This is a genomic window from Streptomyces sp. NPDC041205, from assembly GCF_055591765.1.
The window spans coordinates 115,343-173,013 of record NZ_JBVIZH010000008.1 but is presented as its reverse complement, the minus strand read 5'-3'; the positions used below and the strand labels follow the sequence as shown (position 1 = coordinate 173,013).

Below are 57,671 nucleotides of genomic sequence, written 5' to 3'. Positions count from 1 at the left end.
CGACGAGTGGTGCCGCCTCATCGCGGACGCCACCGGCGTGCCCACGGCCCGCTCGGGCGACACCGAACTCGGCGCCAAGGGCGCCTTCCTCACCGGGCTCGTGCTCACCGGCGCCGAGTCCAGCATGCACAGCGCCGCCGCCAAATACGTACGGATGCGCACCAGTTGGGAGCCCGACCCGGAGCGCGCCCAGTTCTACGCCGAGTTGTACGAGGAGTTCCTGCGGTGGCGGACGCTGGCGCGCGAGGCCGGGTGGACGGCGGCGGCGCCCGGATCCCGTACGACCGCTCCCGGGTCCCGTACCGCACCGCAAGGAGCCCCCCGTGCCTGACCCCGCCCCCCATCCGCGCCCGGGCCCCGCCGGACTCCCGCCCGAAGCCGTCTGGCTCGGCCTCGACCTCGGCACCCAGAGCGCCCGCTGCGTCGCCGTCGACTCCGCGGGCACCGTCCTCGCCGCCGCGTCCCGGCCGCTGACCAGCCATCGCGACGGGGTCCGCCACGAGCAGGACCCCGAGGAGTGGTGGACGGCGCTCACCGCCGCCTGCCGGGAGGCGACGGCCGCGCTCGACGACCCCGCCCGCGTCCGGGGCCTCGCCCTCGACGCCACCTCCGGCACCCTCCTGCTCGCCGACGACCGGGGCGTCCCGCTGACGTCGGGCCTGATGTACGACGACGGGCGCGCCACCGACCAGGCCGCCCGCGTCAACGCGGTCGGCGGCGCCGTCTGGGGCGAACTCGGCTACCGCTCCATGCAGGCGTCCTGGGCGCTGCCCAAGCTGCTGTGGCTCCTCGAACACACGCGGGTGGCGGCGCGCCCGGACGCCCGCCTGCTGCACCAGCCCGACCTCATCACCTGGCGCCTGGCCGGACACCAGGTCGCGAGCGACGCCAGCCACGCCCTGAAGACCGGCTACCACCTCGTCGACGAACGCTGGCCGACGAAGGAGTTCGACCAACTCGACATCCCCGAAAGGCTGTTGCCCGACGTGGTCCGGCCCGGCACTGTCCTCGGCGCGGTGTGCGCGGCCGCCGCCGAGGCCACCGGCATCCCCGAGGGGACGGCGATCGTCGCCGGGATGACGGACGGCTGCGCCGCGCAGATCGGCGCGGGCGCGCTGGCGCCCGGCGCGTGGAACTCGGTGCTCGGTACGACGCTCGTCCTCAAGGGCACGAGCCCGCACCTCGTACGCGACCCGGGCGGGGTCGTCTACTGCCACCGCGGCCCCGGCGGCACCTGGCTGCCGGGCGGCGCGTCCAGCAGCGGCGCGGGCGTGCTCGCACACGAGTTCCCGGGAGCCGACCTCACGGGGCTCACGGCGGCCGGGGCCGCCCTGGACGACGACGCGGTCGCGTACCCGCTCGTGTCGAGCGGCGGCGAACGGTTCCCGTTCCGTGCGGCGGACGCCACGCCCTTCGCCCTCGGCACACCGCGCGGTGAGGCCGGGCGCCTCCACGCGTACCTGCTGGGCGTGGCCTGCGTGGAGCGGCTGTGCCTCGACTACCTGGACCGCATCGGCGCGCCCGTCGACGGGCCACTGACCTTCACCGGCGGCGGCGCGCGCAACGCCTACTGGAACCAGTTGCGCGCCGATGTGCTCGGCCGGGCGGTGCGCGTGCCCGAACAGGCCGAAGGCGCCGTCGGGATGGCGGTCCTCGCGGCGACGTCGAGCGGCGTGCCCGTGCGGGACGCGGCCGACGCGATGGTGCGCACGGGCGCCGAGATCCGCCCGGACCCGGCGCGGACGGCCCGTTGGGCGCCCGTCTACCTCGGCTTCGTCGACGCGCTCGCGGCCCGGGGGTGGCTCGCTCCGGAGGTCGCGGCGCACGCACGCGCGCGGGCGGAGCGGGCGTCGACGACGGGAGGGCGTCGGGCGGCGATGGGCGCGGGACAGCGGGAGGGCCGGGCGGGGACTGACGTGGATCAGCGGGAGGGCCGAGTCGAGACGGACGCGGAACACCACCAAGGCCGGGCCGCGACGGACCCGGAACACCACCAAGGCCGAGCCGCGACGGACCCGGAACACCGACAAGCAAGAGGAACAGCGCAGTGACCCACGTCATTCTCGTACGCCACGGCGAGACCGTCTGGCACGACGGCAACCGCTACGCGGGCCGCACCGACGTCGCGCTCACCCCGCGCGGCCGGCTCCAGGCCGCCGAACTCGCCGCCTGGGCGGCCGGGCAGCGCATCGACGCGGTGTTCAGCTCACCGCTGTCGCGGGCCCGCCTGACGGCGGCGCCCGCGGGGGAGGCGCTCGGCCTGACGCCGCGTGTCGACGAGCGGCTCAGCGAGGTCGACTTCGGCCGCGGCGAGGGCCTCACCCGGGCGGAGATGCGCGACCGCTTCCCCGGCGAGCTGGACGCGTTCCTCGACGACCCCGTCGCCCACCACCTGCCCGACGGCGAGGACCCGCGCGAGGCCGCCGCGCGCGCGAGCGCCTGCCTCGCCGACATCGCCGCCGCCTTCCCCGACGGCCGCGTGCTCGTCGTCGCCCACTCGACGCTGTTGCGCCTGACCCTCTGCGACCAGCTCGGCATTCCCCTGAGCGAGTACCGCCGGGTGTTCCCGCACATGGACAACGGCTCCCTCACCGAACTGGGCCTGCGCGACGGGCAGTCGTCGCTCCTGCGCTTCAACGCGCCGGCGCACCCCGCGCACTGACCCCGGGGGCACCTGTTCCCCACCTGTACGCACAGCTTCCGCACGCACAGCTTCCGTAGACGCAGATCCGTACGCCAGACCCCGCACGCACAGAAAGAAGCCCCCATGAGCACCACCGGCCCCACCACGGGCACCACGGGCGCCCCCGCCGTCACCGTCCTGGCCGCGGGCGACCACTTCGTCCTGGCGCGCCTGCTCGGCGAGGAGGTCCGCAGAGCCACCGACGGCGCCGTTGCGGTCCGCGAACTCACCCTGCCCTGGCCGCACACGCCCTTCGGCCCCGTCGGCGAGGTCATCGAGGCGTCCGGCACCGAGGACGAGCTGATCGAGGCGCTGGCCGGCGTCGAGGTGTGCGTGACGCAGATGGCGCCGCTGACCGAACGCGTCCTCGCGGCCAGCCCCGACCTCAAGCTGATGTGCGTCAGCAGGGGCGGCCCGGTCAACGTCAACCTGGAGGCGGCGACCCGGCACGGCGTCGCCGTCTGCTACGCGCCCGGCCGCAACGCCGTCGCCACCGCCGAGCACACCCTCACGCTGCTCCTCGCGGCAGCGCGCGGCGTCGGCGACACGCACACCGACCTGCGCCGGGGCGTGTGGCGCGGCGACTACTACGACTACGACAACTGCGGCATCGAGATCGAGGGAACCACGGTCGGCCTGGTCGGGTACGGCGCGATCGGCAGCCGGGTCGCGCGGATCCTGGTGGCCATGGGCGCCGAGGTCCTCGTCCACGACCCGTACGTGTCCCCGGAGGCGTTCGCCGGATTCGGCGAACAGGTCACGCTCGACGAGCTGCTGTCGCGCTCCCGCATCGTCTCCCTCCACGCTCGCGTCACCGACGAGACCAGGGGCATGATCGGCGCCGACCAGATCGCCCGCATGCCGCGCGGCTCGGTCCTGGTGAACTGCGCCCGCGGCGCCCTCCTCGACTACGACGCCGCGTGCGACGCCCTGGACAGCGGCCAACTCGCCGGAGCGGGCTTCGACGTCTACCCGCACGAGCCCGTCCCCGCCGACTCCCGTCTCCTGTCCACTCCCGGCATCGTCATGACCCCGCACATCGCGGGCGCCAGCCAGGAGGTCGCCCACAAGGCGGCCCGCATCGTCGCGGCGGAAGTCGGCCGCTACCTGCGCGGTGAGCCGCTGGCCCACTGCGCCAACCCGGAGGCCACCGCGAGCCGAACGCGGTGAACGCACGGGGTCGATAGCGCCAACTCCCAGGCCATGGGGGTTTCCTGCGGCGCCCGGAGCCTCATACTCACTGAGGCTCCGGCCACCGCCGGGCCCCGTCCCCGTCCCCTCGTGACCCCGGGAGAGAACCCCCAATGGCCCCCTTCACCCGTCGCAGAGCCCTGGGCACCCTCGGTGCCGCCTTCGCGACCGCCGTCGCCGCGCCCCAACTCGCCCACGCCGCCGACGGCTCACCGTCCGGTGACCTCCCCGCCGCCGAGCCCGCCGGCGCGGCCCGCCACCCGCGCCCCCGCCCCCTCGCCCAGGCCCACGCGCACAACGACTACGAACACCCCCGCCCCCTCCTGGACGCCCTCGACCACCGCTTCACCAGCGTCGAGGCCGACATCTTCCTCGTCGGCGGGAAACTCCTGGTCGCCCACGACCCGGAGGACCTGGACCCGAACCGCACCCTCGAATCGCTCTACCTCGACCCGCTGGCGGCCCGCGTCCGCGCCAACCACGGGTCGGTGTACCGGCGTTGGCACGGTGAGTTCCAGCTCCTCATCGACATCAAGACCGAGGGCGCGTCGACGTACCGCGAACTGGACCTGCACCTGCGCCGCTACCGGCACCTGTTCACCACGTACGCGCACGGCAAGGTCCGCCGTTCCGCCGTCACCGCCGTGATCTCCGGCGACCGCGCGGCCCGTGTGCCGATGGAGGCCCAGCGGGTCCGGCGTGCCTTCTACGACGGCCGCCTCGCCGATCTCGGTACCGCAGCGCCCGCCTCGTTCATCCCTCTCATCAGCGACAACTGGTCGCTCAACTTCACCTGGCAGGGCGTCGGCCCGATCCCGCCCGCCGAGCGCCAGAAGCTGCGGGGCATCGTCTCCGCGGCGCACAAGCGCGGGCAGCGCGTCCGCTTCTGGGCCACGCCCGACCTGGCGGGCCCGCAGCGCGACGCCGTGTGGGGCGAACTGCTCGCCGCCGGTGTCGACCACCTCAACACCGACGACCTCGCCGGACTCCAGCGCTTCCTGGACGCGCGCGGAAGGTAACGGCCGGGCCCTCGCATTCCCGCGGAACCACCCGTCCGGCGGACACACATCTCACCCGGACAAACCCTCCGCTACGCCACACTTGCCGCCGAAAGTCGTGATTCCGGCGTGGCGGAGGAGGTCCGTGATGGCCGTTTCGATTTCCGTGGGGCTGCTGCTCCTGATCCTGGCGGTGGTCGTGCTGCGCCACGGCCGGATGAAGGTGTCGCACGCCGTGATCTGCGGCCTGCTCGGCTTCTACCTGGCGAGCACGAGCGTGGCGCCCACGATCCACAACGGGATGACGGCGACGGCGGACATCGTCAGCGGTATCCACCCCTGACTGATTCCTCATGCTGCTCGACAAGCAGCATGAGGAATCAGTCGGGCGATCACGGACGTGTCCGTGCGGTGCGCCCTCCGAAGCCTGCTAGCAGGCCCTGATGTCGTCCTCGCATCCTTCGACATCGTCTGGGGCGATGGTGTCCAGGCGCCAAAGGAACAGGCCGGCGCCGTCCTTCACCGGTTCCGCGCTGATCTTGAAAGGTTCGCCCGGCGGGATGTCGAACTGGTCGGCTTCGGGGTCTCCGCATCCGATGGAGGGCGCCGTCCGGTTCCCAGGCCCGCGCGGTGGCGCCCTGCACGCGCGCTCGCCGCACCCGCCCTTGCTGCTCCCGGCCTCGTTCCGGTCATGATCATTGCGGCCGCGTGAACAACTCCCTTACGCGCATGGACACTTCAAGGAGTCGGTCCTAGCTTCGGGCCATGCCACGCCTTACCCGAAGTAACCGCGGCCGGGCCCTCGCGCTGTGCCTCACCTTGACGGCGGCCGTCCTGCCGGCCCTCGCCGTCCCGGCACACGCCGACGAGATCCCCAACGCGCCCGGCCACCGGCTCGTCGCCCCGTACACCGGACAGCCCGCCCCGGCCCGCCCGGTCCCCGGCGACCCGCCGCCGCAGCACCCCTACCTCGCGGCCAACGGCCGCAGCGGCATGCACGCCGACGCGGCGGGCAGCGGCACCTACCCCTGGAACGGCCCGCTCGGCCGCCAACCGCGCGTGACCAGCGAGAAGATGGCCGCGCTCGGGGGTGAGTGCGCGACCGTCACCTTCGACAAGGACGGGCGGATCGTCACCGTCTGCGGCACCTTCTCTGGATTCCTCGTGAAGCTGCTCGACCCCGGGAGCCTGCGCACCCTCGCCGAGTACAAGCTGCCGCAGCGCCCCTCCACCATCGAGGCCATCACCCGGCTCGACTTCTCGAAGATCTTCAAGGACACGTCGGGCGGCGCCTACTCCTACCTGGACGACAAGGACCGGCTCGTCCTCGCCGACTCCCGCCAGCACATCGTGCGGCTCGCGCACGAACGGGCCCCCGACGGCACTTGGCGGTTCGTCGTCGAGGACGACTGGGACCTGACCGCGCACGTCCCGCACGACTGCGTGTCGTGGACGAACCTGTACCCCAGCGGCACCTGCGACCCGGTCACCTCCGTCATGCCCGACTGGGACGGCCGGATCTGGTGGGTGACCCGGCAGGGCCGCGTCGGGACCCTCCACCCGGACAGCGGCGCGATCCGCTCCGTGCGGCTCGGCGGAGAGGAGATCCAGAACTCGTTCTCCGTCGCCGATGACGGCATCTCGATCGTCTCCGACCACGCCCTGTACAGCTTCGAGGCCGCCGCCGACGGCACCCCGAAGGTCCTCTGGCGCCGCACCTACGACCGCGGCACCGGCACCAAACCCGGCTCGGTGAACCAGGGTTCGGGCACCACGCCCGACCTCTTCGGCACCGACGAGGACTACGTGGCCATCACCGACAACGCCGACGACCGCATGCACGTCCTCGTCTACCGCCGCGACCCCGACGTACCCGAGAGCCGCCGTCTGGTCTGCCAGGTCCCCGTGTTCGGATCCGGCGCGTCGACCACCGACAACTCCCTGATCAGCCACGGCAACAGCCTCGTCGTGGAGAACAACTACGGCTACGAGAACATCACCTCGCTCACCTTCGGCCGCAGCGTCGTCGGCGGCGTCAGCCGCATCGACGTGCGCGCGGACGGCAGCGGCTGCGACACCGTGTGGGAGAGCCCCGTGCGCTCGCCGTCCACCGTCCCCAAGCTGTCGACCACGAACGGGCTGCTCTACTTCTACACGAAGGAACCCGACCGTCTAGGCATCGACGCCTGGTACCTGACCGCGGTCGACTTCCGCACCGGCGAGCCCCGCTGGAAGCGGCTCACCGGCACGGGCGTCGCGTACGACAACAACTGGGCGCCCGTGACGCTCGGCCCGGACGGGACGGCGTACGTCGGGGTGTTCAACGGTCTGGTGGCGGTGCGGGACGGGGCTCAGTAGGAAGGGCGCCCCGCACCGCTACGCCGACTACGTACGGGAGAACACCGCGATGCCGTTGGGAACCGGGCGTTCCGCGCCGCCGCTCGGATGGTTGCGCACCGAGACCGCGGGCGCGCCCGGCTCCCGCGCGGCCAGCGTGCTGGAGCCGCCGCCGTCCAGGCTGAAGCCGTCGGCGGCGCCGAGGGCGCGCAGGGAGGCGGCGACCTCGGCGATCGTCAGACCGGCGCGGAACTCGGGGGCGCCGTCCAGGGCGACGAGGTACAGGCGCCTGCCGTCGGCGGAGATGCCCGCGGAGGTGCGCACCGCCGCGACCCGGTCGTCGAGTCCGGGCAGCGGCGCGCCGCCGCGCAGGAGCGGGTAGCCGCCGAGCGCGAAGCTGTACGGGACGCGTGACGTCGCCGCGACCAGGCGGTGGCGCACCCGCACCGGCTCGCCGGGCGACAGCTTGCGCAGCTCCTGCGCGCCCGCCTCGCGGCCGACGAGGACCGTGGTGCCCTCGGCGATGGGGCCGCGGCCCGGAGCGTCGGCCTGGCCCACGACCCGGCCGTGACGCACCGTCACCTCGTAGGTGTCGGTGCTGCACGGCGCGCCCCGGTCGGTGTCGGTGCCGCAGGTGGCCCGCACGCGGGAGGTCTGGCCCCAGGCGCTGGTGAACGCGCCGATGGAACCCTCCGCGAGCGCGTACTGGTTGAGGCCGCGCAGCGGCAGGCGGCCCGAGCGGGTGTGGATCCGGCCGTCCAGAGCCATGCGGTCGAGGCGGGCCCTGCGGTCGATGCCCACGCCCAGGACGTCCTCGGTGGTCGTGCCGGGCGGCAGCGCCGGGCCGAAGCGCTGGCCGTTGGGCACCGCGGCCTTCAGGTCGCGGCCCGACGCGATGGCGGGGCCGACGGGCGCGCCGGTCGCCTCCACCCCGGGGTGCTGGGTCTCCGTGATGTTGAAGAAGTCGCCGTTGACGCCCGCGACGGCCCCGGCGGAGTCCGCCATCGCGGACACCGCCTGCCGGGAGCCGACCGCGCCGGGGTGGAGCAGCCCGACGCGGACCCGCGGATCGCGCAGGTTCACCTCGAGGACGTGGGCGTGTGCCGGGCCGCGCGGGGTGGGGATGTCGAAGTCCCGGTACTCCACACCGGGCGCGATGAGCGTGCTCGCCGCCGCGCCGTCGCCGGGAGCGCCGCTGGCCGGTGCCGCCCCCGTGAGGGCGGCACCGGCCAGCGTGGTCAGGGCGGTGAGGACGGCGAGGGGGCCTCTTCGGGCCGCCCATCGCCGGGTGCCGGTTCTGCGCCGGCCACTACGTCGCGTACACCGTGTCACAGGTCCCCCTCGTCTCGGACGGGCTGCCAACTGTCCCAGTGGCAGGAGGAGTTGACCAGACGGCGATGGCTATGTCCCGACGAGCCGGGAACGGATCAGGAAACGCACCCCTTCGGGCGCCTCCAGGGAGAAGCCGCTGCCCCGGCCCTCCACGACGTCGACGATCAGCCGGGTGTGACTCCACACCTCGAACTGGCTCTTGGACATCCAGAACCGTACTGGCTCCGCCACCCCCGCCACGTCGAGCGACGCGAGCAGAACGTCGGAGTCACCCGTGCGGAACTCACCGTCGGGGTAGCACATCGGCGCGCTGCCGTCGCAGCAGCCGCCGGACTGATGGAACATCAGCGGACCGTGGGCCGCCCGCAGCCGTCGCAGCAGATCGGCGGCGGCAGCGGTGAGTTCCACGCGCGGGGTGTCGGCCATGGGTGATCGCACTCCTCCGGACGGCGGACGCCGCACCGTGACGGCGCGGCTGGTCCAGTCAACGCGGCGGGACGTTGCGAGGAGGTTGCGGCGGTCGCGGGGCGTGCGGGGGGCGTGCGCAAGCGGAGGGGCGGCGCGCGAGAAAACAGGGGGAGGACCGGAGCAAGAAGTGGCCGGGAAGACGGATGGGCGGGCGGCCCGCGGGCCGCCCGCCCATCCGTGCCGCTGCGTCAGCCGATCGGCTCGCGCATCTCCTCGCGCACCTTGAGCGTCGTCTCCGCGAGCGCGTCGAGGTCGATGCCCTCGGGGTCCTGCGTGGCGCTCTTGGGGGTGACCTCGCCCACCGCCGCGCCGGTGTTGTCATCGGCCCAGGCGCACAGCGGAACGTTGCTCGTCACGCCGTTCTGCGACGACTTCAGGACCTGGCAGCGCACGGTGAGGTCCGAGCCCTTGGGGGTGATGTCCCGGGCGGGGACGGCGACCGAGGCGCCCTCCGCGTCGGCGGATCCCTTCATCAGGTCCGAACGCGCCTTGCCGGGATCCTTGAACCGCCCGTACATCCCGGAGATCACGAGCGCGTCCGTCGCGTTCGTGCCCTTGCCCGTGAACTGGCCCACGACCGCCTTCGGGTCCCGGACGTTGGAGCGGCCCTTGTTCTCCTCGACCACTTCCCGGCCCGCCGTGTCCGAGAGGTCCTGCGCGAGCTTGTACTTCCCGCCGAGCAGCTCACTCGGCATGCGCAGCCGGTACTTTGCCTCCGGGAACCCGACATCCGTGGTGTTGCCGATCACGGCGAGCGCGACGAGGATCACGATGATGGCGCCCACGACACCGCCGACGATGCCGAGGATCTTGCCGGTGCGGCGCCCGCCCTGCGGCGGTCCGCCGTACGGCGCGCCCCAGGGCGCGGGCCCAGGAGCAGCGGGATAGGGCGCGTGCTGGCCGTAGGGCGGGGCCTGCTGCGGGTACTGCGGCGGGGCGTACGGCGACGGCGGAGGCTGCTGCCCGTAGGGGCCCTGAGCGGGGCCGAACCCTTGCGGGGGCGGTGGTGGCGGCGTGGACATGCCGACACGCTACGTCACACTTGTGACGGTACGACAACCGGCCCGGCGGCGGCCGCCCCGGGCTCCGTGCGGCCCGCCTCGGAACCCGCCGTCGGCCCGATGACTCCAGGCCGATGTCCGCGGGCCGCAGCAGGGCCCGGCGGGCGCGCAGGAACGGCCCGAGCGGGTGCCGGCTCTCCATGCCCCTCACGTCAGGCACGGTTCGCGGCGGGGCGGAAGGCGGGAGGGTGGGCGCGGTGCTCCCACCTTGATCGGTCGGTCATGGACAGCGGGCGACACCGTTGTGCCGGGATGAGCACAAGGTGCGTGCTGTTGCTGTCATATGCCCGGGCGCGGGCGGACAGGACGGCAGGCTGCGCGGGATGGGCGTACAGGATGTGCACACGGTTCTCACGGCGCTGGGAGCGGCCTTCTCGGGAGTGGCGGCTCTCGCGGCCGTCGTGGTGGCGCGCTGGCAGACGGTGTTCGGGTGGCGTGTCGCCCTGGAGTCGGTGGGCTCGCAGGCGGCCGTGGAGCGGGAGTTGCGGCTTGAGGCGCAGCGGTGCGAGGCGTGGACGGTGTTCCTGCGCGCCGCGGACGCGTTCGCCGACGTGGTGTGGCGGCTGGGGGAGATCGACGCGCGGTCCCGTGCGGAGGCGCTGCGGTCCCGGAGCGAGGCGCTGACGGAGGCGTGTTCGGGGCTGCGGGTGCTCGGTCCTGAGTGCGTCGTGCGGCACGCGGACGCGGTGCGGGAGCGGTGCGCGCGCATGGAGCGGTACGCCGCCCGGCGGGCCGTGGTGCGGTCCGCGCTGCGTGCCCTGGAGCGGCGGTGGTGTCCGGGGAACGCCGAGTGGTGCGAGGACGACGCCCACGGCTGCGCCTTCGTCGCCCACGACTTGTTGGAGGGGTGGGGCAGCCGGGACGAGGACGACCGCCCCGACGACCTGGACTTCCTGGAGTACCTGATCAGGGGGAGCGGCGTCCTGGCGGACGACGGCGCGCCGGTGGAGAGCGGCGTCCTGACGGAGGACGACCTGCGGCGGCTGCTCGCCGTCGCGGGCGACCCCGTGTCCTGGGACTGCCTGGCCGCCGAGGACCGCTGGCTGCGGCCACGGACCGGGTTCGACGAGGAGCGGGGCGCGTTCGTCGCGTCGGTGCGGGCCCTTCTGGCCGACAGCGGGCGGGCGGGGGCGGGGCGGACGCCCGCGTAGACGGCGGCCCTCTAGGCTTCCACCCGGCCCAGCCCGACCCCGATCCCAGGAGCGCGCACCGTGTTCGACGCCGTACCGGAGAACCCCTACCCCGACGGCCCGCGGCCCGATCAGGCACCCGCGCCGCACGCGCTGCTCGCGCCGGTGCTCGGGCTCCTCGGCACCTGGCACGGCCGGGGGCAGGGCACTTACCCGACGCTCGCCGCCGACTTCACGTACGCGCAGGAGGTCACCTTCAGCCACGACGGCCGCCCCTTCCTCCGCTACGAGGCCCGCGCCTGGCTCCTCGACGCCGACGACGCGCCGTTGCGTCCTTCGGCGCGGGAGAGCGGCTGGTGGCGGCTGCAGCCCGACGGCCGGGTGGAGGCGCTGATCACCCAGCCGACGGGCATCGCGGAGATCTCGGTGGGCCGGGCGGCCGACGGCACCGTCGACCTCAGCACCCACGAGGTGGCCCGCACCCCCACCGCCAAGGAGGTCGACGCCACCCGCCGCCGCTACACCCTGGCCGACGACACGCTCACGTTCGTCCACGACCTCGCGGCCGTCGGCCAGCCGTTGCAGCACCATCTGCGGGCGGTGTTGCGACGCAAGGGGTAGGTCCTGTGCTCGTGCGCGTGACGCAAGGGGTAGCCCTGTGCGCGTGACGCCCGGGGGCCGTGGCAGCCCGACGGAGTAGGGGGTGTCCGGGTTGAGGGGGTCGTGCTCGGCGTGGCGGGGCCGCTCGTGGCGCGTTCGGGGTGCCTCTGTGGTGGGGTTCCGCCATGAGTTCGCTTCCGCGGCGCGGGTTCCTGACCTTGGGAGGCGCGGCGCTGTTCTCCCTCGGGGCCGCGCCCCCGCCTGCCGGGCCCGGGCCCGAGAAGTCGGTGGGCGGCGGCTCGCGCATGCTTTGCCCTCACCTTCGATGACGGCCCCAGTCTTCCTTCCACGCCTGCTGGAAGCCGGGTACGAGTTCACGACGCCTGACGCGCACCCACCGGCCGCCCGCGCCGGGTAGGCCGGTGAGGCCATCCTGCGCGGACGGCCGGTGGCCGTCAGGTGCCGTCAGCCGCTGTACCGCAGGGAGATCGTGTCCCCGAGCTTGATCTCCTTGTTCCGCGCGGCGGCAGCCGCCGTCGCGCCGTCGACGCTCGCCTTCCAGGTCGAACCACCGCTGTTGGCCTTGCCGTTGAGAGCCGTGATCGTGCCGGTGCCGCTGCCCGGCGTGACGGACGTGACGCAGCCCGCCGGGGTGGCCGAGGAGGACGCCGCGTCCAGGACCGCGCCGAGCGTGGTGGTCTTGGCGGTCGGCGTGAAGGCGACGGAGCAAACCTTGAGCGAGGTCCCGTCGTCGACGGTCAGGGCCAGGCTCGTCGCGGTGCCCGGTGTGAAGCCGGAGGTGGCGACCCAGCGGGACGCGCCCGCTGTCGTCGGGGCCGGCGGGGCCGTCATGAAGCCGCCTCCGGCCACGGCCCGCAGACCGTCGATGGAGGCGTACGCGGACGGCGTGGTGTCGGTCGGCAGATACTTGAAGCCGCCGCCCGGCTTGAACTGCTGGGCGATGAGGAAGTCCACCGGGGTCTTGCCCGCGGGTGTGAGGAAGTCGCCGGTCTGCGGGTTGATGCCGCAGGCGTTGAGGCCGGAGACGGCCCAGCCGTTGGAGTCGGTGTTCGCGCCGAACATGGCGGCGAAGGCACCGGAGTTGTTGATGAGCTTCGACTTCAGGAACGCCCTGGCCCTGGTGATGGCGGGGTCGGTCGCGGGCACCCCGGACACGCACAGCGAGGCCATCGCGGCGCCGGTCATGTCGATGTCGCCGGGCGTGGCCAGCGCGTCGGGGTCGCCCTCGGCCCTGCCGAAGTTCCAACCGCCGTCGTTGTGCTGGTTGGCGCGGACCGTGGCGACGGACCTGTCGAGCAGGGCCTGCGGCACGCGCTTGGCGCCGGACTGGGTCCTGGCGCCGCCGAGCGAGATCAGCGCGAAGACCGTGCCGTTGAAGTTGGACGGCGAACCCCAGTAGCCCGGCGCGGAGTTCTGCCAGTGCGCGTAGGTGTCCGCGACCAGGTTGCGGCTCGCCGAGACCCGGGCCGGGTCGATGCCCGCTGAGTAGGCGTTGATGATGCCGCGTTCGTAGTCGGTGACGACCGGCGAGGTGCCCGGCCAGCCCGCCGCCGCCAGGTGCGCGCGGTACACGGCGCGGGCGTTCTTCGAGGTGTCGCCGCCGGGGCTGACGTCGGCGGCCGCCGTACCCGCCGAGGCGAACGCCGAGAACGCCCACTCGTTGGACAGGCCCGCGCCCGCGTACGAACCGTCCGCGCCCTGCAGGGATCTGAGATAGCTCACGCCGTTCGTCTTGGACGTGGCTATCTGACCGGGGGACGCGGTGGCGGCCGCGGGGAGCGCGGTCAGGACGAGGGCGCCCACCGCGCCGAGGGCGGTGGGTACGGCGAGGAGGGTGCGGCGGGCGGCACGGGATGAGGTCATGTCGGGGGCTCCCGGGAGAGGGGGCGGCGGCCTCACGTACCCCCGCGGCCGGTCCCCTGTGCGCGGACCCGGGCCGGACGACACGCGGCCGTCGCCCGAGCGCGTGGGGTCGACGTCCATTGACGCTGGCCGTTCGGGCATTCGGGCTCGGCCCGGCTCCCTGCCGGTCCACACCGCTGCGCGTCAGCTCTGGGTTCGCACCAGATTCCCCCGATCGGCAGCACAGGACGGTACTCGAACCTCACACAACCCGCACACCCTTGCCACCACATTCGCAACTGTGCTCTAATTCGGCCGATTCCAAGCTCAGTCATCAGGGGAAGCCGGTCGAAGTCCGGCGCTGACCCGCAACCGTAGGTTCGCCGAGCACCTCAAGTGCCCGGCGGGCGAGCCGGATTACCTGGACTGAGGGCAAGCGATTGACGCCGTCGCGGACTACGGCGTGGTTCGGACGGTATCTCCACGCGGGCCCCCGGCCCCGGACCTGCCACCACGCGCACTCCGCAGCGGCAGACGCCCAGGGGGCAGTGGTGGGGCAGGGAACCGGACGGGTCCGGAGCATACGCACGAGAGGCGTCGCGCTGTTGTGCGCGGCCGTGACAGCGCTGGGCGGCGGCGTCCTGCTGCTCGGCCCGGCCACTCCCGCCGCGGCCGATCCGATGAACTCCTGCACCCGCACCAAGGGCGCGGTCGTCGCGGTGGACTTCGCCGACTGGGGCGGCGGTGTGGTGCGCGGCTGCGACGCCACCCCGACGACCGGCTACGACCTGCTGCACGAGGCCGGATTCAGCACCGAGGGCACCGAGCACGACGGGCCCGCGTTCATCTGCCGCCTCGGCCACAAGAAGTTCGACTCCGGCAAGCAGTACCCGACGCCGGGCCAGGAGAAGTGCAGGCTCACCCCGCCCGCCACGGCCTACTGGTCGTACTGGATCGCTCCGCCCGGCCAGGACTACTGGACGTACAGCCCGCTCGGCGCCATGAGCCAGAAGCCGAAGAACGGCTCCGTCGAGGCCTGGGTGTTCGGCGCCACCGACCCCGACGGCACCAGCGGCGGCCCCACGTTCACCCCCGCCCAGGTGCGCGCGGGCGGCCAGACCGACCCCGGTGACAACCCGCCCGACGTCAAGCCCGGCAAGGTCGACCTGAAGGCCGCGGACACCTGGCTCAAGAGCCGGCTCACCGAGGGCGACCACGTCCGCGACGAGGGCGCCGAGAACGCCAACCTCCACCAGACGGCGAACACCGCCCTGGCCCTCGCGGCCACCGGCGGCCGCAGCGCCACCCTCGACCGGATGAAGTCCTATCTCGCCGCCCGCACCGAGGAGTTCGCCTACCCGCAGGGCGCCGCCAAGGCCCCGAGCCCCATGGGCGCGGCCCTGCTCGCGCTCCTCGCCGAGAGCACCGAGGGCGACCCGCACTCCTTCGGCGGCCACAACCTGGCCGGTGACCTCGGCAAGAGCGTGTGCACCGCGGGCGGCACCGCCGACTGCGTCGCCAAGGGCGACTTCCCCGCCGTCGGCGACGTGGAGACCCAGGCCCTCGCCGTGCTCGCGCTGCACCGCGCGGGCCGGAAGATCCCCGCCGACGCCGTCGCGCGCGTCGCCGCCCACCAGTGCAAGGACGGCGGCTTCAGCCCGACGCTGCTGCGGGACGGCGACACCTGCTCCTACAGCGACCCCGCCACCACGCCGTACGCGACCATCGCCCTCCAACAGGCGGGCGGCCACGCCGACGCCGTGGCGAAGGCCCGCAAGAACCTGCGCGGCGCCCAGCTCCCCACCGGCGCCGTCGCCGCCTACCCGGGCGTGACCACCGGAGACGTCACCGCCACCGCCAGGTCCGCCCAGGCGATGCGGCTCCTCGGCGACACGGTCCGCGCGGACGCCGCCGTGTCCTGGCTGTCGCGGCAGCAGACGAAGTCCGGCGGCTTCGGCTCCGACGAGGGCGCCACCGACCCGGTGATCTTCCCGACCTGGGCCGCCGCGTTCGCGGGCGCGCGCACCAGCCTCGCCGCGCTCACCACGAAGCGCCCGGACCAGACGAAGCCGCCCGTCGACCCGACCAAGCCGCCCACCGACCCGGCCGACCCGGACCCGGTGAAGCCGCCGACCCCCGGTGTGAAGCCGCCGTGGCGCGCCGGCGAGGGCCCCGACCTGAAGAAGGGCACCGCCTACCTCACGGCGGGCTCCCGGCTGAAGAAGGGCCACTACTACGAGAACGTCGCAGGGACCGGCTTCGCCGACTACGGCCTGACCATCGACGGCGCCTACGCGCTGGCCGCCACGGGCACGAACAACAACGTGCTGCGCGGGATCGTCGACTTCCTCGACGGCAAGGGCAAGGACGCGAGCTCCGGGCGGCGCACCGTCAACGACTGGACGGGCGTGGGCACCTCGCACGCGGCCGGAGGCTCCATCGGCAAGGTCGCGGTGCTCGCCCAGGCCGTCGGCCGCGATCCGCGCGACTTCGCCGGGCACGACCTGATCGCGGCCCTCGGCAAGGCCGTGTGCAAGAAGAAGAGCCAGGGCGCGGACCGCAGCTGCGCGGCCAAGGGCGCCTACCGGTACGCCCCCTCGGTGTTCTCGCAGTCCCTCGCCGTCATCGCGCAGTTGCGCGCGGGCGAGAAGCGGGCGGCCGCGGCCCCGGTCACGTACCTGCGGAGCCTGCAGAAGACCTCCGGCGCCTGGCCGAGCCTCATCCCGCCGACCGGTGACTCCGAGGTCGACTCCACCGCCATGGCCGCGATGGCCCTTGACCTCGCCGGTGACACCCGCTCCGAGAAGGCCGTCACCAAGGCCCTGAAGTGGATCGCGTCCAAGCAGCTCCGCAGCGGAGGGTTCCCCGGCGCGTCCGGTGACTCCGTCAACTCCGCGGCCCTCGCGGTCCAGGGCCTCTCCCTGGACGCCCCGAAGTACAAGACCCAGATCAAGAAGGCCCGGAAGTTCCTGGCCAAGCAGCAGAACCGGGACGGCGGCTTCAACGTGGCGGCGGGCGGACAGCGCGGCTCCGACGTCCGTGCCTCGACGCAGGCGCTCGGCGGCGCCATGGGCACTTCGTTCGGCACGCTCGTACGCGACCTGGACGGCACCCGGCCGCAGCCGCCGGGCGCTTCCGGGGAAGGCCCCTCGGACGCCCCCGGTGACGGGGGCGGCACCGGCACCGACATCGTCACCCCTGGAAGCGGCCCGGACGGATCCGCGGGGGAGGACAGCCCGACCGGGCCCCTCGCCTCGACCGGCGCCCAGGTGACGGGGCTCGCCCTCGCCGCCGTCGTCCTGTGCCTCGCGGGCTGGCGCACCCTCGTCGTGGCCCGCCGCCGCGGCGGACTCGCGGGAGGCGGCCAGTGATCCGCCGCTTCCTGCGCACGGCCCTGAGCGCGGCGGGAGCCCTCGCCCTGGCGGCGGGCGCGCTCGCCGCCACCACGGGCCAGGCCACCGCCGCGCCCCGGCCCATCGGGCAGTGCACCACCCGGTCCGGGGCGGTGCTCGCCGTCGACTTCAGCGACTGGGGCGGGCCGATCCTGCGCTCCTGCGGCACTACGCCCACCACCGGCTACGAACTGCTCAACCAGGGCGGCTGGCGCACCACCGGCACCGGCCACGACGGCCCCGCGTTCATCTGCCGGATCGGCTACAGCGGCTACAAGGGCGGCAAGCAGTTCCCCACGCCCGCGCAGGACGACTGCGTCCTCACCCCGCCCGCCACCGCCTACTGGTCGTACTGGCACGCCGACCCGGGCGAGAACACCTGGGAGTACAGCCAGCTCGGCGCCATGCTCTACAAGCCCAAGCCGGGCAGCGTCGACCTGTGGATCTTCGACGGCACCAACATCGAGGGCACCAAGGGCCGTCCCACGGTCAGCCCCGATCAACTGCGCGCCCGCAACACCCGCCCCACCGGCGGCAAGGCACCCGCCCCGCACGAGACGAAGACCGCGAAGCCGCTGCCGCCCGGCGTCGACACCGGCCCCGCCCCCGAGCGCCCCGTGACGGAGAAGCCCGCCCCCAAGCCGAAGAAGGACAAGAAGAAGGAGAAGGCGAAGCCGAAGCGCGAGAAGTCGCCGTCGCCCTCCGCCACCAAGAAGCCCTCGCCGTCGGCGGGTTCCTCCGAGGCGAAGGCCGCGCCGAGCCCGTCCACCAAGGTCGTCGACGCCGCCCCGGCCGCCGACGCCGACCACGACTCCGGCTCGTACGTACCGGCCGCCCTCACCTGCGCCCTGGTGCTGCTTGTCGGCGGTGCGGGCGCGTACGCGGCCAAGCGCCGCCGCCGTACGGAGTAGGAGTGCGCCGCCGTAACGCCGCCACCGCACGTCCGCCCGCGCTCGGCGTCCTGCCGGGCGCGGACGAACGCCGTCTGCCGCGCACCCTGCACCCGCTGGCCTGGTGGGTGTGGGCGCTCGCGCTCGCCACCGCCGTGAGCCGCACCAACAACCCGCTGCTGCTGTTCCTCGTCCTCGCCGTCCTCGGCTATGTGATCGGCATGCGCCGCACGGAGGCGCCGTGGGCGCGCGGCTTCAAGTACTACCTGTACCTGGCGCTGACCGTCGTCGCGATCCGCGTCCTGTTCCGGGCGGTCTTCGCCACCGGCATCACGCCCCACGACCACTTCCTGTTCTCCCTGCCGCACATTCCCACCCCCGACTGGTACGCGGGCATCCAGCTCGGCGGCCCCGTCTCCCTCGAGGCCGTGCTCTCGGCCGCCATCGACGGGCTGCGGCTCGCCTGCATGCTGTGCTGCGTCGGCGCCGCCAACACCCTCGCCAACCCCAAGCGGGCGCTGCGCGTCCTGCCCGGCGCGCTGTACGAACTCGGCGTCGCCGTCACCGTGTCGATCAGCGTCGCCCCGCAACTGGTGCAGAGCGTGCAGCGCGTGCACCGCGCCCGGCGCCTGCGCGCGGGCCGCACCAAGGGGCTGCGGGCCCTGCGCGGCGTCGTCGTCCCCGTCCTCGAGGACGCCCTGGAGCGTTCGCTGCGCCTGGCCGCGGCCATGGACTCGCGGGGCTACGGACGGGCGGGGAGCGCCACGAAGGCCTCCCGACGGCTGACCGGGGCGCTGATGCTGCTCGGCATGTGTGGCCTGTGCGCCGGCGCGTACGGACTGCTCGACGCCTCCACGCCGACGTTCCTCGGGCTGCCCGCGCTCGCGGCCGGGGCGGTGCTGTGCGTGGCGGGGCTGCGGCTCGGCGGGCGGCGCGTCACCCGGACCTCCTACCGGCCCGACCCGTGGCGGTTCGAGGAGTGGGCCGTCGCCGCCTGCGGTGTGCTGTCCGCCGTGCTCCTGTTCACCAACGTCGGCTTCGACGCGGCCGAACTCAACCCGTCCCTCTACCCGTTGAGCTGGCCCACGTTGCCGCTGGTCCCGGCGGCGGCGATCCTGCTCGCGGGCGCCGCCGGATTCCTCGCGCCCCCGCCGCTGCCCGCCACCGCCCCGCAGGCCGCCCCGCGCGTGCCCGCCCGGCGATCCGAGAAAGCCACCGCCAAGTGATCACCTTCGACCACGTCAGCGTCCAGTACGACGACACCGTCGAACCCGTCCTCAGCGACGTCGACCTCACCGTCGAGGAGGGCGAACTCTGCCTCGTCGTCGGCCACACCGGCGTCGGCAAGTCCACCCTCCTCGGCGCGGTCAACGGACTCGTCCCGCACTTCACCGGCGGCACCCTGTACGGCACGGTGACCGTGGACGGCCGCGACACCGCCGGGCACCCGCCCCGGGAACTCGCCGACGTCGTCGGCGTGGTGGGCCAGGACCCGCTCGACGGCTTCGTCACCGACACCGTGGAGGAGGAACTCGCCTACGCCATGGAGCAGTTGGCGGTGCCGCCCGCCACCATGCGCAAGCGCGTCGAGGAGACCCTGGACCTGCTCGGCCTCGCGGACCTGCGCCACCGCGCCCTGTACGAGCTGTCGGGCGGCCAGCAGCAGCGCGTCGCGATCGGCTCCGTCCTCACCGCGCACCCGCGCGTCCTTGTCCTGGACGAGCCCACCTCCGCCCTCGACCCGACCGCCGCCGAGGAGGTCCTCGCGGCGATCACCCGGCTCGTGCACGACCTAGGCGTCACCGTCCTGCTGGCCGAGCACCGCCTGGAGCGGGTCGTGCAGTACGCCGACCGCGTGCTGCACCTGCCGGGTGACGGCCGGGTGGTCTCCGGTCCGCCCGCCGACATCTTCCGTACGACCACGATCGCCCCGCCGGTGGTGGATCTCGGCCGCCGCGCCGACTGGACGCCGCTGCCCCTGTCGGTGCGCGACGCGCGCCGCGCCGCCGCCCCGCTGCGCGCCCGCCTCACCGGGGCGCCCGTCCCCGCGGCCCGGCCCCCGGCCCCCGCGGCCGGACGGCCCCGGCTCCTGGACGCCCGGGGCGTGAGCGTCCGCTACCGGGGCCAGGCCCTGCCCGCCGTCCGCGAGGCCGACGTGGAGCTGCGCGGCGGCGAGACCACCGCCCTGATGGGCCGCAACGGCTCCGGCAAGTCGTCGCTGCTTTGGGCGCTCCAGGGGTCGGGGACGCGGACGGACGGGACGGTGCGGGTGGTGCCGTTCGGGGCGGCGCCCGGTGAGGAGAGCGGCTCCCGTGACCCGGGCGCCGTCCCCGCCACCGAGGCCCGGCGCCTCGTCGGGCTCGTCCCGCAGACCCCCACGGACCTGCTCTACCTGGAGAGCGTGCGGCAGGAACTCGACCAGGCGGACGCCGAGTCGGCGGTGGCGGACGGGCCGGGCGCCCGCGCGATCCTGGACCGCCTCGCCCCCGGCATCGAGGGCGACACGCACCCCCGCGACCTGTCCGAGGGCCAGAAGCTCGCCCTGGTCCTCGCGATCCAGCTGTCCGCCGCGCCCGGCGTGGTCCTCCTGGACGAGCCGACACGCGGCCTCGACTACCGCGCCAAGGCTCAACTCACTTTGATCCTGGACGAGTTGGCGGCCGAGGGGCGTGCGGTCGTGGTGTCCACGCACGACGTGGAGTTCGTCGCGAGGACCGCAGACCGGGTCGTCGTGATGGCCGAGGGCGAGATCGTCGCCGACGGCCCGGCCGCCGAGGTGATCGTGGCCTCACCGGTGTTCGCGCCGCAGGTGGCCAAGGTGCTCGCGCCGCTGCCGTACCTGACGGTGGAACAGGTGTCGGCGGCGCTCGTGGCGGACGAGGCGTCGGTGGAGGGGGCATCGGGGGACGGGGCGCCGACGGGGTCCGCGCCGGAGCAGGCCGCCGAGGTCCTCGCGCCGCAGCGGGCCGCCAAGGTCCCCGCGCGCACGAAGGCCGAAGCGGGTGGCGACCGGTGAAGGGGCGCGCACAGCCCCGTACCACCGCGATCCGGATCACCCCCCGCGCCGGAGTCGTCATCGCGATGGCCGCGTTCCTCGGCGTGGTGGCCTTCTTCTGGCCGTTCGTGGTCGCCCCCGGCACCTTCGGCTCGACGTACGCGCCCCTGCTCATCTTCGGCGTGCTGCTCGTCCTCGTGCTGTGCGTGGTGATCTCTGAGATCGCCGAGGGCGGCATCAACTCCAAGGCCCTCGCGATGCTCGGCGTGCTCTCCGCCGTGAACGCGGCGATCCGGCCCCTCGGCGCGGGCACGGCCGGGATCGAGACCGTCTTCTTCATCCTCGTGCTCGCCGGGCGTGTGTACGGGCCGGGCTTCGGCTTCACCCTCGGCTGCACCTCGCTGTTCGCCTCGGCGCTCATCACGGGCGGGGTCGGGCCGTGGATGCCGTACCAGATGTTCGGCTGCGCCTTCGTGGGCATGCTCGCGGGCCTGCTTCCGCGGGCCACGGGGCGGCTCGAAGTGCTGATGCTCGCGGTGTACGGATCGCTGTCCGGCTATCTCTTCGGGTTCCTCCTGAACCTGTCCTTCTGGCCCTTCTCCCTCGACCCGAACAGCTCCATCGCCTACCTCCCCGGGTTGCCCTTCACCGAGCAGTGGCAGCGCTACATCGCCTTCGACCTCGCGACGTCCCTGGGCTGGGACACGGGCCGGGCCGTGACGAACTTCGTCTGCGTGCTGCTCGCGGGCCCGGCCGTGCTCACCGTCTTCAGGCGCGCCGCCCGCAAGGCCCGCTTCCAGGCGCCGGTGCGGTTCGCACCGGCCGCGCGCCCGGCCGTGGACAGGGCGGACGGGGCGGACGGCGGCCCCTGAACGTACCGTCGGGGCATGCGCATCGTCTCCCTGCTCCCCGCGGCCACCGACATCGTCGCCGAACTCGGCCTGCTCGACGACCTCGTGGGCCGCACGCACGAGTGCGACTGGCCGCCCGCGCGGGTGGCCGCCGTGCCCGTGGTCACCGCGGCCGGGTTCTCCTCGGACGCGCTCGGCAGCCGGGAGATCTCCGCGGCCGTCGGCGGCTCCTCGCACAGCGGCTCCTCGCTCTACACCCTCGACGTCGCGGCCCTGTCCCGGCTCGCCCCCGACGTGGTGCTCACCCAGGACCTCTGCGACGTGTGCGCGGTGTCGTACGAGAGCGTGCGCGACGCCGTCCGGGTCCTCGACGGCGAAGGTCCCCGGGTGCTCAGCCTGGAGCCCCGGCTCCTGGACGACGTCCTGGACTGTGTCGTGCGCGTCGGTGAACTCCTTGGCGTCGGCGTGGTCGCGCGCGAGCGCCGGGAGGAGCTGCGGCGGCGGCTCGCGGCGGTGCGGCGGCTGACGCGGGGGCGCCCCCGGCCGCGTACCGTCGCCATCGAGTGGCTGGACCCGCTGTGGCCCGCGGGCCACTGGGTTCCCGAACAGATCACGTGCGCCGGCGGCGAACCGCTCCTCGCGGCGCCGGGCGAGCACACCCGGCCCATGGACTGGGCGGCCGTACGAGCCGCTCGGCCGGACGTCGTCCTTGTCCTCCCCTGCGGCTTGAGTCCGGAGCGCACCCTGCGGGAACGCGCGCTCCTGGAGGCGCTTCCGGGCTGGGCCGACCTGCCCGCCGTACGGGACGGGCGCGTCTGGGTCCTGGACGGCCCGGCGTACTTCAACCGCCCTGGCCCGCGCGTCGTGCGGGGCGCGGAAGTGCTCGCCCAGGTGCTGCACGGGGTGTCGGCCGGGGAGCCGGTCCGTGAGGAGGAGGCACGGCGGTTGCGCTGAGGGCCGCCTTCCGGAGCCCGCGCGGGACGCTTGGGCCGCCAGACATCGGAGCACAACCATTGGCCATCGTTGAGGGTCAAGTGACATGAAGCAGTGGTGAATTCCGCCGGACATCCGCCCGACGGGCAGTCGTCCGTCCGCTGTGACATTCACCCAGCCGACCTCCGAACGAAGGAACCACAGGAAGCCCTATGTCGCGAGCAAGCCGTCGAGTACGACTCACCGCACCCCTGATCGCCACGTTCCTGCTGACGGGCGGGCTCACCGCCTGGTCCCTCGGACAGGGCCAGGCCGAGGCCGCCGCCCCCACCGCCAAGAAGGCCGCCGCGAAGGCCTCCGACGACTTCAACGGCGACGGGTACGCCGATCTGGTGGTCGGCGCTCCCGGCGCCACCGTCTCCGGGAAGAAGAAGGCCGGGTACGTCGCGGTGACGTACGGCACCAAGAACGGCCTCGACCCGGCCCAGAAGAAGATCATCAGCCGCTCGACCAGCGGCGTCCCCGGTTCCGCCGCCACCAAGCAGGAGTTCGGCAGCTACTCCGCCAAGGGCGACCTCGACGGCGACGGCTTCACCGACCTGGTCATCGGCACCGGCGGCCAGGCCGGCAGCGCGGGCGCGGTGGTCCTGTGGGGCGCCAAGTCCGGCCTGACCGGCGGCACGAAGATCGCCACCTACGGGTTCCGCCCGCAGGCGGGTGACTTCGACGGCGACGGCAAGACCGACCTGGCCCTGTTCGCCGGAGTCGCCTACCACGGCGACGACCCGGTCGGGCAGAAGGCGAAGCTCTGGAAGGGCCCGCTCACCCGCACCGGGACCCCCGCGGGCACGCTCGACTTCATGGAGAAGTCGCAGTGGTCGAGCTATGACGACGACGAGCGCCCCAGCCCGGCCTGCATCCAGAACCACGACGTCTGCGTGGACGGCCCCAGCTCCGTGAAGGGCCCGGTCATTCCCAAGGCCGTCGGCGACATCAACGGCGACGGCCGCGCCGACATCGCCGTGAACGACTACTACGGCGACGGTTCGTGGGGCAACAGCATCCTCTACGGCAGCCCCAAGGGCTTCACCCGGGGCGACGCCCCCGGTTCGCGCGGCGCCCTCGCGGTCGGCGACATCAACGGCGACCACTACGACGACATCGTGTCCGCCAACCTCTACGAGGAGGAGAGCAAGGTCACGGTCGGCTACGGCTCCGCGAACGGCGTGAAGGACGGCGTCCAGCGCTTCGACCAGGACCTGCCCGGCGTGCCCGGCGCCCAGGAGGAGGGCGACCACTTCGGCGGCGCCCTCGCCGTGGGCGACGTCACCGGCGACGGCTACGCCGACGTCGCGGTCGGCGTGCCCGGCGAGGACGTGGGCAGCGTCACCGACGCGGGCTCGGTCGTCCTCGTCCGCGGCAGCGCCGCCGGCGTGACCGGCACCGGCGCGCAGGTCTTCCACCAGAACACGGCGGGCGTCCCCGGAGTCGCGGAGAAGAACGACCAGTTCGGCGCGGTCACCGCTCTCCTCGACGTCAACGGCGACGGCCGCCGCGACCTGGCCGCCTCCTCCGTCCACGAGAACGCCGACGCGGGCGCCCTGTGGTCCCTGCGCGGCGCCTCCACCGGTCTGACCGTCACGAACGCCGTGGCCTTCGGACCCAAGGACCTCGCGGCGCCGTCCGTCGCGGCGCTCTTCGGCAGCGACCTGCGCTGACCCGACGGCCGCCGATCCGGCGGCTCAGGGGCGGGGACGGACCGCACGGCACCCGCCGTGCGGTCCGTCCCCGCCCCGTCGTCGTTCCGGTCCCGTCCTCGTCCCTGCCCCGCTCCGCCTCAGCGGCCGATCACCGGATAGTGGTCGGACAGGTTGTCGTACGTGTACTCCTTGCCCCAGCTCGACACCGTCCAGGGCGTGGTGGTCTCCTTCACCACGTCGTTCTGCCAGTTCGCGGGACGGGCGTGGCCCGTGCGGTGCAGCACGTGGTCGAGGTCCTCGCGCGGGTCGTCCGGGTAGCGCTCGGAGGCGATCGAGTTGTCCTTCGTGTCGAAGGAGTACGGGTGACCGGTGCGGGCGTCCGCGGGGGCGAGCCCGGCGTCGTCGAGCATCGAGGCGTACTCGTCGCTGTGCCGGTCCACGTTGAAGTCGCCCGCCACCAGGACCTGTTCGCCCGCCGGGATCTTCTTGGCGTCGAGGAAGGCGTCGAGTTCCTTGAACTGCGCGGCGCGGGTCCGGGCCGCCTGGCCCGCGGCGCACCCGGGGTCGGTGGACTGGGCGTGGGTGCCCACGACGTGGACCTTGGTGCCGTTCACGTCCAGGACGGTGTAGACGAAGCCCTTGTTGGAGAAGTAGTCCCCGCCGCAGGCGTCCTTGTAGACGTACTGCTCCTTGCGCAGAATCGGCCACTTGCTGAGGACGGTCACCCCGCCGTCCTCCGGGGTCGTCGCCGAGTAGGCGCCGCCGGTGGCGTCCCAGCCGCTCTTGGACCGGCCCATCACCGGCGTCTGGTGCGGGTACGCGGCCTTGGCGTTCGCCTGGAGCGCGTCGGAGGAGGAGTTGTCGAAGGCCTCCTGGAGGACGACGACGTCGTTGCCCCGGAAGAACCCGGCGGCCGGGATCGCCTTGGCGCGGTGGTCCTGGCCCCAGTTCGGGTACAGCGTCTTGCTGAACAGGAAGGCGTTGTACGTGAGCACCTTCAGCTGCGGGGTGTCCGCCGCCGACGCGGTGGGCGCGGTGGCCACCAGCGTCGCCGTCGCGGCCAGTGCCACGGCGGTGGCGCCGACCGTGTACGTACGCGGCGTGGAGTGGGGCATGAGGGTTCTCCCTGTGGGGTGGGGGACCGGGCCGCGAGGGCGACACCGGCGCCGTCATCCAAGGCAGCGCCGGTTACGCCCAGGTGGCTTAGGTGTGTTGATCACTTGACGTGTCATCACAACTTGCACACCTGGGGTGTCCGCCGCTCCGTCGGGACACCGGAGCGCACGCCGATCCGCCGGGCTCCCGGAGCGTCCGCCGCCCCGCCGGGATCCCGCCCCGCGCGTCAGGAGTCGTGCCGCAGCCGGTCGCGCTGGATCTGGTAGGCGAGGGCGCGGCGCACGGAGGCCGGTGCGGTGGTGGCGGCCTCCGTGCGCACGGGGACGTCGAGGCCGCGGCTGATCCGGTCGTAGGCGTCCCGGAAGCCGCGGGGCAGCTCGGGGCCGCGCCGCCGCAGGTCCTCCTCGACGAGGCGCCGCAGCTCGTCGACGTGCTGCGGCGTGAAGCGCTTCTTGCCCCGGGCGATGGCGTGGACGTAGCGGGCGCAGTGGGCGACCTCCGGGGAGGTCTCGACGATCTCCTCCGCGAGGCCCCACAGGCGCCCTTCGAGCCATGGGACGTCGTGCTGGTCGAGGGAGAGGTCCGGCGGGGGCGGCGCCTCGTCCTGCTTGTACTTGGCCACCTGCTTGGACACCGCGGGCTGACTCATCTCGGTGAGCCGGGCGATCCGGTCCTGGGTCCAGCCGAGATGGACGAAGACCTTGATCATCTCGGCGCGCAGCGCGCGCATCTCCTCGCCCGCGCGGATGACCTCGTTCATGGAGGCGAGCATCCGCTCGGCCTGCTCCTCGGTCAGTGCCCCGGTCGGCGGCCCGGGATGTCGCCGCGCACTCTCTTCGCCTGCCACAACCCGGTTATACACCCGGCAGGGCAGGTCTTCATAACCGGGTTGTATAACCTGGTTATGGCTGACAGTATCCGAGCCATGCCCACCTTCTGCGCAACCGACGGAACCCGGCTCGCCTACCGCGAGACCGGCCACGGCGCCCCACTCGTCTGCGTACCCGGCGGCCCGGCGGACTCCGCCTACCTCGGCGACCTCGGCGGCCTGTCCGCACACCGCAAGCTGATCGTCCTGGACCTGCGCGGCACCGGACGCTCCGAGCCGCCCGAGGACACGTCCTCCTACCGCTGCGACCGCCTCGTGGACGACGTCGAGGCGCTGCGCGCCCACCTCGCCCTGCCCGAGATCGACCTCCTCGGCCACTCCGCGGGCGCGAACGTCGTCGCGCAGTACGCGGCCCGCCATCCGGCCCGCGTCGCCAAGCTGGCCCTCGTCGCCCCCGGCGCCCGGGCCGTCGGCATCGCCGTCACGGGGCAGGAGCGCCGCGCGCTGGCGCGGGGCCGCGAGGGCGAGCCGTGGTTCCCGGCCGCGTACGCCGCCCTGGAGGCGATCACCCGGGGCACGGGCAGCGACTGGGACGCGCTCGCGCCCTTCTTCTACGGCCGGTGGGACGAGGCGGCCGCCCGGCACCACGCGGACAGCCGACCGGCCAACGACGAGGCCGCCGCCCTCTTCGGGGCCGAGGGCGCCTTCACCCCGGATGCCACCCGAGCGGCCCTCGCCACGCTCCCGGCGCCCGTCCTGCTGCTCGCCGGAGAGTTCGACCTGAACAGTCCGCCCGCGCCGACGGCGGAGTTCGCCGGGCTGTTCCCCGACGCCACCTACGTCGTGCAGCCCGGGGCGGCGCACTTCCCCTGGCTCGACGACCCCGGCCGGTTCGTGGCGACCACCGCGGAGTTCCTGGGCTGAGGGCGCCCGGGGAGCACCCGCCGTGGTGCGCTCAGGTCGCCGGTGCCGTCCCGGGGCAGTGCGCGGGGTCGTGCTCGCCGCCCCGCGACAGCCACGCGTGCAGGCAGCACGCCGCGTTGAGTTCGGTCCAGCCGCGGTTGACCTCCTGGAACAGGGACGGCCCGAACGGGGGCTCCGGGCTGGGGCGCGCGGCGAGTTCGGCGCGCTGGGCGAGGGCGCGGGCGCAGCGCAGGGCGGCGCGCTCGCGCCGGGCCCGCGCGGCAAGCAGTCCGGCCCCGTGCACGAGGCCGACGGCGGGGAGCCAGGCGTGGGACTGTGCGGCGTATGCGGCGCTCGCGGTGAACAGCGCGGCGCCCGCAGCCAAGGCGCGGTGGTCGGTCATCGGCGTCTCCTGTGCGGGGTGGGGGCGGGTACGGGATATGGGGCGCCCGGGGCGCGCCCGGCACCGCTGCCGCGGCCGGAGAGCGTCCCTGCCGCGCGCAATCCTTATGCCCCGTTCTGTCGTGTTGACGCAGTGACTCGTTGAAGTCGCACCGTGTCTTGAGGGATGCGCCGCCACCGGCGCGCGCTGTGAAACGAATCACATCGGAGACCTGTCACGGTATTCCGGCGCGGGGTGTCTCGATGGGTGTCCGACGAGAGGAGCAGGGTGTGATGCGCGAGTGCCGACGCGTACGCGTGGCGGGGGTGAGTCATGGCTGAGGACGCCTTCACCGAGCACCGGCCGCTGCTGTTCACCATCGCCTACGAGATGCTGGGCAGCGCCACCGACGCCGAGGACGTGCTGCAGGAGAGCTATCTGCGGTGGCGCGCGGTCGACCAGGACGAGGTCGAGCACCCGCGCGCCTACCTGGTCCGCATCGTGACCCGGCAGTCCCTCAACCACCTGCGCGCGGCCAAGGCCCGACGCGAGGAGTACGTCGGCTCCTGGCTGCCCGAGCCGATCCGGACCGCGCCCGGCGTGAGCGACGACGCGATCCTCGCCGAGTCGGTGTCGATGGCCATGATGCTCGTCCTGGAGACCCTGAACCCCACCGAGCGTGCCGTGTTCGTGCTGCACGACGTGTTCGGCTACACCCACGGTGAGGTCGCCGCCTCGATCGGCAAGACCGAGGTGACCGTCCGGCAGATCGCCCACCGCGCCCGCCGCCACGTGCACGCGCGGCGCCGCCGCTTCGAGCCGGACTCCGACGCGGGTCGGGAGATCGTCCAGCGGTTCCTGTTCGCGGCGTCGACCGGCGAAGTGCAGTCGCTGATGGACCTGTTGGCGCCCGACGTCGTGCAGATCTCCGACGGCGGCGGGAAGGTCGTCGCCGCCCGCCGCCCGATTGTCGGACGCGCCGACGTCGCCCGCTTCGTCCTCGGCGTGATCAGCGGCATCACCGCGGCGACCCAGGTCGAGTACGCCACGTACAACGGCATGCCCGCGGCGCGGTTCGTCACCGACGGGGAACTCGACTGGCTGGTCGCCTTCGAGATCCACGACGGCCGGATCACCGGCCTCTACGGCATGCGCAACCCGGACAAGCTGCATCGCGCAGAGGCGGTGCTCCCGCTCGACAGAGGAGGCAACCAGCCATGGAAACCATGATCGTTGAACGCGTCGTCGCCGCTCCGATCGAGGACGTCTTCGCCTGGCTCACCACGACCACCAACTACACGCGCTCCCCCCTGGTGGTGCGCTGCCGCCTGGCCCGGCCCGGCGAGTCCGCGCCGTACGGCGTCGGCGCGGTGCGCAACCACCTCTGGCTGATCGGCTGGTTCCGGGAGCGCATCACCCACTACGACCCGCCGTACGCCACCGAGTACGTCGTCGACCGCAGCTTTCCGCCGTCCCGGCACGAACTGGGCCGGATGACGTTCGAGGAGGTCGAGGGCGGCACCCTGGTGCGCTGGGCCACCCGCGCGGAGATCCCCGTCCCGCTGATCGGTGGCTTCCTCACCCGCCGCGTCGCGCGCCCCATCATCACCCGCACCTTCGGCAACATCCTCGACACGGCCCACAGCGCGCTGGCCCGCCCCCGGGCCTCGGCTGCCCGCTGAGTACCGGCCCGGGTGGCGCTGACCGGTCCCCGCCGTTGATGACCGGGTCGTCGGGCGTGTTCTCCTGAGCGCGACGCGGTGGGACGCTCCGCGCCGGATCGTGGACGTCCTGTCCGTGTCACCGCTGGGCGTGGTCCCGGAGCTCCAGCGTCAGGGCATCGGTACGCAGCTCATCGCCCACGCCCTGGCGGCGGCCGACAGCCAGGGCGCGCCGTTGGTATTCCTGGAGGGTTCGCCGCGCTACTACGGCGCGCGGTTTCGAGGGTGCCGGCGCGGTGGGCTTCCGTTCGCCGTCGCTGCGTATTCCTGAAGCCGCGTTCCAGGGCGCCCGGTTGTCCGCTCACGAGCCGTGGATGACGGGCACCTTCGTCTACTCAGAGGTCTTTTGGGCCTTTGACTGCGTCGGCCTGCGCGCCTCCGAGGCGTGACTGGCTGCTCACAGGCACTCGACCTGATCCCCACCGCCGCCTCATCCTTGGCGAAGGGCCGGTAGTCGCACTCGTCGCCCCCCGCCGCTGACCCCGGCCCTCAAGACGGGCAGGACCCGCCCCCGGGCGAGGGTCACGATCTCGTCGGCGGCCGCGAGGCCCCGAAGTTCGCGCCCGCCGACGCGGATGGATCCCGCTTCGTACGGCACGAACCGCATGAGCGCCGCGATCAGCCTCGACTTCCCCGAATGCCGAGGAAGGTGGACTCGGCGAGGAAGGCGATGAGGGTTTCGAGGGTCAGCGGGGCACCGAAGACATTGCCCGCGAAGTTGCTGAGTCCGCTCCAGCTGAGCCCGAACTGGAACTCCATGACGAGGCCGGTGACGATGCCGACCGCGTAGCTGATGACGTAGAGCTGACCCCAGAAGCGTGTCATGCGCTCCCGGACTGCTCTCTTGGCGGGATCACGAGTGAACGCGGCCCGGCTATGCGTGATCGCCACGAGGGGGGCGAGCCCCACCCCATGGTGAGGATCACGAACAGCCAGTGGATGCCGGTCGTGGCCGCGAACTGGAGTCGGGCCAGCTCCGCGGCGCCCATGAAGCGATCTTCCTGGGGGACGGGTGGCCGATGGGACGGCTGGCGTGGGCGGGGCCGCCGCTTCGCGTGTGCGGATGCCGGGCGCCGTTGCCCGTGCGGTGACCCCACAAGCGACCGTAGGGAGAATCGCTTATGCGTTACAAGACCGGTTCCACCATGTGAAGATGACCGCAGAGGCATAATTGAAGGTGGACCGTGGATCTTCTGCAGTTGCGCTACTTCCAGACCGTCGCGCGGTACGAGCACATCAGCCGCGCCGCGGAGGAACTGCGCGTCGCCCAGCCCTCGCTGAGCCGCACCATCGCGCGCCTGGAGGCCGACCTCGGCTGCCCGCTCTTCGACCGGCAGGGCCGCCGCATCCGGCTCAACCAGTACGGCGCGATCTTCCTGCGCCGCGTCGACCGCGCCCTGAGTGAGCTTGACGACGGCCGCAGGGCCCTGCTCGACGCCCGGGACACGGGGCTCGGCCGGGTCGGCGTCGCCTCCGAGACCCTGCTGACGATCACGCACGTCCTCGGCAGCTTCCGGGCCGCGCACCCGCGCGCCGACGTCCGGCTCTTCCAGTCGACGGCCCAGGAGATGGAACGCCAACTGCGTGCCGGAGAGGTCGACTTCTGCGTGGCCTCACAGCCCCTGACGGGCGTGAACCTGGAGTCGGTCGAGCTCGCCCGCGAGGAGGTGCTGCTCGCCGTCCCGCGCGGGCACTGGCTCGACGGACGGGAGAGCGTGACGATCCCCGAGATCGCCGACGAGCCGTTCGTCTCCACACGCGTCGGCCACTGGCAACGCGCCCTCCTCGACCGGCTGTTCGCGTCCGAAGGGCTCGCGCCGACGCTGTCCTGCGAGGGCGACGAACCGGGCGCCAGCCAGGACATGATCAGCGCGGGTCTCGGCATCGGCCTCATCCCGACGATCTCCCGCCAGGCCGGTACGGACTCGCACGTCCCGGTCGCCTGGGTGCACTTGGACGTGGCCGACTGTCATCGGGTGCTCACCCTGGTGCGCAACCGCGACGCCTACCTGTCCGAAGCCGCCCTGAAATTCCAGGAGTTCATCACCAGCAGGCCGTTCATGACCCACCGTCTGCCCGACCCGCGCCGCGGGCGAAGGCGCGGTCCCTCCTAGCGCCTGGTCGGTGTCGGCACCGTCCCGCCCCCGTCGCGGGTGCGGGCAGGGTCCGCCCTGGCTCGCCGCGCACTCCTCTGATGCTGTCCAGCCCGCTGCCACAGCCCTGACCCAGGACATCGCGTATCCCCACGGTCAACGGGCGTTGGCTAGCCCGCAGGGGTGGACGCGTCCCCCACCGGCCACCGGCAGCTCCCTCCACGCCTACCTCTTCCCGCGCCGCGTACAGCCCTGACGTCCCCTCCGGCACGAGCGTCATGCGCGGCGCTCTCTTCAACACAGCCGCGCCCCTGCGCGAGCACGGCTACCGGGGACGCGTCACCCTCATCAGTGCTGAGGACGCCCTCCCGTACGAGCGCCCGCCCTGTCCAAGGCCCACCACCGCGCAGATCGCGGGACACGACGACGGGCACGACACCGAGACGGTGCTCGGCGGCGCCCCCGACGCGTGCTCGGTGCTCCTCTTCCGCGGTGAGGATCTACGGGCGGTCGAGTCCGTCAACTGCTCCGCCGACCACATGGCCGCCCGCCGACTCCTCGACCACGGCGCCGAGTTGAGCCCGGGGGACGCGGCCGTGCCGGGGTTCACCCTCAAGGGCCACCTCGCGCGCCTCCGGGGCGGACGGGGCGGAACCGCGGTGGCGGGCCGAGCGGCGCCGTAACAGTCGGGCGGCCCGAGCCCCTCAGCCCGGGCCGCCCGATCCGGGGCCCCTCAGCCCTGGTCGTAGGTGTGGAAACCCCGCCCTGCCTTGCGGCCGAGCAGTCCGGCTTCCACCATGCGCTGCAGCAGCGGGGGAGGGGCGTACAGGGGCTCCTTGAACTCGTCGTACAGGGACTCCGCGATCGAGGCGACGGTGTCCAAGCCGATCAGGTCCGCGAGCTTGAGCGGACCCATGGGGTGCGCGCACCCCAGCTCCATGCCCGCGTCGACGTCGGCCGGGGAGGCGAAGCCGGACTCGGCCATCCGGATCGCCGACAACAGGTAAGGGATCAGAAGGGCGTTGACGACGAAACCGGCCCGGTCCTGGGAGCGGATCACCGTCTTGCCGAGGGTGCGGGTCGCGAACTCCTCGACCGCCCGCACCGTCTCCGCCGACGTGTGCAGGGACGTGACGACCTCCACCAGCGCCAGCACCGGAACGGGGTTGAAGAAGTGCAGGCCCACGACCCGGTCGGCGCGGCCGGTCGCCATGCCGAGGCGCATCACGGGAAGGGAGGAGGTGTTGGTGGCGAGGATGGCCCCGGGGTCCTCGACGACCTTGTCGAGGACGGCGAACACCTCGGTCTTCGCGTCCGGGTTCTCCACGACGGCCTCGACGACCAACTGCCGGTCGGCCAGGTCCTCCAGGCTGCCGGTGAAGACCGTCCGGGCGAGCGCGTCCGCAGCTTCCGCCCCCGCCAGCTTGCCGCGGCGCACCGCGCGGTCGAACGACGACGTCACCCGGTCCCGCGCCGTCCGGGCCGCCACCGCGTCGACCTCGCACACCACCGTGTCGAGCCCGGCCCGCGCACACACCTCGGCGATGCCCGCCCCCATCTGACCGCCGCCGACCACACCGACGCGCTGGATGGGCCCCGTCATGACCGCACCCCGGCGTCCTGGAGCGGCGCCCCGGCGTGCTGGACCCGCGGGTCCGCGTGCCGGCGCGGTGCCTCGGCGTGCGCGGCTCGCGCCTCCGCGTCCGCAGCCCGCGCCTCGGTGTACGTGGACGGCGGCGCGGCATGCCGGACGAGGTGCCGTGAGTACGCCTCCGGCGTGAAGAACTGCGGCAACTCGACGGACAGCGTGGTCCGTTCGAAGAGCACGCGCACCGCGTCCACGTCCGCCCACGGGTAGTCGGCGCCGAGCGCGTCGATCTCGGCGTCGAGCAGCCGCAGCACCGTCTCGCGGCCGAGCGCCCGGTGCCGCAGCCACTGCCAGATCTGCACCCGCGCGATCTCGGCGGTCGCCGCGTCCTCCATCAGCCCGTCCAGGACGACGGCCCCCTGCCCCCGCAGCCAGGCCGCGAAGTACCGGACCGCCACCGCGATGTTCGTGCGCACCCCGTCGGGCGTGGGCGGGCCGCCGACGCGGCGCGTGGACAGCAGGTCGGCCGCGGTCACCTCCACGTCGTCCCGGGTCCGGTCGAGCTGGTGCGGCCGGTCGCCGAGCACGGCGTCGAACGCCTCCCCGCACACCGCCACCAGGCCGGGGTGGGCCACCCAGGAGCCGTCGAAGCCGTCCTCCGCCTCCCGCTCCTTGTCCAGGCGGACCGTGGCGAGCACGGCCTCCGCTGCCGCCGGGGCCGAGCTGGGCACCTGCGCGGACATACCGCCGATGGCGTGGGCGCCGCGCCGGTGGCAGGTGCGTACGAGCAGATCGGTGTAGGCGCGCATGAAGGGCGCCGTCATCGTGACCTTCACGCGGTCCGGCAGCAGGAAGTCCGTGCGGTGCCCGAAGGTCTTGATCAGGCTGAACAGATAGTCCCAGCGCCCGGCGTTGAGACCGGCGCTGTGCTCGCGCAGCTCGTGGAGGATCTCCTCCATCTCCACGGCCGCGGTGACCGTCTCGATGAGGGCGGTGGCGCGCACGGTGCCCCGGGGGATGCCGAGCAGGTCCTGGGCGAAGACGAAGATGTCGTTCCACAGCCGCGCCTCGTACCGGTTCTCCAGCTTGGGCAGGTAGAAGTACGGGCCGTGCCCGGCCTCGATCTGGCGCCGCGCGCAGTGGAAGAAGTACAGGCCGAAGTCCACGAGGGCCGCTGGCACCGGCTCGCCGTCGAACTCCAGGTGCTCCTCGACCAGATGCCAGCCGCGCGGGCGGACCATGATGGTGGCGAGCCGGTCGTGGTCGCCGAGCCGGTACTCCTTGCCGTCGTCGCTGGTGAAGTCGATGCGGCGCTCGATGGCGTCGAGCAGGGTGAGCTGGCCGCCGACGATGTTCTGCCAGGTGGGCGAGGTGGCGTCCTCGAAGTCGGCCATCCAGACCCGGGCCCCGGAGTTGAGGGCGTCGACCGCCATGCGCCGGTCGGGCGGGCCGGTGATCTCCACGCGGCGGTCGGCCAGGCCCGGCGCCGGCGGGGCCACGCGCCAGGCCGGGTCGGCCCGCACGGGGGAGGTGGCAACGGGGAAGTCGAGCGGGGAGCCCGACGCGAGCCGCAGCGCCTGGCGCCGGCGCTCCTTGAGGATCTCCTTGCGGCGGCCGCCGAAGGCCGCGGCGAGGTGACCGACGAAGTCCAGGGCGGCGGGCGTCAGGATCTCGTCATGACGGTGCCCGGGCGGGGCGAGGACGTGGACGCGGTGCGTCAGGGCACTGGTGGACATCGGGTCCTCCTGAGGGGAGAGGGAGGGGGAGCGGGGGCATGAGGGGGAGCCTCGTGAGGGCGCGGGGAACCGCGTGACCAGCCCCCAGCGGACCGGTGGCCGACGGCGCTCCCTCCGGCAGAACGTTGGGTCGTTTGTCTTCTCTGCGAATACCCCGTGCCCTCGCGGATCGAGGTGGCATCGCGTGTCTTCGTACTGCGGCCTGTGGTCCTGTCACGCTGGGGAACGGACCACCGCTGCCGAGGTTCAGCGGGCCGTACGGAGACTCTGGCACTGGCACTGAGTGCCATCAATGCTGGACGGCTGCCAATTGCTGCGAATCTTCGGTCGGCCGATTGCCAACATTGCGAAGGCTGCGGCACAGGCTGGTTCCCGGACGGACACCGGCGCACGGGCGTACCCGCGGGCCGTGCGCGAGGAGGATGTCCGTCGGAGTCCCCGGACCGGATCCCCCGGATATGCCTGCGGGACCGGGCGTGGTCACCCAGGATGGGAGGCGTCGGCGGACGTCGGTCGGGTGTGAGGCCCTGAGCGGGGGGATGTGCTGTGCCACAGCAGTTGACGATGAGGCTCGATGACGGTGGTGAGGGGGCCGCCGTGTTCGAGGTCGACGTCGACGCGGACGCCACGGACCTCGAACTGGCCGCCGGGGGCGGGGTGGTCGCACGGGCGCGGGTGTCGCTCGACGAGGCCTTGGACCAGGTCAAGCCGACGCTCTCGCGTGTCGCCGACGCCCTGCGTGAACTCGGTCCGGACGCGGCGGAGCTGGAGTTCGGCCTGAAGATGGGCGGCGAGACCGGCGTCATCATCGCCAAGGGCACCGCCGAAGTGAACTTCACCGTCCGGCTGACGTGGAACCGCCCCTGACTTCATGGGAGCGCAGCGCGAGGGATTCGTCGTCAAGATCCGTGCCGCGGCGACGGGGACGCCCATCGGCGTCGGGTTCGTCGTCGGCGACAAGGAGATCGTGACGTGCGCCCATGTGGTCAATGTGGCGCTGGAGCGGGACAAGGCGTGCGCGGAGCGGCCCCCGGGCGACGCCCGGATCCAGGTCGAGTTCGTGCTGCTCGGCGACGCGGAGGGCGGGCCCCTGCGGCACTGCCGGATCAGCTCCTGGGACCCGCCGCCGGGCGTCGGCCGTCCGGGCCGGGACGTCGCCGGGCTCGCCCTGGTCGGCGGGGACACCCTGCCCGTCAGCGCGGGCGCGGCCCGGCTCATCGACGCCCGCACGGGCCTGCTCGGCGACGCCCAGGTGAAGGCCTTCGGCTACCCGGGCAACCCGCCCCGCAAAGCCAACGGCGCCTGGTCCACCTGTGTGCTGCGGGGCGCGGTCGGCGGCGGCCTCATACAACTCGACACGGCAAGCGAGTCCGCGCTGCGGACGCAGCCGGGATACAGCGGGTCGCCCGCCATCGTCACCGACCGGTGGGGCGACGCGGTCGTCGGCATGCTCGCCGTGGCGAGCCGCGACGGCGCCGCCCCCGACGCCTACGCCGTGCCCCTGGCGGAGGTCTCGGCGGCCTGGCCCGACGCCCTCGGCCGGAGCGTGCTGCCCCCGTGCCCCTACCGCGGGCTGCAGGCGTTCAGCGCCGAGGACGCGCTGGCGGGCGTGTTCGTCGGCCGGGAACGCGAGGTCGAACGGCTCCGGCTCATGGTGAAGGCCCAGCCCCTGGTGATGGTCACGGGACCCTCGGGCGTGGGCAAGTCGTCCCTGGTGGCGGCGGGCCTCCAGCCCGAACTGGCGTCGGCGGGCTGGGCGATCGCCTCGTTCCGCCCGGGAATGTCCCCCTTCGACGCCGTGGCCCGCGCCCTGCTGGAGCTGGAGCACCCGCAGCGGACCCACAGCCTCGAAGAGCTGGAACACCGGACCCGCGCCCTGCGGGAGGAAGGCTTCTGGACGGTCGCCTCGCGGCTGCGGGTGCTCACCGGCCGCCGTCTCGCGCTGATCGCCGACCAGTTCGAGGAGGTCCTGAGCGGCAGCGCCGACCGGGCCGAACAGCTGAAGTTCCTGCAGCGGCTGCTGCCCCCGCCCGACGTCGCCCAGGACCCCGGCGTCCGCCTCGTGGCGACCCTGCGCGCCGACTTCCTGCCCGACCTGCTCGAACTCCCGGACATCGGACCCCGCCTCCAGGACCGGCAGCTGAACGTGTCCCCGCTGGACGAGGCAGCCCTCATCCGGGTGATCGTCGAACCGGCCGAAGTCGCGGGAGTCACCTTCACCCCCGGCCTCGCCGAGGCCATCGCCGCCGAGGCGAGCAAGGCCGCGGGCAGCCTGCCGCTCCTGGAGTTCACGCTGACCGAACTGTGGTCGCTCCAGCACGACCGGCGGCTCAGCTTCGACAGCTACCAGGGTCTCGGCGGAGTCTCCGGAGCCCTGAACCAGCACGCGGAGAAGGTCTACCGCCTGCTCGCCCAGCAACTGGGCGAACCCCGCATCCGCCGCGTCCTGCTGTCCATGGTCCGTGCCCGCGGCGGCGCCACCAGCGCCGTCCGCGTCACCGCCCACCGCACCCACCTCGCCAAGGACTGGTACATCGCGCAGCTCCTCGCCGACCCCGAGCAGCGCCTCGTGGTCCTCGGCACCGGCGGACCCGACACCGCGGAGATCGCGCACGAGGCCCTGATCCGGGAGTGGGCGCGGCTCGCCACCTGGGTGGAGGAGGACGCCGACTTCCAGCAGTGGCTCGCCGTGGTCGAGGAGCGCGCCACGGAGGCCGACCTGCTGTCCGCGGCTCGCCTGTCGGAGGCGGACCGCTGGCTCGGGGAGCGCGCGGCGGACATCCCCGAGGCGGTCGTCGGCCTCATCGAGCGCAGCCGTGAGGAGATCACGGCGCAGCAGCGGACGGAGCAGATGCTCAGCGCCTCGCAGGAGCTGACCGTGCAACTCCAGCAGCGCTCGGCCGAGTTGGAGACCTCGCGGCGGGCGCTCCAGGCGTCCAACACCGAACTGGAGCGCAAGGCCGAGCTGCTCGCCCGGCAGAACCGCGACATCGAGGTGAAGAACACCGAGATCGAAGAGGCCCGGCAGGTCCTGGAGGAGCGCGCCGAGCAGCTCGCGCTGTCGATGCGCTACAAGTCCGAGTTCCTGGGCAACATGTCGTACGAACTGCGCTCGCCGCTCAACTCGTTGCTGATCCTCGCCAAGCTGCTCGCCGACAACTCGGAGGGCAACCTCACACCCCGGCAGGTGGAGTTCGCCGAGACCATTCACGGCGCGGGCTCGGACCTGCTCCAGCTGATCAACGACATCCTCGACCTGTCGAAGATCGAGGCGGGCAGGATGGACGTCAGTCCGACCCTGATCCTCCTCGACCAGCTCGTCGACTACGTGGCCGCCGCCTTCGGCCCGCTCGCCTCCGACAAGAACCTCCGCTTCGGCGTGGAGGTGTCGTCGGGGCTGCCGCCGTCGCTGCGCACCGACGAGAGTCGGGTGCTGCAGGTCTTGCGCAACCTCCTGTCCAACGCGGTGAAGTTCACCGACACCGGCGAGGTCAAGCTGGTGATCCGCCCCGGCGCCGCGGACGTGCCCGACGAGATCCGGGAACAGCTCTTCGAAGCCGGTTCGCTGTACACCTGGGACGCCGATCTGATCGCCTTCTCCGTGACCGACACCGGCATCGGCATCGCGCCCGGGAACATGCGGGTGATCTTCGAGGCCTTCAAGCAGGCCGACGGCACGACCAGCCGCAAGTACGGCGGCACGGGCCTCGGCCTGTCGATCAGCCGGGAGATCGCACGACTGCTCGGCGGCGAGATCCACGCGGTGAGCGAGCCGGGGCGAGGCTCCACCTTCACCCTGTACCTGCCGCTTCACATGTACGCGGACGCGGCGCCGGCGAGCGACGCGCGCTACCGCCTTTCGCTGCCCGAGGCGCCGGTGGAGGTCGCCAGGCAACTCCCGGCGCCGCGGCAGGGCATCACGGTCGTCTCCGACGCGGATGCCGAGTTCCACGGCGAGAAGGTGCTGATCGTCGACGACGACATCCGTACCGTCTTCGCGCTGACGGTGAGTCTGGAACGGCACGGCCTCTCGCTGCTGTGCGCCGAGAACGGACAGGAGTGTGTCGACGTCCTCGGCCGGCACCCCGATGTCGCGGTCGTCCTCATGGAGATCATGATCCCGGAGATGGACGGCTACGCGACCATGTCGGTGATCCGCAAGCTGCCGCAGCACGCGCGGCTGCCGATCATCGCGCTCACCGCCAAGGCCCTGGAGGGCGACCGCGAGAAGGCCATCGCGGCGGGCGCCTCGGACTATGTGACCAAGCCGGTCGACGTCGAGCACCTGCTGACCCTGCTGGGGCACTGGGCACGGACACCCAAGGGAGTCCAGGGAAGCCAAGGGGGCCAAGGGAGTTGACGTGGCAGCCCGTCGTGGCCGGTGCCGGGCGACTGACGTACCGACAGGCCACGACGGGCGGCGCGCCTCAGGGGCGGGTGGTGAGATAGCCGCCCATCGACGTGAAGTAGTCCGTCGCCGCCAGCTCCCGGCCGTCCTCGGTGCGCACGCGCGTGATGGCCAGAGCGTGGTTGCGGCCGGTGCGGGCGTCGGCGCCGGCGACGATCGCCACGCCCTCGCCCTCGCGGTAGAAGATGCGGCCGGGCGTGCCGCCGTACTTGCCCTCGGAGACGACCGCCGCGAGGATCTCCAGGCGCTTGCCCTTGTGGAAGGTGTACGCGCTGGGGTACGGCTCGGACTGGGCGCGGACCAGGCGCTCGAGGTCAGCCGCGGGCCAGGTCCAGTCGATCCGGCTGTCCTCGAGGGAGCGCTTGTGGAAGAAGCTCGCCTGGGAGCGGTCCTGCGGGGTGAACTCCGTCTGACCGGAGGCGATCAGGTCGAGGGCGCCGACTGTGACCGGGGCGATGAGGTCGACCGTCTTGTGGAAGAGGTCGGTGGCGGTGTCCGTCGGGCCGACCGGGACCGCCTCCTGGCGGACGACGTCACCGGCGTCCAGTTCGTCGTTCATCATGTGCGCGGTGACGCCCACTTCGGGCTCGCCGTTGATGAGCGCCCAGATCAGCGGGGAGAACCCGGCGTACTTCGGCAGCAGCGAGTCGTGGATGTTCAGCGTGCCGTGGCGGGGCAGACCGAAGATGCGCGGCGGAATCCAGGTGCGCCAGTTGTTGGCGACGATGATGTCCGGCGCGGCTTCCTCCAGGCGTGCGAACAACTCCTCGTCGTCGGGGCGGTTGCGCAGGAGGACGGGGATGCCGTGCTCTTCGGCGAGGTCGGCGACCGAGTCGCTCCAGATCTTCTCGTACGCGTGCTCGCTCTTGGGATGCGTCACCACGAGGACCACGTCGTGCTCGGAATCGAGAAGGGCCTGGAGCGTGCGGTGCCCCCAGGTCTGATAGCCGAACATGACGACCCGCATGGGGTTCCTCCTCAGGACAGGGAATGGCCTGCGTCAGTAAAGCAAGGCTTACCTTAGTTTTCAATGTGCGCTTGCGTAACCCCCGTTGGCGGGCTGTCGTGCCGAGTCATCCGATTTGCCCTGTCGACACGTGCGCGCATTCAGCTTAGGCTCACCTAAACTCCATGACGCGCCGTTCGTCAGCGTGCCCGCAGGGTGGCCGCGTCCCTGGATGATCAAAGGGATAACGTACTTCGACATGAGCGCGACTGCAGTTGAGCGCCCCGCGGCCGGGGTGGTGGACGCCCGTCGGCGGCGGGTCGTGGGTCTGGGCATCCTGGCACTGCTCCTCGTGCTCATGGCGGCGGTGTCCCTGGCCGTCGGCGCGCGGGCGTTGACTCCCGCCGAGGTGTGGCACGGACTGTTCGCGGGACCGGAGTCCGACCGGCGGCTCAATGAGATCCGGCTCATCGTGGAGACCGTGCGGGTGCCCCGCACGACCCTCGCGATCGTGGCGGGCATCGCCCTCGGTGTCGGCGGGGCGCTCATCCAGGGATACACGCGCAACCCGATCGCCGACACCGGCCTGTTGGGCGTGAACGCCGGCGCCTCGTTCGCGGTGGTCTCGGTGATCGCCGTGTTCGGGCTCTCCAGCCCGTTCCAGTACGTCTGGTTCGGCTTCCTCGGCGCCGCGGTCGCCGGTGTCGTCGTGTTCGGGCTCGCGAGCATCGGCCGGGGAGCCGGCAACCCGTTGACGCTCGCCCTCGCCGGGCAGGGGATCACGGTGTTCCTCGCGGCCATGACCACCGCGGTCGCGCTGTCGGACCGCGAGTCCCTGAACGCCCTGCGATTCTGGAACGCGGGCTCCGTGGCCGGAGTCGACTTCGACGTCATCTGGCCGATCACCGCGTTCGTCGGCGTCGGCCTGGTCCTCGCGCTGATCACGCTGCCCGCCCTCAATCTGCTCAACCTCGGCGACGACGTGGCGCGCGGCCTCGGCGTGAACATCGCCCTGAGCCGCATCATCGGCATCACCGCCATCACCCTGCTCGCGGGCGCGGCGACGGCGGCGTGCGGCCCCATCGCGTTCCTCGGCCTGATGGTGGCCCACCTGGCCCGGTATCTGACCGGGCCCGACTACCGCTGGCTGGTGCCGTACGCGGGCCTGCTCGGCGCCGTCGTCCTGCTGTTCTGCGACATCGTGGGGCGTTTGGTGGTGCGGCCGGGCGAGTTGGAGGCGGGGGTCGTGGTCGCGCTGCTCGGCGCCCCGTTCTTCGCCGTCCTGGTGTGGCGCGGAAAGTTCAAGAGCGCATGAACCAGACAGGGCGACACGGAGAGTTCACAAGCGGATGAACGGGACAGAGCGCAGCGTCAAAACGCGGGGGAACGGGACGGACGTGAAGGCAACGGTGGCGCCGGGCGTGCGGCTCGGCGGCGTGTCGTTCGTGTGGCGGCCATGGATCGCGTTCGTCACGCTGGTCCTTGCGGCGGCGACCTTCCTGCTGTTCTGCCTGTCCATCAGCATCGGGGACTTCCCCATCGGTCTGTCCCAGGTCGTCGCCACCCTCTTCGGCAGGGGCGAGCAGGTCGACGAGTTCGTGATCATGGATCTGCGGATGCCGCGCGCCCTCGCCGGGCTCGTCGTCGGCATCGCGCTCGGGGTGTCCGGCGCGCTCACCCAGTCCATCGCCCGCAACCCACTGGCCAGCCCCGACATCCTGGGAATCACCCAGGGCGCCAGCGCGGTCGCGGTGTTCATGATCACGGTGTCGGGCGGCGCCGCCGCGGCGGTCGTCAGCTCCGTCGGCCTGTCCGCGGCGGCGCTCGCGGGCGGTCTCGGCACCGGGCTGCTCGTGTACTTCCTGGCGTGGCGGCGGGGGATCGACGGGTTCCGGCTCATCCTCATCGGCATCTCGGCGAGTGCCATGATGGAGGCGATCACCACCTGGCTGCTCGTCGAGGCCGACATCAAGGACGTGGCCCGCGCCCAGGTGTGGCTGGTCGGCTCGCTGGACAACCGGTCCTGGGACGAGGTCTGGATCGCGCTCTGGGGCACGCTCGGCCTGCTGGTCGTCGTGGCGTGCGTCGCCTTCCAGTTCAAGCCCCTGCACTTCGGCGACGAGGTCGCCGCGGGCCTCGGGGTGCGCTTCGGGGTGGTGCGCGCGGTCCTGCTCCTGTGCGCGGTGCTGCTCGCCGCCGTGTCGGTGAGCGCCGCGGGCCCGGTGCCGTTCGTCGCCCTGGTGGCGCCGCAGGTGGCGATGCGTCTGGCGCGCTGCCCCACACCGCCGTTGGTGGCCTCGGGGATGGTGGGGGCGCTGCTCCTCATCGGCTCGGACCTGGTCGCGCGCACCGCACTGCCGATCACGGTCCCGGTCGGTGTGGTCACCGCCGTGATCGGCGGTCCTTTCCTCGTCTATCTGCTGGTGCGGGCGAACCTGAAATAACTGGTACAAAGGTGAGGCAAACCTAAATAAACGAGGGGGGCTTGTGGTCGCTCAGTACATCACCGAGATCGAGTCCGGGGTCGATGACGCCTCGCGGCTCGCGGCGAAAGGCGTCAGCGTCGGATACGGCGCGCGGACCGTCATCGACGGTCTCGACGTGGCGATACCGCCGGGAGTGATCACCACCATCATCGGTCCCAACGGCTGCGGAAAGTCGACCCTCCTGCGGACGCTGGCGCGCCTGTTGAAGCCGACCAAGGGGTCGGTCGTGCTCGACGGCGAGGACATCGTCAAGCTCAGGACCAAGGACGTGGCGAAGAAGCTCGGGCTGCTGCCGCAGGCGCCGGTCGCGCCGGAGGGTCTGACGGTGTCCGACCTGGTCGCGCGGGGCCGCCATCCGCACCAGAGCTGGCTGCGCCAGTGGTCCTCGGACGACGCCGCCGTCGTGGAGCGCGCCCTCGCCATGACCGGCGTCTCCGACCTGGCCGACCGGCCCGTCGACTCCCTCTCCGGCGGTCAGCGCCAGCGCGTCTGGATCTCGATGACCCTGGCCCAGGGCACCGACCTGCTGCTCCTCGACGAGCCGACGACGTATCTGGACCTGGCGCACGCCGTCGACGTACTCGACCTCGTGGACGATCTGCACGAGTCGGGCCGCGCCGTGGTCATGGTGCTGCACGACCTGAATCTGGCGACGCGCTACAGCGACAACCTCATCGTGATGCGCGAGGGGGTGATCCTGGCGCAGGGGCATCCGCGTGACGTGATCACCGCGGATCTGCTGGAAGAGGCATTCGGGTTGCGCGCCAAGGTGATTGACGACCCGGTGGGGGATCGGCCGCTGATCGTGCCCATCGGTCGTACGCACGTATCGCTCGACTGAACTCTTGACGTGGCAAGTTGAAGGTTAGGCTAGGCTAACCTCACTTTGGCAGGATAAAGTTTGGCTGCCCTAGGCAGGGGCGCACCGGTCAGCGTGAAAGCAAGGGATCTCGGATGCATCTCCATGGAACGACGCTCAAGAGGCGGTCCTGGCGGCGACTGGCGGCCATGGTGTCCGCCGCGACCCTCAGTGTCGGACTCCTCGCGGGATGCGGTTCGGACAAGAAGGACGACGGGGACAACGGCGGCGACAAGAACGCCCCGGCCGCCGCCGGGAAGTTCCCCGTCACCGTGGAGCACGCGTTCGGGTCCACCGAGGTGAAGAAGGCCCCCAAGCGGGTCGTCACCGTCGGATACACCGACGACCAGGCCGTCCTGGCGTTCGGCGTGAAGCCGGTCGGCATGACCGACCAGTACCCGAACCCGGCGGGCAAGTCCCCCGACATCAACACCCAGTGGCCGTGGGTGAAGAAGGAGTGGGGCGACACCAAGCCCGAGGTCATCATGAAGAACGGTGACTCCGGCCCCAACTACGAGAAGATCGCCGCGCTCCGTCCGGACCTGATCATCGCGGTGTACTCCGAGGTCGACAAGGCCGCCTACGACAAGCTCTCCAAGATCGCTCCGACGGTGGGCCGCACCAAGGGCGAGAAGGAACTCTTCAGCGCCCCCTGGCAGGACAACGCCCTGCACATCGGCAAGGCCCTCGGTCAGGAGGCCAAGGGCAAGAAGCTGGTCGCGGGCATCCAGGCCAAGCTCGACAAGGCCAAGAAGGACCACCCGAAGCTCGCGAACCAGACCGCCGTCGCGCTGTCCTGGTACAAGAAGTCCCTCGCCCCGTTCACCTCCACCGACGTGCGCGGCCGCCTCCTGACGGGCATCGGCTACAAGTACCAGACCGAGATCGACAAGGTCGCGGACGGCAACTTCTCCACCCAGCTCTCCCCGGAGCGCACCGACCTGGTCGACGTCGACCACATCTACGTCATCAACGACAAGGCCGACCAGGCCGCGCTGAAGAAGTTCAAGCTCTTCACCAACCTGGACGCGGTCAAGAAGGGCAACGTGTCCTACCTGCTCGACAGCGAGGGCCCGGCGGTCGGCGCGGCCATGTCCCAGGCCACCCTGCTGTCCCTGCCGTACGCCATCGACGAACTCGTCAAGTCGGTCGACTAGGTGTGAGCACCACCGACACGAGGGTCGCCCCGGCGGCCCTGCGCACGGCGAGCGGACGCGAGGCCACCCGATGGGTCACGGCGCACTGCCGTGAGGTGCCCTGGCTGACGGCCGCCACCGTGCTCACCACGGTGGCCGGGGCGGCGCTCCAGGTTCTCCCCGTGCTCCTCCTCGGCAGAGTGGTCGACGGGGTGGTCGAGGGCGAGTCGCGCTCGATGCTCCTCAGGATCGGTGTGCTGATGGTGGCTGCCGCGCTGCTCGGCGCGGTGGCCACCGCGGTCTCGACCTATCTCATCGGACGTCTCGGCGCGGATCTGCTCGCGCGGCTGCGCGAAAGCGCCGTCCGCGCGGTCCTCGGGATGCCGAGCGCGCGGATCGAACAGGTCGGCCGCGGGGACGTGCTGTCCCGGGTCGGTGACGACGTGGCCGTCCTCTCCAAGGGCATCCGCATGGCCATCCCCACGGTGTTCTCCGCGGGCGTCCTCGTCTTCATCGCCACGGTCGGCATGTTCGGTCTCGACTGGCGGCTCGGCCTCGCGGGCGCCGGCGCGCTGCCCGCGTACGCCCTGGCCCTGCGCTGGTACCTGCCCCGGTCCGCCCCGCTCTACCGCAAGCAGCGGGTGGCCCAGGCCGACCGCGCGCAGGCGCTGATCAGCGGACTCAACGGCATCGACACCGTCCGGGCGTACCGCCTGGAGGACACCTTCCGCGAGAAGGTCACCAGCGAGTCCTGGCGGGTGCGCGAGTACGGCATCGAGGTGTTCCGGTTCTTCGGCCGGTTCGTCGGCCGGGAGAACCGCGCCGAGTTCATCGGTCTCGTGCTCATCATCGTGGTGGGGTACGCCCTGTTGGAGGCCGACGCCGCGACCCTCGGGCAGGTGTCGGCGGCCCCGCTGATGTTCCACCGGCTCTTCACCCCGCTGGGCGCCATCATGTTCACCTTCGACGAGGCGCAGAAGTCCGGCGCGAGCCTGACCCGCCTCGTCGGGGTCCTCGGGGAGGAGGCGGAGGAGCGGCTCGTCGGCGACACCGCCGTCGCCCCGGCCGAGGCCCTGTCGTACCCGGTGACCGTGGCCGGACTGACCTTCAGCTACCCCGACACCGAGGAACCGGTCCTCAGGGACGTCGACCTGACGATCCCGGCGGGCGGTTCGCTCGCCCTGGTGGGCGCGACGGGCGCGGGCAAGTCGACGCTCGCCGCGCTGATCGCGGGCATCGGGACCCCGCAGGCCGGTTCGGTGCGGATCGGGTCGACCGACCTGGCCGGCCTGGACGAAGCCGGGGCGCGAGCCCTGGTGAGCATCCTGACGCAGGAGACGCACGTGTTCTCCGGTCCGCTCGCCGACGACCTGCGCCTGGCCGCGCCGGAGGCGACCGACGCCGAGCTGATGGACGCGCTGCGCACGGTCGGCGCCGACGGCTGGGTCGAGGCGCTGCCCGAGGGCCTGAACACCATGGTCGGCGAGGGCGGCGAGCGCCTGGACGTCACCAAGGTCGCCCATGTCGCCCTGGCCAGGCTCGTGCTCGGCCGTACACCCGTGGTGGTGCTCGACGAGTCCACCGCGGAGGCGGGCAGCGAGGGCGCCGCCGAGCTCGAACGGGCCGTGCTCGCCGCGTGCGCGGGCCGGACCACGCTGTTCGTTGCGCACCGCCTGACCCAGGCGATGGCGGCCGACCGCATCGCCGTCCTGGACGCGGGGCGCGTCGTGGAGCAGGGCACGCACGACGAGCTGGTGGCGCTGGGCGGCCGGTACGCACGGCTCTGGCGGGCCTGGCGAGAAGGCAGTTAGGTAAACCTTAGTAAGGTCGGGCTCCCTTTCGGCCCTCGGAAAGAAATGCTGAGTCTTCGATGAACGCTGGGGCTTCGATGATGGAATCGCGCGCGCGTCTCGTACGCCTCTCCTCCGCCCGCCTGGCCGACGCGCGCCGGCGCACGGGCGACTATTCCGACAGGACCATCACCGAAGCCTGCGCCCTCGCCCTCTCGTACTGGGTGACGGGCCGGAGCCCCGACGGCATCGACCTCGCTCCCGGCATCCTCTTCGCCGACGTCCTCGGCTGGATCGACAACGGCGGGGTGGGGCCGGACGACTGGCGGGTCGCCGAAGACGGCGCGGGCGGCGCGGACGGCTGGACCATCGCCGTCCCGGAAGGCGTCGACCTGGCCGACGCGCAGCTCGCCCTCGACGACCTGGCCGACTTCCCGGACCGGCCCCTCGGCACCGTCGGCCCCTCCGGCGTCGCGGCCCGGCTCGCGACCCTGGCCGAGTGGAACGACACCGACGCCGACCGGGTCCGCCCGACCATCGTGGAGATGTTCCGCGAGCAGGCCAGGAGCAGGCCGGACGCCGTCGCCATCGTCGACGAGCACCGGTCGCTGACGTACCGTCAAGCCGCCGAGCTCTCCAGCCAGTTGGCCCACCACCTTCTCGACCGCGGCCTCACCGCCGAACAGGTCGTCGGCATCTCCCTCGGCCGCTCAGCCGAGATGGTCATCGGGCTCCTCGGCGTCCTCCAGGCGGGCTGCGCGTTCGTCCCGCTCGACCCGCAGTGGCCCGCCGCGCGCCGAGCCGTCGTCATCGACGACGCCCGCGTCGTCCTGCAGCTGAACGGCTCCGGCGAGCACGACGCGAGCGAACCGGACGCCGTGGCCGTCGACCTCGACCACTGGGCGTACGGCGCCCACCCCACCGACGGGACCGGCGTCACCGTCCCCGGCGACGCCCTGGCATACGTGATCTTCACGTCCGGCTCGACCGGACGGCCCAAGGGGGCGATGATCCGCCACGAGGCCATCAGCGAACGCCTGCTGTGGCAGGTGGGCGAGATCCTCGGCTTCGGCCACGACGACGCGTCACTGTTCAAGGCGCCGCTGTCCTTCGACATCTCCATCAACGAGATCTTCCTGCCGCTGGTGTGCGGCGGCAGGCTCGTGGTCCTGCGGCCCGGAGGCGAACGTGACCCGCACCACCTCCTGGGCGTCATCGCCGAACAGCGCGTCACCTTCACCTATCTGGTGTCGTCGATGCTGGACGTCCTGCTCGAGATGGCGGGCGACTCCGGCCGCCTCGACAGCCTGCGCCACGTCTGGTGCGGCGGCGAGGTGCTCACACCTGAGCTGTACGAGCGCTTCCGCACCCGCCTCGACATCCCCATGTACCACGGCTACGGCCCGGCCGAGACGACCATCGGCGTCTCGCACGTCATCTACCGGGGCGAGGCCGAGCGCCTGTCGACGTCGATCGGCAAGGCCAACCCCAACACCCAGCTGTACGTCCTCGACGACGAGCTGCGCCCGGTCCCGGTCGGGGTCGGCGGCGAACTGTACGTCGGCGGCTTCCTGCTGGGGCGCGGGTATGTGAACGCGCCAGGACTGACGGCCTCCCGATTCGTGGCGAATCCTTTCGCCGGGGACGGCTCCCGCCTCTACCGCACCGGTGACCTCGCGCGCTTCGCCCCCGACGGCTCCCTGGACTTCCTCGGCCGCGCCGACAACCAGATCAAGATCCGCGGCATGCGCCTGGAGATCGAGGACGTCGAGGCCGGTCTCGCGGAGCACCCCTCCGTACGGCACACCTGTGTCGTCGCGAAGAAGAACACGGCGGGCGGCACCTACCTCGTCGGGTACGTCATCCCTGCCGCCGGCAGCGAGGACCTGCGGGCGGACGACGTCAAGGCCTGGGCCGCCGAGCACATGGTCGAGTACATGGTGCCCGCCCACCTCGTCGTGATGGCCGAGTTCCCGCTCACCGCGAACGGCAAGCTCGACCGGAACGCGCTGCCGGAGCCCACGGCCGGCGCGGGATCGGTCGTCGCGCCCACGACCGACGACGAACGCGCGGTGTGCACGGCCGTCGCGACCCTCCTCCAACTCGACGAGGTCGGCGTCGACCAGGACTTCTTCCAGCTCGGCGGGGACAGCATCCTCGCGATCTCACTCCTGAGCGCGCTGCGCGACGCGGGCCTGTACGTCACGGCGCGGCAGATCTTCACCCACAGCGTCGTCGGCGCCCTCGCCGCGGTGGCGAGCCGCGAGGACGTGACGGCCGTGGACCACGGCGACACGGCGACCGGAGCCGTCGTGGGCTCGCCCATCGTGCAGTGGCTCGGCGAGACCACGGACGCGATCGACGGCTTCGTCCAGTCCGTCGTCCTGAACACCCCGGCGGAGCTGACCGCCGACACGCTCGACGAGGCCCTGTCGGCCCTGGTCCGCCACCACGCCATGCTGCGCGCCAAGTTGATACGCGGCGACCGCTGGAGCTTCGACATTCCGGAGGTCGGCGAGGCGTCCGTGTCCTGGCAGGAGAGCGGCCTGCCACTGGACGAGTGCGTCGCGCTCGCCACCGACGGGCTCGACCCCGAGAACGGCGTGATGCTGCGCGCCGTGTGGCGCCGCGCGGAGCGGCAGCTCGTCGTGGTCGTCCACCACGTGGTGATCGACGGTGTGTCCTGGCGGGTCCTGATGGAGGACCTGGCCACGGCGTGGCGTCGGCTCGGCGAGGGCGCGTCGGTCGAACTGCCCCCGGTGGGCACGTCGTTCCGGCGCTGGACGCAGCTCCTCGCGGGCGCGGACTTCGAAGCGGACCGCGCGTACTTCCAGCAGCCGCTGCCGGGACCGGACCAGCCGGTGGCCAGGCGCGCGCTGTCCGAGACCGACACCGTCGAGCGGGAGCGGCTCCGCACCGTCTCGGTCGGCCCCGAGGTCACGGCCGCGCTCCTCGGCGAGATACCCGCGAAGTTCCACGCGGGCGTCAACGACGTCCTCCTCACCGGGCTCGCCGTCGCCCTCGCCCGCTGGCGCCGCGACCTCGGGCAGGACCAGACGTACGCCCACATCGAGCTGGAGGGCCACGGCCGCGAGGGCCGCTTCGTGGCGGGCGCGGCGGGCTTCGAGCCGGACCTCTCGCGCACGGTCGGCTGGTTCACCACCCTGTTCCCGGTGACCGTCGACCCCGGCACGGCGCCGGACCCGACCGCGCCGGAGTACCTGGCCGCCGCGCTCAAGGCCGTCAAGGACGACCTCGCCCGGGTCCCGGGCAACGGCGTCCCCTACGGCGCCCTGCGGTACCTCACCGGCACCGCCTTCGACGCGCCCGCCCCGCAGGTCCTCTTCAACTACCTGGGCCGGTTCGACGCGGGCGCGTCCGGGGACTGGCAACTGGCGGGCACCACCGGGCAGTTGGGCGAGAAGCGCGACCCGAGGATGCGCCTGCCGCGGGCCCTGGAGTTCAACGCCATCGCCGAACCCGCCGCGAACGGCGAGTACGAGCTGGTCACCACCGTCTCCTGGCCCGACGGACTGTTCACCGACGACGACATCACGACGATCGGCGACTACTTCCGGGTCGCCCTGGCCGGCCTCGCCGCGCTCGACGAGGGCGGCCACTCGCCCAGCGACTTCCCCCTGGTGCCGCTCACGCAGGCCGACGTCGACGCCCTGGACGGACCCGCGCTGCGCGCCGTCCTGCCGTTGACCCCCTTGCAGGAAGGCCTGTACTTCCACTCCGTCTTCGACGACGACTCCGCGGGCGCCTACGTCGAGCAGCAACTCCTGACCCTGGAAGGCGAGGTGGACGCCGACCGGCTCGCGGCGGCCGCCACCCGGCTGCTCACGCTCTACCCGAACCTGGCCGCGCGTTTCGTGGCCCTCGCCGACGGCCGCGTGGTCTCCGTCCTCGACGGCGGCGCGCAGGCGCCCTTCACCACGCTGGACCGCCCCGGCATCACCGACGACGAGCTGCGCGACCTCGCCGAGCGGGACCGCCGCGCCGGGTTCGACCTGGCCACCGGCCCCCTGATGCGCTACACGCTCGTCCGCGCGGGCGCCGGGCGCACCGTCCTCGTGCAGACCGTGCACCACATCATCGCCGACGGCTGGTCCGTGCCGCCGATGCTGCGCTCCCTGCTCGCCGAGTACCACGCGCCCGGCACCGTGTACCCGCGCGGCGGCTTCCCCGACTACGTGAGCTGGCTCGCCGCACGCGACGACGACGAGAGCGACCGGGTGTGGCGCGGCGAGCTGGCCGAGCTGCCCGGCTCGTCGCTGGTCGCCGAGGGGCACACCCCGTCCGACCGGTTCGCCGACACCGCGGTGGAGGTGCGGGACGACATCGACGCCGCCGTCCGCTTTGCCGGAGTGCCGCTGAGCGTCGCCGTGCACAGCGCCTGGGCGCTGACGCTGGGCGGCATCCTGCACACCGAGGACGTCGTCTTCGGCTCCACCGTGTCCGGGCGCGACGCCGATGTGCCCGGCATCGAGGACATGGTGGGTCTGTTCATCAACACGATCCCCGTACGGGCCCGTTGGGCCGCCGCGACCACCTCCCGCGACCTGCTCGCCTCGGTGCGGGAACACCAGAGCGCGGTCCTGCCCCACCAGCACGTCTCGCTGGCGCGGATCGGCCGCCAGGTGGGCTCCGGCTCCCTGTTCGACACCCTGGTGGTGTTCGACGTCGCGACCGACGTGGCCGCGCTGCGCGGCCCCGACGACACCCTCGTCATCGCCGACATCGTCAACGAGGGCGCCCCGCACTACCCGCTGACGCTGGTGGTGGAGCGCGCCCTCGACGGCCGCCCCCGCTTCAACCTGATCTACGACGGCGAGCTGCTGCGCGAGTCGAGCGCCCAGGACATCCTGCGTACCTTCACCCGCACCCTCACCGGCCTGCTCACCCGGCCGGACGCCCTGGTCGCCGACCTCGCCGACCTCGCCCCCGAGGCCGACCGGCGCCCCGCGCCCATCACTCCGACGACCCTCGCCGGGCTCTTCGACGCCGCCGCGCACCGCGCCCCGGCCGCCACCGCCGTCACCCAGTGCGGCCTCGACGGCGACACCCGGTCCCTGACGTACGGCGAACTGGCCGAAGCCAAGGACGCGTTGGCCGCGACGCTGCGCGCGGCCGGTGTCGGACCGGGCCGACGGGTCGCCGTCGCCGTGCCGCGCTCCGTCGAGCAGGTCGTCGCCCTGGTCGCGGTCGTCACCGCGGGCGGCGCGTACGTACCGCTGGACCTGGCCCACCCCGACGACCGCCTCGCGTACATCCTCACGGACGCGGCCCCGCAGGTCGTCCTCGTGGACCGGGAGCAGCGGGACCGCTTCACCGGTCTGCTGGCGCGGGCGGGCGTGTCGGCACGCGTACTCGTCCAGGGGGACGAGCAGACGCACCAGGACGGGCGGCCGCGGGACGCCACCGCGCCCGAAGCGGACTGGCGCGACCCCGCGTACGTGATCTACACCTCCGGGTCGACCGGCAGGCCCAAGGGCGTCGTCGTCCCGCACTCCAGCGTGGTCACGCTGCTCGCGAACACGCAGCCCGACATGGGCTTCGGGCCCGACGACGTGTGGGTACAGTTCCACTCCTTCTCCTTCGACTTCGCGGTCTGGGAGCTGTGGGGCGCGCTGGCGCACGGCAGTGAACTGCTGCTTCCCGACTACGCGTTGACACGCTCCCCGGTCGACTTCCACCAGCTGGTCCGCGAGCGCGGCGTGACCGTGCTGAACCAGACCCCGTCGGCCTTCTACCAGTTCATCGAGGCCGACCGGCACGCCGGAGAGCCGGTCCCGGCGCTGCGCCGGATCATCTTCGGCGGCGAGGCCCTCGACCTCGGGCGGCTGCGCGGCTGGGTCGAACGGCACGGCACCGACGCGCCCGAGCTGGTCAACATGTACGGCATCACCGAGACGACCGTCCACGTCACCCACCGGGTCCTGACCGACGAAGACTTCGGCCCCGGCGGCGACGTCAGCCCGATCGGCGGCCCGATCCCGGGCCTCGGCACCTACCTGCTCGACGACCGGCTGCGGCCGGTGCCGCCGGGCCGCGAGGGCGCCATCTACGTCGCCGGTGACCAGGTGTCCCTCGGCTACCTGGGCCGCCCCGGCCTCACCGCGAGCCGGTTCGTGGCCGATCCGTTCGCGGCCGACGGCTCCCGCATGTACCACACGGGCGACCTCGCCCGCCGCACCCTCGACGGCGAGCTCGAATTCACCGGCCGCGCCGACGACCAGGTCCAACTCAAGGGCTTCCGCATCGAGTTGGGCGAGGTCGAGGCCGCGGTCCGGGAACTCGACGGTGTCGTCGACGTGGCCGTCACGGTGGCGGACAGCGGGGACCACCTGGTGGCGCACGTGGTGGGCCGGGTGCCCGGCGACTTCGCCGCCCGCCTGTCGGCGAAGCTCCCCGTGCACATGGTGCCGAGCCGGGTGCTGCCGACGGACGCCCTGCCCCTGACGGTCAACGGCAAGCTGGACCGCAGGGCGCTGGCCGAGCGTGCGGGCGAACCCAGTGGGGGCGCGGGGAACTGCGCGACCAGCCACGACGCACCAGCGGGCGAGAACCTGCCGCAGCCGCCCCCTGCAACGCCCGCCGGCGACGCCGCGCTGAACGCACTGGTCGGCATCTTCACCGAGGCGCTCTCCGGGGCGGAGGTGAACGCCGACACCGACTTCTTCCGCGCCGGAGGCGACAGCATCGTCGCCATCACCGTCATCAACCGCGCCAGGGCCCTCGGCCTGAACATCGCGCCCAAGGACATGTTCCTGTGGAAGACGCCGCGCGGGCTCGCCGAGCACCTGGCCACGCGCACCCCGTCCGCCGCGACGGCGCCCGCGCCCGCCCGCCACGAGGACGGCCCCTTCGCCCCGACCCCGATCATCCTGCGCCAGCGCGAACTTGGCGGCTCGCTCGCCCGGTTCGCCCAGGCCAGGACCCTGACGGCACCCAAGGGCACCGGATACGCCGACGCCGAGCGCGCCGCGCGTGCCGTCGTCGCCGCGCACCCGGCGCTCCGCCTGACGCTGCGCGTGGAGCACGGCGCATGGGCCCTGCGGACCGAACCCGCCCGCGAGGTCACCGTCGTACGGACGCAGGCCACGGACCCGGCGGCCGTGGCGAACGAAGCCGCCGGGCGGCTCGACCCCGAGTCCGGGAACGTCATCGCGTTCTCGTGGCTGGAGGCGAGCCGGACCCTGGTCGTCACCGTGCACCACCTCGCCGTCGACGCCGTGTCCTGGCTGATCCTCCTCGACGACCTGGCCACCGCCATGGGCGGGGCGGACCTGGCGCCGCCGACCACGTCGTACGCCGAGTACGCGGACGCGCTGACGCTCCAGTCGGCGCAGGCCATCGACGATCTCGGACACTGGGTCAGCACCCTCGACGCCCCCTCGCTGCTTCCCGCAGCGGCGGGACAGCGCGAGACCACCGTCGTACTCCCGACCCACCTCACCGACCGCGTCACCCGCACCGCACCCGCCGCACTCGGCATCGGCCTCACCGAATTGCTGTGCGGCGCGCTGCGCACCGCGCTGACGCACGTCCAGCCGACGCCGACCGACCTCGCGGTCGAACTGGAGCGGCACGGCCGGGTGCCGGTCGAGGACCCCCACGACTACACGCGCACCGTCGGCTGGTTCACCTCCATCGCGCCCGTGCGGCTCAGCGCGCACACCGACCCCGTGGCGGCGGCCCGCGAGGTCGCCGAACGGCAGCCGGACGAGCGCGCGCACGTCGCGTACGGCCGGCTCAGGTACCTCAACCCGCAGACGGCCCCGCTGCTCACCGCCCGCCCGCAGGTGCTCTTCAACTACCTCGGCCGGGGCAGCGAGTCCCAGGCGCCGCACCTCACCGGCGGCGACCAGGGCAGCCCCTACGCCGTCGAGGTCAACGCGTGGGTCGACGCGGGCACGGGCAGGCTGCACGCGGCCTTCACCCTTGCCGACGGCATCCCCGACGCGATCACCGAGCACTGGCACAGCGCGCTGGAGCGCGTCGCGGACGTCGCCGGGACGGCCGAGCGCACCGCGCCGGTCACGCCGCTCCAGCGGGGCCTGTTCTTCCAGGCCCAGATGGCGGGCCGGGCCGGGCACTACGTGGCGCAGAGCTGGTTCACCTTCGACCGGCGTCTTGACGTCGACGCGCTCGCCGGGGCGATGTCGTACGTGATGTGGCGGCACCCGGTCGTCGGCGCGGGCTTCGCCACGGACGACGACGGCAACCCCGTCCAGGTCCTCAAGGCGGCGGGCCGCCGGGTCGACGTGCGCACGGTCGAACTGGCCACGGACGCCGAGGTCGAGGCGCTGCGCACCCGGGACCGCGACACCGGCTTCGACCCGGGCGAGCCGCCGTTGATCCGCCTCACCGTGGTGCGGTTGCCCGACGGCCGCGACGGACTGCTGCTCAGCTACCACCTGCTGCTGTGGGACGGCTGGTCCCGCGAGATCGTGCTGCGGGACCTGTTCGCCGCGTACCAGGCCAACCTCGCGGGCGAACCGCTCGACCCGACCCCGGCCACGCCGGGCTTCGAGGACCACGCCCGGGCGCTCGCCGCCAAGGATCCGGCCGTGTCGGAACGGTTCTGGGCCGACCACCTGGCCGCGCTCCCGGGGCCGACGCTGCTCGCGGGTCCGACGCCGACCGTGTCGGACGAACTGCCGACCGCGCTAGTCCACACGCTGTCCGCCGCACAGTCGGACCTGCTGCGGGACGCGGCCAAGGCGCACGGCGTCACGCTCAACTCGCTCCTGACCGGCGCGTTCGGGCTCCTGCTCGGCGCGAACACCGGCCGCAGCGACGCCGTGTTCGGCGTGACCGTATCGGGCCGTGACGGCGAGGGTCTTTCCGACATCGTCGGCGTGCTCCTCAACACCGTGCCCATGTGGACGCGGGCGCGGCCGGAGTCCACGGTCCGGGAATACCTGGAGGCCGTGCAGAGCGCGCGCGTCGAGGCGATGGAGCACGAGCACCTCGGCCTCGGCGAGATCCAGCGGGCCAGCGGGCACGACACGCTGTTCGACAACCTGTTCGTGCTCCAGAACTTCCTGGACATGGACGCGTTCGCCGAGATGAACGCCCGGCACGGCATCACATCGGTACAGGCCGACGACTCCACCCACTACCCGTTCACCTGGGTCGTCACCCCCGGCGACCGGCTCACGGTCAAGCTGGAGCACCGCGACGGAGACACCGAGAACGCCCGCCGTCTCCTCGACGACTACGTCCGCGTACTCGAAGACCTGGCCCGCTCCACCGGCCCGGTCGGCGCGCTGCCGGGCCTCGGGAAGCAGCCCGAGCCAGGCGAGCGCACGGACGTCGGCACGGACACCGTCGTCGACCGCTTCGACCGGGCGGCCGACCGCGATCCGCAGCGGGTGGCGCTCGTCGCCCACGGCGCGACCATGACCTTCGCCGAGCTGCGGGACCGCAGCCGCGCGGTGGCGGGCGTGCTCGCCGGGCGGGGCATCGGCCCGGAGACGAACGTGGGCCTCGCGATCCCGCGCTCCCTCGACTCGATCGTGGCGCTCTTCGCCGTCCTGCGCGTCGGCGCCGCCTACGTACCGCTGGAGCTCGACCACCCGGACGAGCGGATCGCCGCGATCGTCGAGGACGCGCGCCCGGACGTGATCCTCACCGTCAGCGCGGTGTCGCCCCGCCTGACCGGGGACGTCATCGGCACCGACGACCTGATCGAGCTGGATCTGCCGCTGCCGGCGGCCGAGCCGTTCGTGACCTTCACGCCGGACGACCCGGACCGGCTGCGGCACCCCGCGTACACGATCTACACCTCCGGGTCGACCGGGAAGCCCAAGGGCGTGGTGACCGAGTACGCCGGGCTCACCAACATGCTGATCAACCACCAGCGCCGGATCTTCGAGCCGGTCCTCGCGGACCACGGCCACCGGGGCTTCCGGATCGCGCACACCGTGTCGTTCGCCTTCGACATGTCGTGGGAGGAGCTGCTGTGGCTCGCCGACGGCCACGAGGTGCACATCTGCGACGAGGAGCTGCGCCGTGACGCGCCCGGCCTGGTCGCGTACTGCCTGGAGCACGGCATCGACGTCATCAACGTGACGCCGACGTACGCCCAGCAGCTCGCGGCCGAGGGCCTCCTCGACCACCCGGACCGGCGCCCGGCGCTCGTGCTCCTCGGCGGTGAGGCCGTCACGCCGACCCTGTGGCAGCGGCTCGCCGACACCGAGGGCACGGTCGGCTACAACCTGTACGGACCCACCGAGTACACGATCAACACCCTCGGCGTCGGCACCTTCGAATGCCAGGACCCGGTGGTGGGCGTCGCGATCGACAACACCGACGTGTACGTCCTCGACCCGTGGCTGCGGCCGCTGCCCGACGGCGTTCCCGGTGAGCTGTACGTGGCGGGCATCGGCATCGCGCGCGGCTACCTCGGCCAGTCAGCCCAGACCGCCCACCGGTTCGTGGCGTGCCCGTTCGGCGAGCCCGGCGCGCGCATGTACCGCACCGGGGACCTCGTGGTCCGGCGGCCCGACGGGAACCTGATGTACCTGGGCCGCACCGACCAGCAGGTCAAGATCCGGGGCCACCGGGTCGAACTGGGCGAGGTCGAGGCCGCGTTCGCGGCCCACGCGGCGGTGCGGTTCGTCGCCGCGGTCGCCCAGCCGGACCCGCAGGTCGACGGGGCGTACCGGCTCGCCGCCTATCTCGTCCTCGACGGCTCCGACCTGGCCGAGGTCGCCGCCGAAGTGGGCACGGCCCTGCCGGACTTCCTGCGCCCCACGCACTACGCGCAGGTCGACAGCATCCCGCTGACGGTCAACGGGAAGGCTGACACCAAGGCGCTGCCGGAGGCCAAGCCGCTCGGCGCGCTCACCACGGCGGGGGAGCGCGGTCCGCAGACGGAGACCGAGACCGTGGTGTGCGAGTTCTTCGCCGAGGCCCTGGACCTGGATGATGACGAGGTGAGCGCCGTGAGCGACTTCGTGTCCCTCGGAGGGCACTCCATGCTGGCGGTACGCCTGATCGGGCTGCTCCGCCGAGAGTACGGTCCTGTGGTCACCATCCGTGATCTGTTCACCCTGCGAACCCCGGAAGCGATTGCCCGCCACCTCGATGACAACTCCTGACACGCAGCGGCCCCGACCGGGGTCCGACATCCTGCGCACCGCACTGCGGCGCAACCTCGGTGCCATGGCCGGGGGCACCCTCCTCATGGGCCTCTACCAGGCGGGGGAGACCGCATTCCCGATCGCGCTCGGCCTGATCG

Annotated in this window: 42 protein-coding genes, 2 pseudogenes and 1 riboswitch (2 of these 45 running past the window's edge); of the genes and pseudogenes, 33 read left to right on the top strand and 11 right to left on the bottom strand. The window is 72.6% G+C overall.

What is annotated here, in order from left to right; all coding sequences use genetic code 11:
- The 7 genes from ACZ6BG_RS30510 to ACZ6BG_RS30480 form a co-directional block, all read left to right on the top strand.
- On the top strand, positions 1–331 hold the 3' end of the coding sequence (locus tag ACZ6BG_RS30510; RefSeq protein ID WP_469007686.1) for an FGGY family carbohydrate kinase. 1,223 nt of this gene lie to the left of the window's left edge; 331 of the gene's 1,554 nt are visible here — the last part of the coding sequence; the start codon falls outside the window, past its left edge; it ends in the stop codon at positions 329–331.
- Positions 324–2,051, top strand: a complete 1,728-nt coding sequence (locus tag ACZ6BG_RS30505) for an FGGY-family carbohydrate kinase (RefSeq protein WP_469007452.1) — start codon at positions 324–326, stop codon at positions 2,049–2,051. Before ACZ6BG_RS30510 ends, ACZ6BG_RS30505 begins: the two co-directional genes overlap by 8 nt.
- A complete protein-coding gene (locus ACZ6BG_RS30500) occupies positions 2,048–2,662 on the top strand; it encodes a histidine phosphatase family protein (RefSeq protein ID WP_469007451.1) in 615 nt (204 codons plus the stop codon). The genes ACZ6BG_RS30505 and ACZ6BG_RS30500 overlap by 4 nt, the downstream gene beginning before the upstream one ends.
- Before the next feature lie 105 nt (positions 2,663–2,767).
- Entirely contained in the window at positions 2,768–3,853 is a 1,086-nt protein-coding gene (locus ACZ6BG_RS30495; RefSeq protein ID WP_469007450.1) for a 2-hydroxyacid dehydrogenase, read from the top strand.
- A gap of 134 nt (positions 3,854–3,987) precedes the next feature.
- Positions 3,988–4,893, top strand: a complete 906-nt coding sequence (locus tag ACZ6BG_RS30490; protein WP_469007449.1) for a phosphatidylinositol-specific phospholipase C/glycerophosphodiester phosphodiesterase family protein — start codon at positions 3,988–3,990, stop codon at positions 4,891–4,893.
- A 127-nt stretch (positions 4,894–5,020) separates the two neighbouring features.
- Positions 5,021–5,215 (top strand): hypothetical protein, encoded by a 195-nt coding sequence (locus ACZ6BG_RS30485; protein ID WP_190119224.1) that lies wholly within the window; start codon positions 5,021–5,023, stop codon positions 5,213–5,215.
- A 422-nt stretch (positions 5,216–5,637) separates the two neighbouring features.
- On the top strand, positions 5,638–7,230 hold the full coding sequence (locus ACZ6BG_RS30480) for a hypothetical protein (protein ID WP_469007448.1): 1,593 nt from the start codon (positions 5,638–5,640) through the stop codon (positions 7,228–7,230).
- 27 nt (positions 7,231–7,257) lie between these two features.
- On the opposite strand, the gene ACZ6BG_RS30475 is transcribed toward ACZ6BG_RS30480, so the two are convergent.
- The 3 genes from ACZ6BG_RS30475 to ACZ6BG_RS30465 form a co-directional block, all read right to left on the bottom strand.
- Complete coding sequence (locus ACZ6BG_RS30475; protein ID WP_469007447.1) at positions 7,258–8,541, bottom strand: phosphodiester glycosidase family protein; 1,284 nt, start codon at positions 8,539–8,541, stop codon at positions 7,258–7,260.
- Positions 8,542–8,610: 69 nt separating this feature from the next.
- Positions 8,611–8,967 carry a DUF779 domain-containing protein gene (locus tag ACZ6BG_RS30470; protein WP_385719407.1) on the bottom strand — a complete coding sequence of 119 codons (357 nt, stop codon included), beginning with the start codon at positions 8,965–8,967 and terminating at the stop codon, positions 8,611–8,613.
- Positions 8,968–9,197: 230 nt separating this feature from the next.
- A complete protein-coding gene (locus tag ACZ6BG_RS30465; RefSeq protein ID WP_469007446.1) occupies positions 9,198–10,031 on the bottom strand; it encodes a hypothetical protein in 834 nt (277 codons plus the stop codon).
- 362 nt (positions 10,032–10,393) lie between these two features.
- Here ACZ6BG_RS30465 and ACZ6BG_RS30460 point away from each other — a divergent pair, with 362 nt between their 5' ends.
- A complete protein-coding gene (locus tag ACZ6BG_RS30460) occupies positions 10,394–11,221 on the top strand; it encodes a hypothetical protein (protein WP_469007445.1) in 828 nt (275 codons plus the stop codon).
- Between the two features lie 60 nt (positions 11,222–11,281).
- Positions 11,282–11,821 carry a heme-binding beta-barrel domain-containing protein gene (locus tag ACZ6BG_RS30455; protein ID WP_469007444.1) on the top strand — a complete coding sequence of 180 codons (540 nt, stop codon included), beginning with the start codon at positions 11,282–11,284 and terminating at the stop codon, positions 11,819–11,821.
- A 444-nt stretch (positions 11,822–12,265) separates the two neighbouring features.
- Here ACZ6BG_RS30455 and ACZ6BG_RS30450 read toward each other — a convergent pair whose 3' ends face one another.
- On the bottom strand, positions 12,266–13,684 hold the full coding sequence (locus ACZ6BG_RS30450; protein ID WP_469007443.1) for a hypothetical protein: 1,419 nt from the start codon (positions 13,682–13,684) through the stop codon (positions 12,266–12,268).
- Positions 13,685–13,799: 115 nt separating this feature from the next.
- Positions 13,800–13,948: riboswitch (cobalamin riboswitch) on the bottom strand.
- A gap of 395 nt (positions 13,949–14,343) precedes the next feature.
- Between ACZ6BG_RS30450 and ACZ6BG_RS30445 the strand changes: the two genes are divergently transcribed.
- The 7 genes from ACZ6BG_RS30445 (at position 14,344) to ACZ6BG_RS30415 (ending at position 24,442) form a co-directional block, all read left to right on the top strand.
- The gene (locus ACZ6BG_RS30445; protein ID WP_469007684.1) at positions 14,344–17,034 is read left to right on the top strand and encodes a prenyltransferase/squalene oxidase repeat-containing protein; all 2,691 of its coding nucleotides are present in this window, start codon (positions 14,344–14,346) and stop codon (positions 17,032–17,034) included.
- The gene (locus ACZ6BG_RS30440; RefSeq protein WP_469007442.1) at positions 17,031–17,966 is read left to right on the top strand and encodes a hypothetical protein; all 936 of its coding nucleotides are present in this window, start codon (positions 17,031–17,033) and stop codon (positions 17,964–17,966) included. The genes ACZ6BG_RS30445 and ACZ6BG_RS30440 overlap by 4 nt, the downstream gene beginning before the upstream one ends.
- 2 nt (positions 17,967–17,968) lie before the next feature.
- Positions 17,969–19,171: an energy-coupling factor transporter transmembrane component T gene (locus tag ACZ6BG_RS30435; RefSeq protein ID WP_469007441.1), complete on the top strand. Its 1,203-nt coding sequence runs from the start codon at positions 17,969–17,971 to the stop codon at positions 19,169–19,171.
- Complete coding sequence (locus tag ACZ6BG_RS30430; protein WP_469007440.1) at positions 19,168–20,961, top strand: ABC transporter ATP-binding protein; 1,794 nt, start codon at positions 19,168–19,170, stop codon at positions 20,959–20,961. The genes ACZ6BG_RS30435 and ACZ6BG_RS30430 overlap by 4 nt, the downstream gene beginning before the upstream one ends.
- Positions 20,962–21,026: 65 nt before the next feature.
- Positions 21,027–21,812, top strand: a complete 786-nt coding sequence (locus tag ACZ6BG_RS30425) for an ECF transporter S component (RefSeq protein ID WP_469007683.1) — start codon at positions 21,027–21,029, stop codon at positions 21,810–21,812.
- Between the two features lie 15 nt (positions 21,813–21,827).
- Complete coding sequence (locus ACZ6BG_RS30420; RefSeq protein ID WP_469007439.1) at positions 21,828–22,745, top strand: ABC transporter substrate-binding protein; 918 nt, start codon at positions 21,828–21,830, stop codon at positions 22,743–22,745.
- Positions 22,746–22,936: 191 nt separating this feature from the next.
- Positions 22,937–24,442, top strand: coding sequence for an FG-GAP-like repeat-containing protein (locus tag ACZ6BG_RS30415; RefSeq protein ID WP_469007438.1), 1,506 nt, complete (start codon positions 22,937–22,939; stop codon positions 24,440–24,442).
- Between the two features lie 119 nt (positions 24,443–24,561).
- On the opposite strand, the gene sph is transcribed toward ACZ6BG_RS30415, so the two are convergent.
- Both sph and ACZ6BG_RS30405 read right to left on the bottom strand, forming a co-directional pair.
- The gene (gene sph, locus ACZ6BG_RS30410) at positions 24,562–25,539 is read right to left on the bottom strand and encodes a sphingomyelin phosphodiesterase (RefSeq protein WP_469007437.1); all 978 of its coding nucleotides are present in this window, start codon (positions 25,537–25,539) and stop codon (positions 24,562–24,564) included.
- A gap of 227 nt (positions 25,540–25,766) precedes the next feature.
- Positions 25,767–26,387: a sigma-70 family RNA polymerase sigma factor gene (locus ACZ6BG_RS30405; protein WP_469007436.1), complete on the bottom strand. Its 621-nt coding sequence runs from the start codon at positions 26,385–26,387 to the stop codon at positions 25,767–25,769.
- A gap of 78 nt (positions 26,388–26,465) precedes the next feature.
- On the opposite strand from ACZ6BG_RS30405, the gene ACZ6BG_RS30400 reads away from it, so the two are divergent.
- Entirely contained in the window at positions 26,466–27,293 is an 828-nt protein-coding gene (locus ACZ6BG_RS30400; protein ID WP_469007682.1) for an alpha/beta fold hydrolase, read from the top strand.
- A 31-nt stretch (positions 27,294–27,324) separates the two neighbouring features.
- Here ACZ6BG_RS30400 and ACZ6BG_RS30395 read toward each other — a convergent pair whose 3' ends face one another.
- Positions 27,325–27,675 (bottom strand): hypothetical protein, encoded by a 351-nt coding sequence (locus tag ACZ6BG_RS30395; RefSeq protein ID WP_469007435.1) that lies wholly within the window; start codon positions 27,673–27,675, stop codon positions 27,325–27,327.
- 312 nt (positions 27,676–27,987) lie between these two features.
- On the opposite strand from ACZ6BG_RS30395, the gene ACZ6BG_RS30390 reads away from it, so the two are divergent.
- From ACZ6BG_RS30390 to ACZ6BG_RS30375, 4 genes are all read left to right on the top strand, one after another.
- Positions 27,988–28,884 (top strand): RNA polymerase sigma-70 factor, encoded by an 897-nt coding sequence (locus ACZ6BG_RS30390; RefSeq protein WP_469007434.1) that lies wholly within the window; start codon positions 27,988–27,990, stop codon positions 28,882–28,884.
- Positions 28,872–29,336, top strand: a complete 465-nt coding sequence (locus tag ACZ6BG_RS30385; RefSeq protein ID WP_469007433.1) for an SRPBCC family protein — start codon at positions 28,872–28,874, stop codon at positions 29,334–29,336. The genes ACZ6BG_RS30390 and ACZ6BG_RS30385 overlap by 13 nt, the downstream gene beginning before the upstream one ends.
- A 64-nt stretch (positions 29,337–29,400) precedes the next feature.
- Positions 29,401–29,646, top strand: coding sequence for a GNAT family N-acetyltransferase (locus tag ACZ6BG_RS30380; protein ID WP_469007681.1), 246 nt, complete (start codon positions 29,401–29,403; stop codon positions 29,644–29,646).
- The gene (locus ACZ6BG_RS30375; protein WP_469007432.1) at positions 29,612–29,764 is read left to right on the top strand and encodes a hypothetical protein; all 153 of its coding nucleotides are present in this window, start codon (positions 29,612–29,614) and stop codon (positions 29,762–29,764) included. Before ACZ6BG_RS30380 ends, ACZ6BG_RS30375 begins: the two co-directional genes overlap by 35 nt.
- 229 nt (positions 29,765–29,993) lie before the next feature.
- Here the strand turns inward: ACZ6BG_RS30375 and ACZ6BG_RS30370 are convergent, their stop codons facing one another.
- The gene (locus ACZ6BG_RS30370; protein WP_469007431.1) at positions 29,994–30,266 is read right to left on the bottom strand and encodes a cytochrome ubiquinol oxidase subunit I; all 273 of its coding nucleotides are present in this window, start codon (positions 30,264–30,266) and stop codon (positions 29,994–29,996) included.
- A gap of 293 nt (positions 30,267–30,559) precedes the next feature.
- Between ACZ6BG_RS30370 and ACZ6BG_RS30365 the strand changes: the two genes are divergently transcribed.
- Together ACZ6BG_RS30365 and ACZ6BG_RS30360 are read left to right on the top strand one after the other, a co-directional pair.
- Positions 30,560–31,489 carry a LysR family transcriptional regulator gene (locus tag ACZ6BG_RS30365; RefSeq protein ID WP_469007429.1) on the top strand — a complete coding sequence of 310 codons (930 nt, stop codon included), beginning with the start codon at positions 30,560–30,562 and terminating at the stop codon, positions 31,487–31,489.
- 257 nt (positions 31,490–31,746) lie between these two features.
- Positions 31,747–32,151: an oxidoreductase C-terminal domain-containing protein gene (locus ACZ6BG_RS30360; protein WP_469007428.1), complete on the top strand. Its 405-nt coding sequence runs from the start codon at positions 31,747–31,749 to the stop codon at positions 32,149–32,151.
- 50 nt (positions 32,152–32,201) lie between these two features.
- On the opposite strand, the gene ACZ6BG_RS30355 is transcribed toward ACZ6BG_RS30360, so the two are convergent.
- Together ACZ6BG_RS30355 and aceB are read right to left on the bottom strand one after the other, a co-directional pair.
- Complete coding sequence (locus ACZ6BG_RS30355; RefSeq protein WP_469007427.1) at positions 32,202–33,071, bottom strand: 3-hydroxybutyryl-CoA dehydrogenase; 870 nt, start codon at positions 33,069–33,071, stop codon at positions 32,202–32,204.
- Entirely contained in the window at positions 33,068–34,792 is a 1,725-nt protein-coding gene (gene aceB / locus ACZ6BG_RS30350) for a malate synthase A (protein ID WP_469007426.1), read from the bottom strand. The genes ACZ6BG_RS30355 and aceB overlap by 4 nt, the downstream gene beginning before the upstream one ends.
- 564 nt (positions 34,793–35,356) lie before the next feature.
- Here aceB and ACZ6BG_RS30345 point away from each other — a divergent pair.
- The 3 genes and pseudogenes from ACZ6BG_RS30345 to ACZ6BG_RS30335 all read left to right on the top strand — a co-directional run.
- Entirely contained in the window at positions 35,357–35,659 is a 303-nt protein-coding gene (locus ACZ6BG_RS30345; RefSeq protein WP_469007425.1) for a CU044_2847 family protein, read from the top strand.
- 4 nt (positions 35,660–35,663) lie between these two features.
- Positions 35,664–37,445: pseudogene (locus ACZ6BG_RS30340) on the top strand (nSTAND1 domain-containing NTPase); the annotation flags it as partial.
- A gap of 189 nt (positions 37,446–37,634) precedes the next feature.
- Positions 37,635–39,152: pseudogene (locus tag ACZ6BG_RS30335) on the top strand (ATP-binding response regulator); the annotation flags it as partial.
- A gap of 67 nt (positions 39,153–39,219) precedes the next feature.
- Here the strand turns inward: ACZ6BG_RS30335 and ACZ6BG_RS30330 are convergent.
- A complete protein-coding gene (locus ACZ6BG_RS30330) occupies positions 39,220–40,167 on the bottom strand; it encodes a methionyl-tRNA formyltransferase (protein WP_469007424.1) in 948 nt (315 codons plus the stop codon).
- A gap of 238 nt (positions 40,168–40,405) precedes the next feature.
- On the opposite strand from ACZ6BG_RS30330, the gene ACZ6BG_RS30325 reads away from it, so the two are divergent.
- From ACZ6BG_RS30325 to ACZ6BG_RS30295, 7 genes are all read left to right on the top strand, one after another.
- A complete protein-coding gene (locus tag ACZ6BG_RS30325; protein WP_469007423.1) occupies positions 40,406–41,461 on the top strand; it encodes a FecCD family ABC transporter permease in 1,056 nt (351 codons plus the stop codon).
- 34 nt (positions 41,462–41,495) lie between these two features.
- Entirely contained in the window at positions 41,496–42,590 is a 1,095-nt protein-coding gene (locus ACZ6BG_RS30320) for a FecCD family ABC transporter permease (RefSeq protein ID WP_469007422.1), read from the top strand.
- Between the two features lie 43 nt (positions 42,591–42,633).
- Complete coding sequence (locus ACZ6BG_RS30315) at positions 42,634–43,473, top strand: ABC transporter ATP-binding protein (protein WP_469007421.1); 840 nt, start codon at positions 42,634–42,636, stop codon at positions 43,471–43,473.
- Positions 43,474–43,586: 113 nt separating this feature from the next.
- Positions 43,587–44,648 carry an iron-siderophore ABC transporter substrate-binding protein gene (locus ACZ6BG_RS30310; protein WP_469007420.1) on the top strand — a complete coding sequence of 354 codons (1,062 nt, stop codon included), beginning with the start codon at positions 43,587–43,589 and terminating at the stop codon, positions 44,646–44,648.
- Between the two features lie 2 nt (positions 44,649–44,650).
- Positions 44,651–46,438 carry an ABC transporter ATP-binding protein gene (locus tag ACZ6BG_RS30305; RefSeq protein WP_469007419.1) on the top strand — a complete coding sequence of 596 codons (1,788 nt, stop codon included), beginning with the start codon at positions 44,651–44,653 and terminating at the stop codon, positions 46,436–46,438.
- Between the two features lie 77 nt (positions 46,439–46,515).
- Entirely contained in the window at positions 46,516–57,531 is an 11,016-nt protein-coding gene (locus ACZ6BG_RS30300) for a non-ribosomal peptide synthetase (protein WP_469007417.1), read from the top strand.
- On the top strand, positions 57,518–57,671 hold the start of the coding sequence (locus tag ACZ6BG_RS30295) for an ABC transporter ATP-binding protein (protein WP_469007416.1). Its footprint extends 1,550 nt past the window's final position; the window shows 154 of its 1,704 coding nt (coding positions 1–154); its start codon is at positions 57,518–57,520; its stop codon lies off the right edge, out of view. Before ACZ6BG_RS30300 ends, ACZ6BG_RS30295 begins: the two co-directional genes overlap by 14 nt.

Coding starts and splice junctions, on each gene's coding strand:
- ACZ6BG_RS30495 (WP_469007450.1), top strand. CDS start 2,768: ATGAGCACCACCGGCCCCACCACGGGCACCACGGGCGCCCCCGCCGTC.
- ACZ6BG_RS30490 (WP_469007449.1), top strand. CDS start 3,988: ATGGCCCCCTTCACCCGTCGCAGAGCCCTGGGCACCCTCGGTGCCGCC.
- ACZ6BG_RS30485 (WP_190119224.1), top strand. CDS start 5,021: ATGGCCGTTTCGATTTCCGTGGGGCTGCTGCTCCTGATCCTGGCGGTG.
- ACZ6BG_RS30480 (WP_469007448.1), top strand. CDS start 5,638: ATGCCACGCCTTACCCGAAGTAACCGCGGCCGGGCCCTCGCGCTGTGC.
- ACZ6BG_RS30470 (WP_385719407.1), bottom strand. CDS start 8,967: ATGGCCGACACCCCGCGCGTGGAACTCACCGCTGCCGCCGCCGATCTG.
- ACZ6BG_RS30465 (WP_469007446.1), bottom strand. CDS start 10,031: ATGTCCACGCCGCCACCACCGCCCCCGCAAGGGTTCGGCCCCGCTCAG.
- ACZ6BG_RS30460 (WP_469007445.1), top strand. CDS start 10,394: ATGGGCGTACAGGATGTGCACACGGTTCTCACGGCGCTGGGAGCGGCC.
- ACZ6BG_RS30450 (WP_469007443.1), bottom strand. CDS start 13,684: ATGACCTCATCCCGTGCCGCCCGCCGCACCCTCCTCGCCGTACCCACC.
- ACZ6BG_RS30445 (WP_469007684.1), top strand. CDS start 14,344: ATGAACTCCTGCACCCGCACCAAGGGCGCGGTCGTCGCGGTGGACTTC.
- ACZ6BG_RS30425 (WP_469007683.1), top strand. CDS start 21,027: ATGGCCGCGTTCCTCGGCGTGGTGGCCTTCTTCTGGCCGTTCGTGGTC.
- ACZ6BG_RS30420 (WP_469007439.1), top strand. CDS start 21,828: ATGCGCATCGTCTCCCTGCTCCCCGCGGCCACCGACATCGTCGCCGAA.
- ACZ6BG_RS30415 (WP_469007438.1), top strand. CDS start 22,937: ATGTCGCGAGCAAGCCGTCGAGTACGACTCACCGCACCCCTGATCGCC.
- sph (WP_469007437.1), bottom strand. CDS start 25,539: ATGCCCCACTCCACGCCGCGTACGTACACGGTCGGCGCCACCGCCGTG.
- ACZ6BG_RS30400 (WP_469007682.1), top strand. CDS start 26,466: ATGCCCACCTTCTGCGCAACCGACGGAACCCGGCTCGCCTACCGCGAG.
- ACZ6BG_RS30395 (WP_469007435.1), bottom strand. CDS start 27,675: ATGACCGACCACCGCGCCTTGGCTGCGGGCGCCGCGCTGTTCACCGCG.
- ACZ6BG_RS30390 (WP_469007434.1), top strand. CDS start 27,988: ATGGCTGAGGACGCCTTCACCGAGCACCGGCCGCTGCTGTTCACCATC.
- ACZ6BG_RS30385 (WP_469007433.1), top strand. CDS start 28,872: ATGGAAACCATGATCGTTGAACGCGTCGTCGCCGCTCCGATCGAGGAC.
- ACZ6BG_RS30360 (WP_469007428.1), top strand. CDS start 31,747: ATGCGCGGCGCTCTCTTCAACACAGCCGCGCCCCTGCGCGAGCACGGC.
- ACZ6BG_RS30355 (WP_469007427.1), bottom strand. CDS start 33,071: ATGACGGGGCCCATCCAGCGCGTCGGTGTGGTCGGCGGCGGTCAGATG.
- aceB (WP_469007426.1), bottom strand. CDS start 34,792: ATGTCCACCAGTGCCCTGACGCACCGCGTCCACGTCCTCGCCCCGCCC.
- ACZ6BG_RS30345 (WP_469007425.1), top strand. CDS start 35,357: ATGAGGCTCGATGACGGTGGTGAGGGGGCCGCCGTGTTCGAGGTCGAC.
- ACZ6BG_RS30330 (WP_469007424.1), bottom strand. CDS start 40,167: ATGCGGGTCGTCATGTTCGGCTATCAGACCTGGGGGCACCGCACGCTC.
- ACZ6BG_RS30325 (WP_469007423.1), top strand. CDS start 40,406: ATGAGCGCGACTGCAGTTGAGCGCCCCGCGGCCGGGGTGGTGGACGCC.
- ACZ6BG_RS30320 (WP_469007422.1), top strand. CDS start 41,496: ATGAACGGGACAGAGCGCAGCGTCAAAACGCGGGGGAACGGGACGGAC.
- ACZ6BG_RS30310 (WP_469007420.1), top strand. CDS start 43,587: ATGCATCTCCATGGAACGACGCTCAAGAGGCGGTCCTGGCGGCGACTG.
- ACZ6BG_RS30300 (WP_469007417.1), top strand. CDS start 46,516: ATGATGGAATCGCGCGCGCGTCTCGTACGCCTCTCCTCCGCCCGCCTG.